Consider the following 57,671-nt stretch of genomic DNA (forward strand, 5'->3'; position numbering starts at 1 on the left):
GGCACGGTGTTTGAACAAGCAGGGGTAAACTTTTCCCACGTATCCGGTGCCACGCTGCCCGCATCCGCTACCGCGCACCGCCCTGAACTGGCCGGGCGTGGCTTCCAAGCACTGGGCGTATCGCTGGTGGTTCATCCGCTCAGCCCTTACATTCCCACCAGCCACGCAAACGTGCGTTTCTTTATCGCCGAAAAACCGGGTGAAGATGCGGTGTGGTGGTTCGGTGGTGGCTTTGACTTGACACCATTCTACGGCTTTAAAGAGGACGCAGTACACTGGCACCATACCGCCCAGCGGCTGTGTGCCCCTTTCGGCAATGAGGTCTATGCCAAATACAAGAAATGGTGTGATGATTACTTTTTTATCAAGCACCGTAACGAAGCACGTGGCATCGGCGGCCTATTCTATGACGACCTGAACACGCCAGATTTTAACCACTGCTTCGCCTTTACCCGCGCGGTAGGTGAAGGCTTCCTTGAAGCCTATCTGCCAATCGTCGAAAAGCGCAAAACGCTGGGCTGGGGTGAGCGTGAACGCCAATTCCAACTTTATCGCCGTAGTCGCTACGTGGAGTTCAACTTGGTGTCGGATCGCGGCACACTGTTCGGGTTACAAACCGGCGGCCGTACCGAGTCGATTCTGATGTCGATGCCGCCGCTGGTACGCTGGAAATACCACTACCAACAGCCAGACGATAGTCATGAAGCGGCGCTATACCGCGATTTCCTGCCGGTGCGCAACTGGCTAATGGAGCCTGAATGATGCAGATTTGGGTCGATGCGGACGCCTGCCCGAAGGTGATCAAGGATGTACTTTTCCGCGCAGCCGATCGCACTGCCATGCCGATAACGCTGGTGGCCAACCAGCCATTGCAGACACCACCGTCGAAATTTATTCGCACCCTGCAAGTGGCGGCTGGTTTTGACGTAGCGGATAACGAGATCGTACACCGCTGCGAGAAAGGCGATCTGGTGATCACAGCTGACATTCCGTTGGCGGCACAGGTGATAGAAAAAGGCGCATTTGCGTTGAACCCGCATGGCGAACGCTACACGCCCGATACTATCCGCGAGCGCCTCAACATGCGCGACTTTATCGACACCCTGCGCTCCAGCGGCATCCAAACCGGTGGCCCTAACGCGCTCAACCAGCGGAACCGTCAGTAGTTCGCCAACGAACTGGACAAATGGCGGCAACAGGTGAAACGCTCGTAGTTGTGCACGCCCTGCTACACAAACTGCAACGTTACGCGGCGTTGTTGAATAAATCGAACTTTTGGCCGGCACGAGGATCAGATCACTCTCCTTCTGTCAAAATAGCGACATTCCGTGGCCAAGCAAAATTTCGATTTATTCAACAACGCCGCTTTATGATCGCCTGTATGCTAAATACCGAATCAGACAGAACACAGTGAACCATCATGACAAACCATGCAGAGCTTAAGTGCACCATGTACGGCCTTTCTCCTAAAAGCTGCAACACCATTAAAAAAGCCTGCCGCTGGCTGGAGGCACAGCAGCTACGCGATTTTATCGAGCAGCTAGGTTGGCAGCCACTGCTGAATACTCGCGGCACCACCTGGCGCAAGCTGGATGAAACGCAGCGTAACACCTGTGATAACGCCGATGCCGCCATCGCGGTGATGCTGGCGCGCAACCGGCGATTATCAAACGGCCGCTGCTGGACGACGGCCAGTGGCACACCCTGCTCGGTTTCAGCCCCAATAACTATCAGCAATTTATCTCCGAGGTCACCGCATGATTTGCCCGGTTATCGAACTGGCTCAACAATTGATCAAACGCCCTTCCCTCAGCCCACATGATGAAGGCTGCCAGCAATTGCTGATTGCGCGCCTGAAGGCGATCGGCTTTACCGTAGAAACGCTGGATTTCGACGATACTCAGAACTTCTGGGCCTGGCGCGGTGAAGGCCGAACGCTAGCATTTGCTGGCCACACCGATGTGGTGCCTGTCGGCGACGAGAAATGCTGGCACAACCCGCCGTTTGAACCAACCATCCGCGATAGCATGCTGTATGGCCGTGGCGCTGCGGATATGAAAGGATCGTTAGCGGCGATGGTGGTAGCGGCGGAGCGCTTTGTTGCTGCCAACGCGACTCATCAAGGTCGGCTGGCGTTTCTGATCACTTCCGACGAAGAAGCCAGCGCCGCCCACGGCACAGTCAAAGTGGTGGAGGCACTAATGGCACGCAACGAGCGACTGGATTATTGCTTGGTCGGCGAACCTTCCAGCACTGACCGCGTTGGCGATGTGGTAAAAAATGGTCGCCGTGGTTCGATCACTGCCAACCTGCGTATTCACGGCGTTCAGGGTCACGTTGCCTATCCGCATCTGGCAGATAACCCAGTACACCGCGCCATACCAGCACTGAATGAGTTGGTTGCGATCGAATGGGATCAGGGCAACGAATTCTTCCCGCCGACCAGCATGCAGATCGCCAATATTAGGGCTGGCACCGGCAGCAATAATGTGCTCCCTGGTGAGCTGTGGGTTCAATTTAACTTCCGCTTCAGCCCTGAGCTGACCGATACGCTGATCAAGCAACGCATTGAAGCGTTGCTTGATCGCCACCAACTGAACTACAGCATCGAATGGCATCTGTCCGGGCAACCCTTTCTTACTGCACGTGGGGCACTGGTGGACGCCGTGGTTAATGCAGTTGAGCACTATTCTGAATTAACACCACAGTTGCTGACTACAGGCGGTACCTCCGATGGCCGCTTTATCGCTCAAATGGGGGCGCAGGTGGTGGAGCTCGGGCCGGTCAATGCCACCATCCACAAGGTTAACGAGTGCGTGAATGCCGGCGATCTGCAACTGCTGAGCCGTATGTACCAACGCATCATGGAGCAACTGGTCGCATGATCACCACGGAAATGCTTACCGGGTGCTCTATCGAACACTTGGCACCACTCAGTGGCAACCACCGTCTACAGCCTGCTGCGGTGGTCGCATTCCTCGCCATGCAGCAGGCAGCGCAGGTGGTGGGGTTCAATCTGCAACCCGCCAGCACGTTCCTTGATTTCGCGCGGCAATTGGCGATCTGGAATGGAAAATTCTGTGGCGAGCGCCCAGTATTTGATAGGGGCGGCCAACCGATCGACGTCCTGCTGTCCACTGCCGAGCGCTGTGAAACCATCCTACGCTGGTCGGCATTGCCAAGTGCCAGCCGCCATCACTAGGGCAGTGATCTGGACGTGTACGATCCGTCACTGCTACCAGAAGGCCAAAAGCTGCAACTGGAACCCTGTGAATATGAGCTAGGGGGGACTTCTACCCGCTCGATCAGTGGCTGACGGCACATATGGCGGAATTTGGTTTTTATCGCCCATTTAGCACAGCGGGTAACGGCGTGGCGGTCGAACCTTGGCATCTGAGCTACCGACCGCTGGTACGGAAGGCCGAACATCTACTGATGCCGACGCGGCTGCTGCTGGCCTAGCAGAACCAAAAAGTGGTCGGCGCCGAATGGCTTGAACGCCATTTGCCATCGATATTTTCGCATTTTATACGCTGTGAAGAAAAAGACTGAATATGCGATGGTTAGCAAATCACTGGTGGATTATGCTACTGATCCCGGTGGGGATGATCGTCAGCGCCGTCAAAGATCTGCGGCGCGTGAATCTCAAAAGCTATCTGACCGACAAGCCAGAACTGCCGCCGCACCGCGATAATAACGCTCAATGGGACGATGAAGACGACTGGCCGAAAAAGAAATAACATCAACGCGCCGCATTCCAGCCACCTGTCTGTGGCCGCTAAATCAACAACAACGGACGGTCCAAGCGCGCCACTGGTGGCAATGTTGAGCATCAAGCTGCGTCAATGCTTCCGCCACCTCATGCCGCCAGTGACGCAGCAGGGCTTTCTCACTACTGAGACCCAACTGTATGATGCACTGCGCTGGCGTTTGCTGCCGTTGTAAATGCAGGCGCAACGCCGGTAGTGGCAGGCGACTGATACGTAGTAGTCGCTGTAGCGCTCCCAGGCTTGCCTCCAGTGGCCGATGGGCGAAGGCGAAACCAGCCAGCTCGCGCCAATCCTCCTGCGCTAATTGTGGGTCGTCTCCATCAAAGGGGATCACCAATTGCACATTAATGCGCTGCTGCAACCACTGCCAATCGCGCTCCAGGCGCTTATGTGCCGCCTGCCGCAGTACCTCCCCCTGTTTGCTCAACGGCAGGATGGCCATGGCGGTATAGCATCCGCTGCGGCTATCCAACTTGCTGCCAATGCGAACCAACTCAAAGCCACATGACTGCCAGAAGCGCCATAGTGGCTCGGTATAACCGAAGCTGACCGAGAGAAAATCCAGTCCCTGCACCTGTTGATGCTGTTGTGCTATCAAGCGGCGGGCGATACCCTGCCGCCGCAGTGCGGGCAATACGGCAATGCGCGTAATGCGCCGTGAATACAACATCGGTGCCCACCATTGGCCGCCGTGCGCCGCCAAAGACTGTGCCACCAAATTGCCCCGCGGTCGCCGCCGCCCAGCCCAAACTCCATGCGCCAATTCGGCGTTAAGGCCGCCTTCATCCACCAGCCATAGCGCACCGACCACCTCCTGCGCCATCTGTGCCAAAGCAAAATGTATGCCAGGCGCATCCATCAGCCGACGTAAATCCAACGGCGAAGTACGGTAATGCGCACTACTCAATAAGGCATAAAAACACCGTAGCCGCTGCGGATCTTCACACAGCTCCTGCTGTTCGACTTGGCTGACGCTGATCTCCTTCTTAGCCGCCTGCCATTCTGGCAGTTCGTTGAACAACAGTGCATTATTTATCACCCGTTCCAGCGTATCGTCCTGCGTCCAGCGCATCGGTTGTTGCAGGCTAAGCGAGCGATACGCTGGCAACCCGGCGCAAAACTTGAGCAAAAAGCCGCGCCCGCTGCCTTCATACCCCTGCACCGTGGTGGTCAATAGCACCCGAGGAAAATATCTGACCAATTGCTGCAACAGCGGGCCAGGAATGGCGGCCGCCTCATCCACTAACAACCAACCCACTTGACTAACGTCCTGACTACGGCAGTGCGCCAGCAGTGCATCGGGCGCCCAGAACTGCGCACGGCCTTGCGCCCATTCGCCCACAACCTCGGTAGCTGCCCGGCTCGGCCCGGTGATCCAGCAACTCAGCGGTGAGTTCGCCACCAGCATGCCCGCCAACGTTGATTTGCCGCGACCACGCGCAGCAGTCAGCACCCAGATGCCGGATGTAGCCTTCAGCAACTGCCTCAACAGCGCCTGCTGTTCCGTGGAAGGGCGACCATCAGGTTGCCGCCAGCTAGCACGTTCAGCCAGCGGTGCCAGTACCAAAGCCTCACCCTGCTGCCACAGCGTCACCTCATCGTCAGCGGCCAGTTCACGTTGCAGATGCTGGATAAAATGCGGGGTGGTGATCGGCTGCGAACCATCGCTCCAGCGTAGGCTGTCGTCATCCGTCAGTCGGTGCCACTGCCGCCACGGCGGCGTCAACAGCAGTAGCCAACTGCCAGCACGCAATGCGCCGGACAACACCGCCAGCGCCTCAACATCCAGCGCCTGCGTGGCGTCAAATACCGCATGCAGCCGCTCCTGCCCTAACAACTGACGCACCGCACCGCTCGCCAATGCCGACAAACCGGGTGGCGGGCGTGCGCCGATCCACGGCCAGTCGCCCGGTAGCGTAGCAGCCAGCCATTGCGCCTGCTGTCGGCACCATTCAGATTCACCGCTGATTACCAGCAGACGCCTGATGCCCTGCTGCTGCATACGCTGCTGCATTGCTTGTAACATCAGAGTCCAAACTGAAAACATGCCAGCCTCAGGTTGCGGCATAGGTTGTGTTAACGGGAGGCAAATGTGTTGCAGGTTTTGGGATCACTGCTGTCGAAGCCCTGTTTCAACCCAAAATAACGTTGCTGTAAGGTACCATGAGTAAAGCTGTCTGGCACTACTAGCCCTTGGCTCTGCTGCTGCAAGCAGTCATCACCGATCGCCTGTGCGGCGTTCAGCGCCGCCTGCAAATCCCCGTCTTCCAGCATCTGCTGTTTATCGGCGAATTTGCCCCACACGCCAGCAAAACAGTCCGCTTGTAGCTCTATCTTCACCGACAAGCGGTTAGCTTCCGCCTGGCTGGCACACTGCTGCATCTGGCGTATCATAGGTCAAATACCCAGCAAGTTCTACACATGATGGCCGACTTCATGCGCCACCACGTAAGCCTACGCAAAATCACCGCCAGCGCCGAGTTTGGTTTTCATATCTTGATAGAACGACAGGTCGATATACACCGTTTTGTCTGCTGGAGAATAGAATAGCCCCATCGCCGCCTGGCCAGTACCACAAAGGGTGCGCGTGACGCCGCGATACACCACCAGCTTGGGTTGCTGATAAGTTTTGCCCATGCGTTGGAGCACCTCATTCCAGTTATCTTCGGTCGATGCCAGCACCACTGAGGTTAATTTCGCTATTTCATTGTCTTTCGGGCTGATATTGGTGCTTTGCGGCGGGCTGTACGGAACCCCATCTCCGCCGTTGAGCAGCGGCGAAAGGTCGATTCCGTAGTAACACTACCACCAGAATGGCAATACTGTCCTTACCACCTACCGGACCCCGGAACCCCCCTCCCGCGCCCAGATCTGAAGACTGCCCGCGACGATCCTCAACATCGTCACTTTCTTGACGCACTTGCCAACGCATAATTCAACTCCAGATTAGGTTTTTTTATAATGGTAGGAAACTCACTGAGTGATTACCATTATAAAGAGTCAGTGGTAATGTAAATGTAGAATTTTTCTGGCAGTGTGGAGAATGAATCCAGCAATGGGCGCAAGTCCATGATTATCCTATTAGTCAGCCCCCCTTATAGCCTATCCCAGTAGGTGTTCATTGTTGTAACATAGGCAGCGCGCAACAACTAGCGCGTACATAGAATACGTTAGTATGGTGAACACTGCCCAAATGCAAAATGGCAAATAAAATAGCCTAATAGGATAGGTTCTTAGCCTGTGCTGGTTACCAATGCTGTGTAGCTTCTTGATATCAAATGATACCGCCGGGAAACATTAATGTTCGGGCGATCAGGCCAGATCGCCCGTAGGGCAGGCAGACGCTTAGCCCAGCTTCACGCCGAAGCGCCGAGCCACTTCTTCGTAAGCTTCGATCAGGCCGCCTAAACTCTGACGGAAACGGTCTTTGTCCATCTTATCGAGGCTGGTTTTATCCCATAGGCGGCAGCCATCTGGCGAGAACTCATCACCCAGTACCAACTCGCCATTGAACAGACCGAACTCCAGCTTAAAGTCAACCAGGATCAGGCCCGCATCGTCGAACAGCTTGCTCAGCACATCATTGGCTTGGTAGCTCAGTTGGCGCATGCGTGCCAGATGCGCTTTGCTTACCCAGCCAAAGGTCTCACAGTATGATTCGTTGACCATAGGATCATGCATAGCGTCATTTTTCAGAAACAGGTCAAACAGCGGCGGAGTCAATACCTGACCTTCTTCGATGCCAAGCCGCTTTACCAGTGAACCGGCAGCACGGTTGCGGATCACGCATTCGACAGGCACCATCTCCAGCTTCTTCACCAACACTTCATTGTCGGAGAGCAGATGCTCCATTTGGGTAGGGATGCCAGCTTCTTGCAATTTGTTCATGATGAAATGATTGAACTTGTTGTTCAACATGCCCTTGCGAGCGAACTGTTCAATGCGCTGACCATCCAGTGCTGACGTATCGTTGCGGAACTCCAACACCAGCAGATCGGGATTTTCGGTGGTGTAGACGGTTTTTGCCTTTCCACGATACAGCTCAGCTAGCTTTTGCATCTTACTGACTCCAATGATGTTGCCCCGTCATCTTTAAGGCGGAGGCCAGAAATGCACGGGTAGAAAATTGACCGCAAGAATTCTTTAGCATGATACCGGGTATTTTGCCAAACCTGTCACGCAAACGATACCGTGCCAACCAAACAAAAAGGAGCTGAGGCTCCTTTGGGTTTATTTACTGCTGGTATGACTGAATGCAGACTGGAATACTGCTACCAACCCGTCGTTTTGCGACTGGGTCAATGGCCTGCCCTTGGCATCGATAAATTGCAGGCTAGTGCGGTTGTTCAGGTCGTCGACTTGCAGTTTGTAATTCCCTGTGGCCAGTTCAGGCTCCTTGACACCCAAGGCATCCCAATCGCTGCGGCTCAACGTTTTGTAGGTGACGGCCACGCTGCCCTGCGGGCGGTTGCGGTCACCCACTTTCATCCCCAGTTTTTCCAGCGCTGCCGGCAGGCGATCCCACACCACAGTGTAAGGGCCGCGCACCACTAACATTGGCAGAGCGGTGTCATCAGCACCGCTCTGCACGTCCAGCTCGCCGAAACGGCTAGCTGACTGCCTGCTCGCCAAGTTGTCCTGCTTATCCAAGGCTTCGATGATGGTGTTCATCATCACACCGTTGTAGCGTTGGATTGCAGACAGATCGCTCACCGGAGCGGTTTTACTTTGCTGCTGTAAGCCTACGCTTTTAACCACCAGCGCCTGCTGGTAACCCTGTTGCTGCAAGCAGATCTGGTAGCGTCCTTGGTACTGGCTGTCTTCATCCAAGCGGTTCCACTTCACCCAGTCAGTGGTCAAGGTTTGAGCGGCGTCCTGGCGTGAGGCGATAGTGATCTTTTTTGCTTGCAGTATGCTGACCACGCGCGACCATAGGTGTTGGTTCTGCGGGCTGTTTTCCAGCAGTAGCGTGCGGCTATCACCGTTGTATTGTGCGTGTGAACCGCTCAGTAGTGCAAGAGGCTGCACCGGTGGACGAATATCTAGCTGCTTGCCAACACTGCCTTTCAACGTGATAGCTGGCACCTCATAGTTGCCGCTTTGCACCGGCAGGATCATTCCAACCGGCGCGTTCAGCGCTTTGAGCGGTACGGTGTCAAGATACGCCTCGTCGCCACTCACTTGGCGTTTGTAGCGCTGATCGCTGCTACAGCCCACCAGCATCATAGCCAGCGAGAGGCCAGCGACTTTTGCTACCGTCGATTTTTGCAATAAATAAGCCATTAAATTTCCTTTAGAGTTACAGCAAACCGGCGCTTTTCAGCGCGAGTTCCACCACCGGACGGGCAGCGTTACTCAACGGCGTCATCGGCAGACGCAGCGTATCGGTTGACAATAATCCCAGCGCCTTACAGGCCCACTTCACTGGAATCGGGTTTGCTTCTACAAATAAATTTTGATGCAGCGGCATCAAATGCTGATGCAAGCGGTGTGCTTTCGCAAAGTTGCCTTGTGCTGCCAACGCACAAAGCTGTGCCATTTCACGCGCGGCCACGTTGGCCGTAACAGAAATAATCCCTTTGCCACCCAATTTCATGAAGTCCAGGCTACTGGCGTCGTCGCCACTCAGCAGGATGAAATCTTCATCATCAACCTGCTGTTTGATCTGGCTGACACGGCTTAAGTTTCCTGTCGCCTCTTTAACAGCAACAATATTGTTGAGTTTTGCCAGCCGCGCGATGGTCGGGGGCAGCAGATCGCAGCCGGTGCGCGAGGGTACGTTATACAGAATCTGCGGCAGCGCAGTGCTTTCGGCGATCGCCTTGAAATGCTGGTACAGTCCTTCCTGAGTCGGCTTATTATAGTATGGCGTCACCGTCAGGCACCCTACTACACCCGTATCGGCAAAGCAGTCGGTAAGCGAAATGGCTTCAGCAGTGGCGTTAGCACCAGTACCGGCGATCACTGGAATGCGGCCATCAGCCAGTTCCAGCGTCCGCAATACCACGTCAATATGCTCGTCGTGGGTAAGCGTTGCGGCCTCACCAGTAGTCCCAACAGAAACAATAGCCGCAGTTCCACTGGCTACATGATAATCAATCAGTTTTTTTAGGCTCGCGCGATCAACAGTCCCTTTATTGTCCATCGGCGTAACCAGAGCAACAATACTTCCCGTAAACATTGACCGTCCTCTCCATAAACAAGTCATTCATGGTACTTTTGCTGCCTATCCAAAGCAAGTAAGCAACCGTCTTGTCAGCACTTGGCCGGCGGTTTTTTTATGTTTACCTTGATAAATCCATTGAGTTAAGAATTGAGCAAGCCTGTCAGCGTCTATGTACAGAATTAAGCGCACAAGGCAATATTAGCATTATGAACTAACGACAGCACGATGAGTAAAGAGGGAGTACTGACATGAACCCACTAAAAGTTAACAATATAGCGCCGAAATTTAGTTTGCCTGACCAAGACGGTGAGAAAATTAATTTGTGATTACCAAAGACAACGTGTACTGATTTATTTTTATCCCAAGGAGATGACGCCAGGCTGCACCGTGCAAGCCTGCGGGCTGCGGGATAACATGGCCGAGTTGAAAAAGGCCGGTGTTGAGGTGCTAGGTATCAGCACCGACAAACCGGAAAAGTTGTCACGTTTTACTGAAAAAGAGTTACTCAACTTCACGCTACTGTCTGATGAAGATCATCAGGTAGCGCAACAGTTTGGCGTGTGGGGTGAAAAAACCTTTATGGGCAAAACCTACGATGATATTCACCGTACCAGCTTCTTGATAGACGCAACAGGCAAGGTTGATAAAGTGTTTAATAATTTCAAGACTACCAATCATCACGATATTGTGCTGAGTTACCTGCACACTTTTTCGCGGATAGTAATGATGGGTGCGGCATCCGAAGAAGAACGTTTGTCAGATACTAACGTATTGAAAAAATAAATATTTATTTAACGTAAGTACCTGACGATGACCATTCAGTTGACTAAAACAGCGATAGCAGTACTGTTGCTCGCTACGTTTTCAGCCCCTCCACTGGCGAAGAGCCATGATCAGCTACCTGACACATAGGCACCTCCCACGGCGGCACGCTGAGCATCGGTCAATAGCGGGCGATAGGCGACTTCTATGTGCGACCGCGCGCTTTTAATCCATGATCAGCTGCTGACGCAATACATCAACCAACTGGGTAATCGGCTCGTGGCTAGCGCCTATTTGATACGCATGCCCTTCCATTTTTATCTGGTACGTAATGACGAGATCAATGCCTTCGCCTTCTTTGGCGGCAACGTCGTGCTACACTCCGCTCTGTTCCGCGTCAGTGATAACGAAAGCCAACTGGCTTCGGTGCTGGCACACGAAATTTCACACGTTACCCAACGCCATTTGGCGCGCGCGATGGAAGACCAGCAGCTGCAGGCTCCGTTGACTTGGGTCTGCGCGTTCAGCTCCATTCTGCTGGCGATGGTCAGCCCCACCATGAGGATGGAGGCACTGAGCAGCACCCTCGTCGGCACCCAGCAATGCAGGATAAGCTTTACCCAATCAAATGAACAAGAAGCCGACCGCATTGGCATTTAGGTGTTACAACGCGCTGGTTTCGATCCGCAGGCGATGCCCGTTTTCTTAAAGAAGATGTCGGATCAATCACGCTATGCGTCTAAAACGCCGGAAATGCTGTTGACCCACCCCTTGCCGGACAACCGTCTCGCCGATGCACGCAACCGAGCTAACCAAATGCCGAAGCATCTTAATACAGTCCTCGCAGGACTACCTGATGGCTAAGGTGCGTTTACTTGGCATGTACAGTACTGAAGAGGCCTTGACCGATGCACAACTTAACACCTACAGCCAAGGCAACGTGCGCGAGCTGTTTGCCGCCAAATAATGCCATGCCATCCTGTTATATGAAGCGAAAAAGTACGATGAAGCACGCCATATTCTCCAGCCAATGTTGGCGTAGAACCCGAAAAACCTCTGGTTACTCGACCTGATGGCCGATATCGATATCGGTCAACAACGCGCAGCGCAAGCTATTGCCCGTCTAGAAGCTGCCAACACCGTGCAAAGTAATAATGTTGTGCTGCAACTTAACCTGGCCAACGCTTATGTTGAAGGCAACCAACCCGCCATGGCGTCGAAAATGCTTAACCGTTACACTTTTGATCATCCGAACGATCCGAATGGCTGGGAACTGCTGGCGCAGGCCAGCGCCACCCAAGGGATGCGCGATGCAGAGTTGGCGGCTCGCGCCGAGAGCCTGGCGCTGACCGGCAAGCTAGATAAAGCTATCGGCCAGCTCGCTACAGAAGCTCGGTAGCCTAAAACAGGCGCGCTATGATGCGCGTATCGACCAACTGCGCCAGTTGCACCAGCGCTTACGTCAATACCAACGGCACTGATTTCATCAGGAATAAAAGCCATGAAGCACGTGACTGTTTATAATAACCCACACTATTCTAAGAGCCGCGAATGCTTGTCGCTGCTGAAGCAGCGTGGCGTTGATGCCAACGTGGTACTGTACTTTGAAACGCCGCCATCTGGCGATGAATTGCACAACCTGCTGAAAGCACTGGACTTCCGCTCCGCCCGCGATCTGATGCGCAAAAAAGAAGATTTATACCAGGAATTAAAGCTGGCAGACGCCAGCTTGAGCGAACAGGAGTTTCTCACCGCGATGACGGAACACCCAAAGCTCATCAAACGCCCTATCGTGGTCGCAGGCGGCAAGGCACGCATTGGCCGATCAGCGGAGCAGGTGCTGGAGATTTTGTAATTTCAGCAGTTTTGATTGCCTGCGATTATGATAATACCCCTGATCTGTGCTACTTCGCTTACCCCATGTCACCTGGATGGGCATTTCGTGCGAGCAACGGGCCGCATCAATGGCACTTTGCGCGCTTAGCGCGTGCCTATGATAAGCATCGGGTCTACGCCGAAAACCCCCAGAACTGCACGCCAAACAATTGACCAATGCCCTGCGCTGCTGCTACAGCCCTAGGGTTTCTTTGACGAACGGGATGGTCAGCTTGCGCTGGGCGGTGATTGAGGCATGATCGAGCTGATTCAGGGTCATGAACAACGTGCGCATCTCGCGATCAAGCCGCTTCAGCAGAAAACGGCCCACGTCCTCTGGCAGCTCGAAGCCGCGCAGTTTGCCACGCAACTGTAAGGCCAGCAGCTTTTCTTCATCCGATAGCGGCTGCAACTTATAAATCTGCCCCCAGTCTAGGCGCGAAGCTAGATCCGGTAAGTATAGATTCAACTGACGCGGTGGCCGATCGCCGGTAATAAACAGCAGCGTGTGGCCGGTTTCCAGAATGCGGTTGTAGAGGTTGAAAATCGCCATTTCCCACGCCTCATCGCCAGCGATACGCTCGATATTGTCGATGCATACCAACGCCAACTGTTCCATGCCATCAAATACTTCAGGCATAAAATAGGTGCGCTTATCTAGTGGCACGTAACCCACTGCTTCACCGTGCTGTGAAAGTTCGGCGCAGGCCGCATGCAACAGATGGCTGCGCCCCCCACCCTCACGTGACCAAAAATAGATATAGCTGCCATGCTCTTGGCACACGGCTGATCGGATGGCGGCAAGCAGGGATGGGTTCTCTCCCGGATAAAAACTGTCGAAAGTCTCATCATCGGGGAGATAAAGTGGCAATGAAAGCTGTGCCGACGTATTCAGAGAAGTACCTCAACCAAAACAGGCAGGAAAACGCGGCCAGTTTAACACAGAAAATCAGCGCTGTTGAACCGGCAGGATTTAGAGCCTATACCAGTAAGCCTACATTGTTTCAGCCCCTTTGGATACAGACACAGACGTTGTTGAATAAATCGGATCTGGAATAAAGAGTCCCCTGAATGGGCAGCTTTCAGGCAAGGCGTACACTTTGTGGCATACCGGCGAGCATCATCTTGTTTAGTGAATAGATCATGGCCAGCGCCTCTGCAACTTGCCCATCATAATCTCGCAGCGACAGGTGACCACCAAATAGCTGTTTTACTCTGTACCTCGCTGTTGCCGCTATCGAACGTCGGTGGTAGCCTGTGATACTTTTCCACCGTGTGTTGTCTCCGGTAACGCGCCGGTTCGCCACCGCTTGATTTCGCTCTGCATACTCTGCATAGTCTGCCGACCAATAATGGGCTCCGCTGCTGGGCGGTATTAACGCCTTGAGCTTCTTGCCCCTTAACTCATCATCACACACTCGCGTATCCTAAGCCCGATACGCCGAGGCGACTTTGATTTTACGGTACCTCTGGCGGATGAGACCTGGGAAGGCTTCGGTATCGGTGACATTACTCAAGGAAAGGTCAGCACAGGTGACCTCATGTGTTTCTGTATCTACGGCCAAATGCAGTTTTCGCCAGATCCGCCGTTTTTCCTGACCGTGTTTTTTTACCTTCCACTCCCCTTAACCCAACACGTTGAGCGTTGAGCCCGCTAGAGTCGATAACGAGGTGCGCAATTTCACCCGGCGTTGGTGTTTTAAACGGGACATGGCCGGACTTCGCCCGCTTACTGATACAGGTGTCATCCGGGCAGTTCAACGGCACTTTAATCAGTGTGACAATGGAGTCGACGAAGCCCTGGAGGGCGCGAAGTGTCAGGCCGAAAATCCGTTTCAGCATCAATACGCTGGTGATTGCCATATCGGAATAATGTGGTGGGCGACCACGCAGAGAAGGTTTTGCCTCGCAGTACCAGGCGTGAAGTGCCGTTTCATCCACCGAGAAAGTGAGTGAACCCCGAGCGATAAGGGCGTTGTTGTAAGCCTTACAGTTGGTGATGTTGAACTTTTGCTAGGCCACGGAATGTCGCTATTTTGACAGAAGGAGAGTGATCTGATCCGCGTGCCGGCCAAATGTTCGATTTATTCAACAACGCTTTAAGAAACACATAGCGGGTTTCTTCCAGCCCATTTTGATTGGAAAAATAAACGTTATTGAACTGTTTCGAAACAGGTGTACCTTGTTCGTTCCAAATTAGCATTGCGGTTTGGATGGCGGCATGGCTCACGATAAATTGCTCGTAACTCAAGGGATGACGCGAATTCTAACGGCACTGGCACAGTGGCGCAAATTCGAGAAAAATAAAATTGAAAAACGCTGATCGGACTTGTTCGGCGTACAACTGTACGCTAAAGTGCGATGCAAAACCCCTTAGGTAAATATAATAAGTGTGGGAGAGGTATTAAATGAAACGTGCAGTGATTACTGGCTTGGGAATCGTCTCCAGCATTGGTAATAACCAGCAGGAGGTTCGGGAGAGCCTACAGGAAGGTCGATCTGGGATCACTTTCTCCCAGGAACTGAAAGATTCCGGCATGCGTAGTCACGTATGGGGCAATGTTAAACTGGACATCACCGGTTTGATCGATCGTAAAATAATGCGTTTTATGAGCGACGCATCTGTTTATGCTTATCTTTCCATGGAAGAAGCTATCAAGGATGCTGGCTTGACTGCGGATCAAGTATCTAACGATCGTACTGGTCTGGTGGTCGGTTCTGGCGGTGGTTCGCCACGTAACCAGGTTGCTGGCTCTGATGGCATGCGCGCTAAAGGTTTGCGCGGCGTTGGCCCATACATGGTGACCAAGGCCATGGCTTCTGGCGTTTCTGCCTGCCTGGCAACTCCGTTTAAAATCCGTGGCATCAACTATTCTATCAGCTCTGCCTGCGCCACCTCTGCACATTGCATCGGCCACGCGGTTGAATTGATCCAACTGGGCAAGCAGGATATCGTTTTTGCAGGCGGCGGCGAAGAATTGTGCTGGGAAATGGCCTGTGAGTTTGATGCAATGGGCGCATTATCTACCAACTATAACGATACCCCAGAAAAAGCCTCCCGCACCTATGACGCAGCACGCGATGGTTTCATTATCGCTGGCGGTGGCGGTATGGTCGTGGTTGAAGAGCTGGAACACGCGCTGGCTCGCGGTGCGCATATCTATGCGGAAATCATCGGTTACGGTGCGACCTCAGACGGAGCCGACATGGTAGCGCCATCAGGCGAAGGCGCGGTACGTTGTATGAAGATGACCTTGCAGGGTATTGACACCCCCATCGACTATATGAACGTGCACGGCACGTCCACGCCTGTTGGCGATGTGAAAGAACTGGGAGCAATCCGTGAAGTGTTTGGTGACAACATCCCGGCAATCTCCTCCACCAAGGCGATGACGGGTCATTCTCTGGGCGCTGCTGGTGTTCAGGAAGCGATTTACTGCCTGCTGATGGTTGAGCACGGTTTTATCGCGCCCAGTATCAACATTGAGAACTTGGACGCACATGCGGTGGGCATAAACATCGTAACCCAGCCGACCCAGCGCCAGTTAACCACTGTGATGTCAAATAGCTTTGGCTTCGGTGGTACCAACGCTACGCTAGTCATGCGCAAGTTACCGCAGTGATCATGGTGGTGTACCGCATAGCTTGGTAGCAGTAAATAGTGCCAGGCACAGTGTTTCAAGATGATCAAACATTGAGGTAATAAGAATAAAAAGTTAATTGCGATTAGGTTACTGTCGGTCGTGCTAGGCTATGTATGGTGGGCACCAATACCTAAAGGCTCTAAGCAGGATAACTGGGAGACCGCAGCTGTTATCGCTGCGGAACAGCGGAGGTTACTGGCCTGACTCTCGGTATTATCGCCCTAACTTAAATAACAGGTCATTATCTGTTCCGCGTGTATAAGCCCGGGGCGTTGCCTAAAAGATGCCCATTCAGGGGACTCTCTTATTCCAAATCCGATTTATTCAACAACGCCGTATTTAGGATCAGATCACGCATCCCCCTGACAATAGAGGCAGTCCCGTGGCAAAGCAGAAGTTCAGAATCACCCACTGGAGCACCTACAGTAAAGCACTCATCAACCGGGATTCCATCACCTGCGGTGGCGGTAAGCATCATGATCGAGTCTTGAACGTCCATCCGAAACTAATTTCACGTTTGATTTTCGGGGGATAATAGTTTTTATCCCTCTGCGTTTCAGCTCGTTACGCTGTGTATGCCCAAAGTAAGCATTATCAGCCAACACCAGACGTATACAAAGTTTCATGCTGCCCCTTCCCACGCTGCACGCCAATACCCTCCAGATGGCGTAACGCGAACTGACATTTGTAGGCCTGTCCGAAAATCAGCATGATATTTAACGGGATACCGCTTGCGTCTATTGCCATATGGATTTTGGTGCCATAACCACTGCGCGAGCGACCTAGGCTGTTATCTCCAGTGATATCGGTTTTTTTAAGCACCGACAGCACATATGATAGCCCAGATATTACTGCCATCCAGAGCGGTGGCAAACCAGTCAGCAAGGCCATGAGCATAAAGGTATGAAAGTAACCTGTTGAAAATAATGTTAATAACTCCATACGTCAACCATCGTTTAAAGCCGTTATAAAAGGTTTTACATGGGCCATATCGCTTAAGTAAATCGCGCTATGATACTCCTGAACACAGTATCTATAACCTTCCTTGGGAAGATCGTAGCAAACCATAGTTTTATATGTTGTAGAAACAGACAATTACTATAGCTTAAGTGATTAAGGAACACAGCCTGGTCTTAATGCCTTCAGACTCTTTTTTTCTCGACTGGATAGCCTTTATCCATGCAGAAACGGACATTACGCAACAGCCACAGCGTACATGGAGTACGTGAGGATGGAGAGAACTGCCCAGGGCCAAAGTGGCAAATAAAATTACCTAATGAGATAGGTTATTAACTTGCGGGCGGTTTTTCATCGTGGGGCTTACTGTGCCGAATCGATCTCGTCTAAATCCCCCTGGATCGCTTTGGCATTCTGGTTTTCATCCGGCTTTAGCGAACCGCCTTTGGCGATAAAGTCATGACGTTGGAAGTAGGCTTCACGCACCATCATGTAAGGGTCGGAAGAGTTGCGGAGCAGGCCATCATAATCCAGCAACTGGGCACGAGTTTCAATGCCTTCAACCACCCATTTGCCCGCCGACATCCAGAAGGTCAAGTAACTTAGCATCGGGTAGAACGCATCCGCCCAGTCGCAGAGATCTTCACGCAAGGTGAAACTACCGTAGCCCGGTAGCATCACGTATGGGCCATAGCCAACATTATAATGTCCCAAGGTTCTGCCAAAACGGTTTGATTCTTCTCGCACCAGTGTCGGGTTGGCCATGCCAGCCACGTCGATCAGCCCCACCATTCCCAACAGGGTATTCAGGAAGAAACGGTTAAAATGGATCATCCCACGGTACGGGTCCCCCTTTAGGAATGCATTAACCATGCTGGCTGGCTCTTCCAGATTAGAGGTGAAGTTGCTCAGTCCGTCACGCGCCGACATTGGCAGATAGTCACGCCAAGCTACCGCCACCGGGCGCAGTACATAGGGGTCCAAAACGTTATAGTTAAAGTCAAACATCGTCCGGTTAAACCCTTCAAGAGGATCAGATCGCCCCGGTGATTCATTATCTGGCGCACTGGCGCAGCCCACCAATAATACCGTTGCAAAAGCCAGCCCAGTCAGGCGAAAGTTCATATTTTTTTCCATAAAACACGTTCGTTTTTTCAGGGTACCCGCTTGTTTATTTGAACTCTAACCTGCTCTTTACTGCTGAGGTTCTGTAATAGCTTAGCTGCCTCCAGCAGCAGCGTCTATTGACACTAAGTTTAACAGTTTATTCGCAAGCCTGTGTTTTTGCTTGCGCAATGCGGCGCCTGATCGTAGCTTTCCCCTGTTGAGGCCTATTTTGTCGCATATTGCATCCCTCAGCAACGCCTGCCCGCCAAACCAGCCAAAATACGCAGCAGACTGGCCTTAACTGCGCCGTTTTACCCTGCGACCTGAATGAATTTCGCCAGGATGCACCGAAAAGTTTAGCTTACTAAACAGGGAGCGTTCATCGCGCACACCACTCAAACCTTTGACTTGCCACATCTAAAGGTACACATGTCTCTTTGGGATAGCGAATCCCCTAGCATAAGCCGCATGCAGCCCGCTGCGTATGCTCCAAAGCATAAATAGACGACAATGCGCCTGATACCTAGGAAAAAAACCGTGTTCACAGCCAACCTAGCGAATAAATAGATGAGCACTTGGTGAGTAAATAAGCAAACGCACCGGTAAGTACTTGTTCTGAAAGTAATAAAAGGTATAATACTCGGCAGCTTAGGCTACCGTTCCATAGAGTCCCCGTAGTTAAACGGATATAACAAGCCACTCCTAAGGGCTAGTTACTGGTTCGATTCCAGTCGGGGACACCATTTTGCTGTCTACCGACGTCTACAAAAACTAGCTTTATCACACAAAATTAATGAGTTAATCAACTCACTTCGTCTACCAAATTCCACCCACCGCCCCGCTTACTTGTTGGTATGGTAAGTTCGATTTGGTTTGTACCAACACAGGGATATGTATGCAATAGCCCTCAATGAAGCAAGGGTAAATAAGACAAAACCTACCGATAAACCGGTGAAACTCACAGACCTGCCCCAGGATTAGATACAACGTTCAGTTAGCAATGTCAGTTTGTTTACTCACTATTTCTCAGTTTCGCCACTCAGTTGCAAATTCATACGGCGTCAAATAATTCAGTGCTGAGTGCGGTCGGCACTCGCTATGCTCCTTACGCCATTCATTGATTATTCCCCGCGCGTGACTGACATCACTGAACACGTGTTCATTAAGGTATTCATCGCTAAAACGTTCGTTAATACTCTCGATAAACCCGTTCTATGTCGGCTTTACCTGGCTGGTTCAATCGCAACTCCACACCATGCTCATCAGCCTATTGGTCTAGTGCCCGGCAGGTAAATTCAGTCCCCTGATCTGTTCTTATCGTCACCGGATAGTCACGAAACAGCGCAATTATGAACGTCGATTACAAAAATGTGCCTAAATCAGTGTCCGATGTTGGTTGACCATTACAGATGGTTTCAAACGAGTATAAATGGGGAGAAAGGTGATGCATCTAATTAGTCGAACCTGTGTTTATCAATGAAGGAAACGATGACGTTTTCATGCAACGCAATAGAACGTGAGAAGCAGAGAGTTTTGCGAGCTACTCTTTTGATGAGGGTACTATTCGCTTAGACGCAAGTTTTTTAAAGTGCGGAGAACCCTGTTGATACCGATTTTTAAGGGTCGTTGCTATATCGCGAACCCCAGCGCCGTTGAAGGCCATATCAACGATTGGCTCTTTAACGTCGGGCTTCCTGGCCTGATATGTGTAGTTGGGCTGGGGAAACGCTTCTAGCATTTAGGGTTCTGACTATCACGGTGAACCAGAGCAGAAGCACAATGGGGACGATGAACCATTAACGCAGGTCATGATGAACCTAAAAACCGGTATTGTACAGCAAATTAAGCCAATTAAAGGCATCAGCAATGATGTCAATTAATCAGCAGGTTTTCAATTTTTTTCAGCAGTTTTTCCGCCTCGACGGATGGCAATACCGCATCAACTGGCAGATACCACCAGTTGGGCTGAGCAAAAGCATGGCATTTTACCGCATCCTTTTCCGTGATCAACAGCGTTTGCCCTACTGGCGTTAGCGCCGACAGTGACGCCAACTGGTACTTCTGATGATCGGCAAATGCCACTTCTTGTTCGACATCAGTTCCCAGCTTGTCCAACATAGCGAAAAAACGTGGTGGATGACCGATACCCGCCACCGCCACCACATTTGTTAATTCAGCCACTGGACAACGCTCGCCACTGAGCATATTCACCGCCTCACTCGCGCGCAGGCGCATAGCGATTTCCCCCACCTGCGCCACGCCGCCGTTGGCAATGCACGCGTCCACGCTATTGAGACGCGCTGCACGTTCACGCATCGGCCCTGCCGGTAGCCACCAACCGTTACCAAAGCGACGTACGCCGTCGATCACGACCAGTTCGAAGTCACGCTGCAACGCATAATGCTGTAAGCCATCGTCAGTGATCACCACATCAAGCTGATGCTGCTGTAGTAATGCCTGAATCGCATCAGATCGTTTAGGTGCAATAGCCACCGGTGCGCCGGTACGCTGATAAATAAGCACAGGTTCATCACCCGCCTCATGGGGGGAGGTGTTCTGACTAAGCACCAACGGATAAACCGCAGATTTACCGCCGTAACCGCGTGATACTACACCAACCCGGTAACCTCGTTGCTGCAATTGCTCCACCAACCAGATCACTATCGGCGTTTTGCCATTACCACCAGCGGTTAGGTTGCCGACTATCACCACCGGAACCGGTGCGCGCCAGCTTTTACGCAGGCCGCAACGATAACTAAAGCGGATAAGCGTACTGACTAGGCCATACAACCAAGACAACGGCAGCAGTATCAGATAAAGCAGAGAGCTACCTGACCAGACGCGGTCAATCATTCTTGACCAAATTGCAAACGATACAATTGCGCATAGACACCTTGCTCGTCGAGTAATGCAACATGTTCACCACGTTCAACAATGCGACCTTCCTCGATCACCAGAATTTCATCCGCCTTTTCAATCGTTGACAAACGGTGAGCGATCACCAATGAAGTGCGATCTTTATGCAGTTCGTCCAACGCCGCCTGAATAGCGCGCTCAGACTCAGTATCTAGTGCTGAAGTTGCCTCGTCCAGGATCAGGATCGGGCAATCACGCAGCAATGCACGCGCGATGGCGATGCGCTGGCGTTGACCACCGGACAGCGTTACGCCGTTCTCACCGATTACCGTATCCAACCCATTATCCATCTTATCGATAAAGTCCATCGCATAGGCCATACGCGCCGCTTTCTCGATTTCTTCGCGGCTATAGCGTGCTTCATGTGCGTAAGCAATATTATTAGCGATGGTGTCGTTGAACAGATGAACGTTTTGCGAAACCAGCGCTACCTGATCCCGTAGAGAAGCCAACGTATATTCACGCAGGTCATGCCCATGCATCAGGATCTCACCTTCCTGAATATCGTAAAAACGGGTCAATAAGTTGGCAATTGTCGACTTGCCTGAACCGGATCGGCCTACCAATGCCATAGTTTTACCTTCCGAAATGCTCAGGTTGATATTACGCAGCGCCGGAATTTCTCTACCTGGGTAATAGAAGGTCACGTTACGGAATTCGATATCGCCTTTCGCACGCGCCACTTGACAAGTGCCGATATCTTTCTCCTGCTCCATATCCAAAATTGAGAATAAGGTATGACAGGCCGCCATACCGCGCTGGAACTGGGCGTTGACGTTAGTTAGCGATTTCAGCGGACGCATCAAGGCGATCATGGAGGAGAACACCACGGTAATAGTACCGGCGGTAAGTGTTTCCATCACACTCGGGAAGCTGGCGGCATACAGTACAAAGGCCAAGGCTAAAGAGGCGATCAGTTGGATAATAGGGTCGGAGATGGAGGAAGCGGATACCAACTTCATGCCCTGTTGGCGCATGCGATTGCTAACCGAGTTGAAGCGATCGGTTTCGACCTGTTGCCCGCCAAAAATCAATACCTCTTTATGCCCCTTCAGCATTTGCTCGGCACTAGTGGTCACTTGCCCCATAGTATTTTGCATGTTTTTGCTGATATTACGGAACCGCTTGGACACGATGCGGATCGCAATTGACACGATAGGTGACAGCACGATCAGGATCACCGAAAGCTGCCAGCTGTAATAAAACATCATACAGAACAGTGCGATAATCGATGCGCTTTCACGCACCACAATCACCAGCGCGCTGGAAGAGGATGATGCTACCTGCTCTGAATCGTAGGTAATGCGGGACAACAACGTGCCAGTAGACTGTTGATCAAAGAAAGAAACCGGCATTCTCATCATGTGGCAAAATAGACGGCGGCGCATATGCATCACCACCATGCCGGAAACCCAGGAAATGCAATAGCTGGAAATAAAGCTGGTTGTACCGCGCACCACCATCAAACCAATAATGGCCATCGGCATCCACTGTAGGATACTATCCTCGGTTTTTCCAAAACCGTCGTCCAATAAAGGTTTAAGCAAAGACAGCATAAAGGCGTCGCTGCCCGCGTTCACAATTAATGCTAAACCAGCCACAATCAGGCCGGCCCTAAAAGGCGTGATCATCGGCCAGAGGCGACAGAAAGTCTGCCAGGTGGAGAGATCATTATCATTCATCATGCAAATACCAGCATCGGAAGAAATAGCGGCTTATTTTACTCATTATTACCCTCTACGCCAAATCGCTGGTGATACCAACGGGGCATTAATTGTTCACGAAAGTCTTTAATTTGCCAATCGTTGTCGAAAAAAAGCACCGATAACTGGCCTAAGTAGGAAGTATCGCGCCATATGATGCCATTTGCCAGATATCTGGCGACAACCTTCACCGCAGGTAATCGCCATTTGTGGTAACGAGATGCCAAAGCCAACGCTGCTTCAGGTGCAACCGCACGAAAAAAAGGCGGCAATGAAGAGGTTTTACTGCCGTGGTGCGGAACTTGCAGTAGGGTAACACCGCCAGCTTATCGCGCTGTAACCTGAGCAACTGTGCCTCCGCTTTCTTTTCCACGTCACCAGTCAGTAATAAGCTAAATTGGCCGCCATCCACGCGGATCACACAGGAGTCATCATTGATCGGTCTTTTCAGCGCTTTCGGTGGCCACAACACCTCAAATTGCAGCGATTGCCACTGCCAGCTTTCTCCGGCTACGCAAGGTAAATGGCCTGAGTTAGGTATCTGGCTGCGTACTCTCGCCTGTGGAAACGCCTGCTGCACATCTTCCAGCCCACCGATATTATCAAGATGATCATGGCTAATGTATTCCAGTTCGATACCCCGCCAATTTAGCATAGGCAAAATATGGCGTTCGGCAGCACTACATGCTGCCCAGCGATCACCAGTATCAGTACCCCTTTGCCATTTAGCTCGATCACTACCACAAGGCCATGGCCTACGTCCAGAATATCAAACCGCCAACGGTATGCGGGTTATTTTTCGCGCCACAGCACGCAACAGATCGCTACCGTGAGCCATCCCGACGCATAACGCCACCACCCGTGAAAGCGCCAGCAAATCACCAGTAGCCAGCCCGCAGCGCTAGCCAACAATGAGGCAGCGCCCAGATCGATCCGGCCTCGCTGCATATATTGCAGTGGCGTAAAGACCCACAGCAGTGTCAGATCGGCCAGCCCCCATAGCCCACTGCCCAATGCTGGCAAAGCACCGTAGATCACCGCCAGTAGAATCAACGGCACCGTCACTAGCGGATCGTAAAGCAGAATTAACCCTACGCACCATAGCCACACCTGCCAAGAAACGCAGTGAACACCACGTAGACGCAGCAGCATCCACAGTGTCAATGCCAGTGCGGTGCGTATTGCTGGAGGCTGTGCGCCAGCCAGCCAAACATACACCAACGTACCAAGCCAACTGGCTATAAGAGGGAAACGGTAACCAATTGAGGTGGGCAGGCAATAGCCACTGAGCCGCCCGCCCAAATTAGGATAGCCGCCATAGTCACATGCAAGCCTGAAATGGCCATCAGGTGCGCAATGCCCGTTTTTAGCATCAAAGTGCGCAACGTGGGTTCCAGCAAGCCTCGTTCACCAAAGGCCAGAGCCAGTAGTACCGATTTATAGCGCAAGTCAGCCATGTTGTTCTCAACATGGCTGATAATGCGTTGCCGTCAAGCAGGCTGGCATGTTTGACTTGACCAGTCAGTGGCTGACGTTGTGCCATCGACCAACGTTGGCTGTCAAACCCACCTTGGTTCAACTTGCCATGCACCGGCCTCATGCGCAGCCGAAGCTGCTAACGCTGTCCAGCATAAAATCGTTGTTCATCCGGCTGCAAAGTCGTGGCAAAGGCGATGGATTGGGTGAGCCAACGTCCGTTAACCTGTTCTATTCGCATCCGCGTTTGTTTGCTGGCACAGGTAGTAGAGTAGCGCCGATAACCTGTACCACTGCCGTTACCTCATGGCCACGGCTCAACCGTTTAGCTTGCCCCAGAAAATTTCCAGCATTGAAAACCGCCCACAGAAATCCCAACGATCCCAAACCGATAAATTGACAAGCGACCCGTCAGTCACGCAGCATCAGGCTGAAAGGAAAAACAACCAGCCATGTTGTCAACATATCAGGCAATTTTGGCAGTACAAGAAAGGGCAAAATGCCACAGACAATGGCAATAACCGCCAGATCCAACGAGATTTTGATCGGCCTTTCTCCCATTAAACAAACAATGCACAGCCGCGTATTACAGCTAGCCGACGGGATTCTTCACCTTTCATTCGGCAAGTGCTAGCGCCCTTGCGATGACTCGCGATAAACGCCGCAGATTAACGATTAAGGTTTCATTTATTGATGTTGAACCAAGGCACTGCACGCAAGAAGAAGTCAGGTGGGAGGAGCATAAAATGACTAAACAGCAAGCAAAAATATATGGAAAAAACATATGGACAGTTCAGCGATTAGCCGTAGATATTGGCGCGATCACGTAACTCTTTACCAGGCTTAAAGTGAGGAACGTACTTGCCATCCAGCTCCACTTTATCACCTGTTTTTGGGTTGCGACCCACACGCGGGGTACGGTAGTGAAGAGAAAAACTGCCAAACCCACGGATCTCAATGCGTTCACCATAAGCCAGTGTTACAGCCATATGTTCAAGCATCTCTTTCACTGCATCCTCAACGGTCTTCGCAGGGATACGAGATTGCTGACTAGCAAGTCTTTCGATAAGTTCAGACTTGATCATAATTCCTCCAAGCTTTGCAGCTAAACTACCGTATCTGGCGGCCAGAAACCCGCCCCCGTCATTACTCGCCTTTAGCCGCTTTGAAAGCTTCAGCCATTGCGTTGAGGAAGTTGTTGCCTTCTTCCTGTTTGTGGTTAACAGTTGCGATGGTATCTTTCTCATCAGCTTCGTCCTTAGCACATACAGACAGGCTTACTACGCGGTTCTTACGGTCAACGCCGGTGAACTTGGCTTCAACTTCATCACCAACGTTAAGAACCAAAGTTGCATCTTCAATGCGGTTACGAGAGGCTTCAGATACACGCAGGTAACCTTCTACACCACCTGCTAATTCAACTGTAGCACCTTTGGCGTCAACTGCGGTGACTTTACCCGTAACAATAGTCCCTTTCTTATTAATAAACAGGTAATTATTGAAGGGATCTTCAGCCAGTTGCTTCACACCCAAAGAGATACGCTCGCGCTCTGCATCAACTTGCAAAACAACCGCGGCAATTTCGTCACCTTTTTTGTAATCACGAACTGCTTCTTCGCCCGCAACATTCCAGGAAATGTCAGACAGGTGAACCAGGCCGTCGATGCCACCATCCAGGCCGATGAAGATACCAAAGTCAGTAATAGACTTGATTTTACCTTCAACACGATCACCTTTGTTGTGAGTTTCTGCGAACTGCTGCCATGGGTTAGATTTGCACTGCTTCAAGCCCAGAGAAATGCGACGACGTTCTTCATCAATGTCCAGAACCATCACTTCTACTACATCGCCCACGTTAACAACTTTGGATGGGTGGATGTTTTTGTTGGTCCAATCCATTTCAGAAACGTGTACCAAACCTTCAACACCTTCTTCGATTTCTACAAAGCAACCGTAATCAGTCAGGTTGGTAACACAACCTGTGAGTTTTATGCTTTCAGGGTAACGTTTAGCGATAGCCACCCATGGATCTTCGCCTAGTTGTTTCAGGCCCAGGGAAACACGAGTACGCTCGCGGTCGAACTTCAGCACTTTAACGGTGATTTCATCACCCACATTGACGATTTCACTTGGGTGCTTAACGCGTTTCCAAGCCATATCAGTGATGTGCAGCAGGCCATCTACACCGCCCAGATCAACGAATGCACCGTAGTCAGTGAGGTTCTTAACGATACCTTTAACTTCCATGCCTTCTTGCAACTTTTCCAGAAGTTGATCGCGCTCTGCACTGTTCTCAGATTCAATAACCGCACGACGAGAAACCACAACGTTGTTGCGTTTCTGATCCAGCTTGATGACTTTAAACTCAAGCTCTTTGCCTTCCAGGTGCAACGTGTCGCGTACCGGACGCACGTCAACCAGGGAACCTGGCAGGAACGCCCGAATGCCGTTCAGCTCGACGGTGAAACCACCCTTAACTTTGCCGTTGATAACACCGACGACAGTTTCAGCGTCTTCATAAGCTTTTTCCAGCGTGATCCAAGCTTCGTGACGCTTAGCTTTTTCACGGGATAGCAGGGTTTCACCGAAACCATCTTCAACAGCGTCCAGCGCAACGTCAACTTCGTCACCAACCTGGATTTCCAGCTCGCCCTGTACGTTTTTGAACTGCTCAGCCGGGATGGTAGACTCAGACTTCAGACCAGCGTCAACCAGTACGACATCTTTATCGATAGCAACGACAGTGCCACGAACGATGGAGCCTGGACGGGTTTCGATTGTTTTCAGCGATTCTTCAAAGAGTTGAGCGAAAGATTCAGTCATGTTGTTAATCTTCAAGATTCTTTAGTTTAACGTCCATCCAGCATCCCGCCGAATGGGGTTGTTTTACATACCCCGCCATTGGATCCATGCCGACAGAGTTTAGGCTATAAGGGTAAATTTTACCCACTACATTGCGGTACTTCTATGAAAAATAGGGTAAAAAACCAACAGTGCCACTACACTTATTGCTGCGGTAACGCCATGATTTTCTGTACATAACCCAACGCTTGCTGGATGACTGCCCCGATCGACAAGCTGGTTGAATCCAGCACAAAGGCATCGGAGGCAGGCACCAGAGGCGCGATAGCCCGATTACGGTCACGGTCATCCCGTTCCCGTATCTCGGCTAAAAGACGTTTAAAGTTAACATTAAAGCCCCTTTCCTGCAACTGTAGCCTACGGCGCTGCGCACGCTCTTCAGCGGTGGCATCAAGGAAAATTTTAACCGGGGCATCCGGGAACACCACCGTGCCCATATCGCGGCCATCGGCAACCAGGCCAGGCTCCTCACGAAACGCGCGCTGGCGGCGTAGCAACGCCTCGCGCACCCGTGGTAACTTAGCCGCCCTCGAAGCGGTGTTGCCGACGGTTCCCGTACGGATCTGATTGCTGACGTCCTCACCTTCCAAAACCACCAGCAGCTTGCCATCCTGAGCGACAAAGCAAGCATCGAGATGTGCGGCCAACGGAACCAGCGCTTCCTCAGAAGTGATATCCACCTGATGATGTAACGCCGCCATCGCCAGCACACGATAGATCGCGCCAGAATCAAGCAAACGCCAACCAAGGGATTCGGCTATGGCTTTACACAGCGTGCCTTTGCCAGCGCCACTTGGCCCATCAACGGTTATCACCGGGGCTGTAGCCGTCATTTCTCTCTCCTTTCAGGTAGAAAACCTCACAGGAACATTGCCAGTCCTCAAATTAATATGAAGGTCTGGTTGCCAGCGCCCCTGCCGATTGCCCAATAGGGGGCAGATACTGTGGCGCAGTATACGCTGCCATGCTGTGAACTGTTACCTCGGAACGGTCTTGTTGCATAAAAATAAGCGTATAACCGCGAAAAAGCATAGAAAAATAACAATTATTCGGCAATAAATACGATAAATTTCCACCCAAGGAGCCTTGAAATAAATGCTCTGATCGTTACTCCAACCGGCTGATCTGCGCTAGCTGTTCGAAATAGTCTGGGAAGGTTTTCGCTGTGCATTGCGGGTCAAGGATGGTAACAGGTGTATCCGACAACGCCACCAGCGAAAAACACATCGCCATGCGATGATCGTTATAAGTGTCGATAGCAGCGAACTTCAGCTTAGCGGGCGGCACCACATGGATAGAGTCCTCATCTTCGTCAACCTCTGCGCCCACTTTGCGCAACTCGGTGGCCATCGCCGCCAGACGGTCGGTTTCCTTCACTCGCCAGTTATAGATATTGCGCAAGGTAGTCGGCCCCTTGGCAAACAGTGCAGTGGTAGCAATGGTCATCGCTGCATCTGGAATAGAATTCACATCCATGTCGATGCCATATAGTTCGCCATAACTACACTCGATAAAATCATCGCCCCAGGTGATGCGCGCGCCCATTTTTTCTAACACGTTGGCAAACTTGGTGTCACCCTGCACACTTTTGCGGCCGATACCGGTCACACGCACGGTGCCACCTTTAATCGCCGCTGCAGCCAAGAAGTAAGAGGCTGAAGAAGCATCCCCCTCCACTAGGTAATCGCCCGATGAACGGTAAGTTTGACGTCCCTGAACGTGGAACCCCCGATAATTGTCGTGGCTAACTTCAACGCCAAAGCTGCGCATCAGGTGCAGCGTAATGTCGATGTATGGTTTGGAGACCAACTCACCCTTGATATGGATCTGCGTATCCTGTGGAGCCAGCGGTGCAGTCATCAGTAACGAGGTCAAAAACTGGCTGGAGACGCTACCATCGACAGTGATATCGCCTCCCAAGAAACCGCCACGCAGGCGCACTGGCGGATAATCGGGTTGTTTCAGATAATCAATTTGCGCGCCGCCCTGGCGCAATGCGTCCACCAAGTGGCCGATCGGACGCTCTTTCATACGCGGTTCCCCCGTCAACACCGCATCGCCATGACTCAGACACAGCGCCGCTGCCAGTGGCCGCATCGCAGTGCCTGCATTGCCGAGGAACAATTCCAAAGGCTGGTCAGCCGCCAACGGCCCGGCAGCACCGTCAACTTGGCAGACGGTGCGATCAGCGGAAAGCCGATAGTTTACGCCCAATGCCCGCAATGCATTCAGCATATGACGCACATCGTCGCTGTCCAGCAGGTTGGTAAGCCGGGTCTTTCCCTCCGCCAGTGCCGCCAGCAGCAGGGCACGGTTGGATACACTCTTGGAGCCGGGTAAGTTGACGGTGCCATTGACCAAAGCGACCGGTTGTAACGTCAGTGAATCCACCATGTAAAGAAAACTCTCCAAATTCTGATGAACGGAACGGCTCCGAGAATAATGCTGGAGCTGCCTTACTACACAAGGACAATAGCGGTAAGTAGCCCACAGCTCTCAGTAAGCACAAACAGTATGCACAGGGACAATGCACAGCAACTGTAGCGTACAAGGAGTCCTTGAACAGGGTGAACCCTGCCCATGTCTAAAATGGTAAATAAAATAGCCTAATGGGATAGGTTCTTACCCGTGGCGGCGTTCAAAATCGTTCATAAAGTCGGTTAACGCCTGCACACCCGCCAACGGCATTGCATTGTAAATAGAAGCGCGCATGCCGCCAACCACCCGGTGACCTTTCAGCGCCTGCAAGCCGATGGCTTCCGCTTCGCTGAGGAACACCTTATCCAGCGCTGAATCTGCCAACTGGAACGGCACGTTCATCCAGGAACGGTTGGCGTGCGACACCTGGCTGTGGTAGAAATCGGAGTTATCGATGGTGGCGTACAGCAGTTCAGCCTTGGCCTGATTGCGCTTTTGCATCTCCATCAGGCCACCCTGCTCTTTCAGCCATTTGAACACCATGCCGGAAAGATACCAAGCAAAGGTCGGTGGGGTGTTTAACATCGAATCGTTCTCGGCCAGCACGGTGTAATCGAGAATCGACGGCACTTCACGGCGAGCCTTACCCAGTAGCTCTTCACGTACGATCACCAGCGTCAGGCCAGCAGGGCCGATATTTTTCTGAGCGCCGGCGTAAATCACACCGAAACGGCTCACCTCCAGCGGGCGAGACAAAATGGTCGAGGAGTAATCGCCGATCACCACATTGTCACCGAAGTCCGGTATTTCATCGATAGCTACGCCGTCGATGGTTTCATTGGGGCAGTAGTGGACATAAGCCGCGCCATCGCTGAGCGGCCACTCTTTCATCGGTTTGATACCGCTCAGGTTACCAATATGGGTTTTCACTTCGATGACGTTCGGCGTGCAATATTTCTGTGCTTCGTTGATCGCACTATGCGCCCAATAGCCGCCGTCGATGTAGTCGGCGGTGGTTTTATCCCCAAGCAGGTTCTGCGGCAATGCTGCGAACTGTGCACGAGCACCACCATGGCAGAACAGCACTTTATAATTAGAGGGAATTTTCAGCAGATCGCGTAGATCCTGTTCGGACTGCTGGGCAACGGCGATAAATTCTTTACTGCGGTGGCTGATTTCCATTACTGAAGTACCCAGTCCGTGCCAGTTGCACAGTTCCTGCTCCGCGCGGCGCAACACTTCAGCCGGCAACATTGCCGGGCCAGAGCTAAAATTATAAACCTGTGTCATTTCCCCTCACCACTTTCACTCTATCTTGCCGCAAGAAGCGGCATGTCAAAATACACCCGAAGTTAACGCTCATGCTAACTATCACAGCGGTTTTATCACTCAGGTTACACGGCTGCAATGCTTATTCTTCGCTCGCAAGCTAGCACGGTGCGCAATAACAGGCTGTATGTATGCCCGTGAGCGGCGCTGGCGGTCATTGGAACGCACAGCAAGACGGTGGGTGGCCCATACCTAGGAGTGCATAAATCGCACAGCCCTTCGGGCCGCATCCCAAAAGCCGGGACTCCGCATTGTTAGGCACCCTGCGCCTTGACTACCGGCTTTTGGAACTGCGCCGCGCCACGCTCAATAACCGGACATAGCCCAGGAATACACGGAGCTTTGGCGTAAAACCCCATATCATCACGCGTTTTAGTACGCTTAAAAAGTGAAGACCCTGACGCAAACTTTTATCCTTAGCAAAGACGCCGCACTGGAAGACTCCATCACCTGTTACCAACAAAAGCTGAGCGATCTCAGTTTTAATATCGAAGAAGCCTCGTGGCTTAACCCGATGCCACACATCTGGTCGGTTCACATCCGTGATCGCGATTGCCCGCTGTACTTTACTAACGGTAAAGGTGCAAGCAAAAAAGCCGTGCTGGTTTCCGCTTTAGGCGAATACTTCGAGTGCCTGTCAACCAACTATTCTTAGCCGATTTTTAGTTGGGCCAACAGATCGCCGAGGGCGATTTCGCGCATTACCCCATTGAAAAATGGTTCCCAATCCCCGCCGATGGCTCACTACCGGCTGGCATCCTTGACGAGCGCTTGCACGTATTTTACGATCCAGAGTAGGAACTCAGCGCCCGCGATCTGATCGATTTGCAATCCGGCAATGGTGATCGCGGTGTCTGCACCCTGCCATTTATCCGCCAGTCTGACCAACAAATCGTTTATATCCCGATGAACATCATCGGCAACTTGTACGTTTCCAACGGTATGTCTGCTGACAACGCCACTAATGAGGCTCATGTGTAGGCGTTGTCCGAGGTGTTCTAACGCTATGCGAAAAACCGTATTATCGCGGAAACCATTAGCCTGCCGGCGATCCCTACCGAGGTGCTACAACGCTATCTAGGTGTGGTGGCAGCCATCGCCAAGCCGAAAGAAGAAGGTTTCCCGATCTTGTCTTACGACGCTTCGCTGGGTGGAAACTATCCGGTGATCTGCGTGGTGCTATTCAACCCTGCTAATGGCACTTGCTTTGCCTTGTTCAGCGCTCATCCCAACTTCGGCGTAGCACTGGAACTCACGGTGACCGAGCTGCTAAAAGGACACAACTTAAAGGCTCTCGATATGTTCACCGCCCCAACGTTTGGTAATGACGCAGTCGCCGAACACACTAACCTAGAAACTGACTGTATCGATTCCAGCGGTCTGATCTCTTGGGACATGTTCAAACAGGATGCGGATTACCCATTTATTGACTGGAGCTTCACTGGCAGCACTCAGGAAGAATTCGCCACGCTGATGCGCATTTTTGATCAGGAAGGGGCGGAAGTTTATATTGACGACTACCAGCACCTGGGCGTCTACGCTTGCCGCATCATTGTGCCGGGTATGTCCCGGCAGAAGACCTGCTGTTGGCCAACAATAGCATGGGGGCACACCTGCGCAATACCTTGCTGGCGTTGCCGGGTAGCGAATGGGAGCCTGAGGAATACCTGGCGCTGATCCAGCAGTTGGACGACGAAGGGCCGGACGATTTCACCTTCACCCGTGTGCCCGAGTTGCTAGGTATTGCCGGCGGTAAAGACAATGCCTGGTACACCCTGCGCATCGGAGAATTGAAGTCGGTGATGGCCTTGGCTGGCGGCGATCGGGATCAAGCGCTAATCTGGACTGAATGGACGCAGGACTTCAACGCTTCCGTCTGTAACCAGGGGCGCTGCAACTATTATCGTTGCCTGCGGACTTTTAGGTTCGGCCTGCGGCCCAGCGCAAGCACTGTTCAAATCGGTTACCCACCGATTTGAACAGCGTTGCCGCCTTCCTACCACTCGAGTTATTTAGGGTATAGCATTATTTATAGGCGCTTTTCAGCCGATAAATTCCTCCCCCCCCATGTAAGGACGCAACACTTCGGGCACCTGAATGCGGCCATCGGCCTGTTGGTAGTTTTCCAACACCGCAACCAGCGTGCGGCCCACCGCCAGGCCAGAACCGTTTAGCGTATGCACCAGACGCGGTTTCTTCTCGGTTTTGCTGCGGTAGCGCGTCTGCATGCGCCGTGCCTGAAAATCCCACATGTTGGAGCAGGACGAAATCTCGCGGTATGTGTTTTGCGCTGGCAACCACACTTCCATATCGTAGGTTTTACATGCGCCAAACCCCATATCACCGGTGCATAGTAACACTTTACGATAGGGCAGGTTCAGCAGTTGTAACACTTTCTCAGCATGGCCTGTCATTGCTTCTAGCGCCGCCATCGAATCTTCAGGACACACGATCTGCACCATCTCAACTTTATCAAACTGGTGCATACGGATCAGCCCACGGGTATCGCGGCCATAAGAGCCGGCCTCAGCTCGGAAGCATGGCGTATGCGCAGTCATCTTTAACGGCAGGGATCCTTCTTCCAGGATCTCGTAGCGTACCAGGTTGGTCAACGGCACTTCTGCGGTTGGGATCAGTGCATAATTGCTGTTGTCTGACTCTTCTTCCAATAACTTGGTGTGGAACAGATCTTCACCAAACTTCGGTAGCTGACCCGTGCCATACAGCGTGGTATGGTTAACCAGATAGGGGACATAGGCTTCCAGATAGCCGTGCTGTTCAGTATGCAGATCCAGCATGAACTGCGATAGCGCACGGTGCATGCGGGCTATCTGCCCTTTCATCACCACAAAACGCGATCCAGTGAGCTTGACTGCTGCGGCGAAATCCAGCCCCCCCGCCATTTCCCCCAGATCGACGTGGTCGCGCACGGTGAAATCATACTGGCGCGGCTCACCCCAGCGGCTGATTTCCTGGTTTTCGCTATCATATTTACCGCACGGCACAGAATCGTCAGGCAGGTTCGGTAGCGTTAAGGCGTAATCGCGGATTTCACGCTGCAACGCATCCAACTCAGCCTTGGCGGCGTCTAACTTTTCACCCAGTTCGTTCACTTCGCCACGTAGCGGCTCTATGTCTTCTCCAAGCGCTTTGGCCGTACCGATGGATTTCGATCGGGAGTTACGCTCTGCTTGCAGCGCTTCAGTTTTAACCTGTAGAACTTTGCGGCGTTCTTCCTGTGAACGAAGCAGATCCAGATCGAGTTTAAAGCCTCGGCGAACCAGTTTGGCGGCGACTGCGTCTCGCTCATTACGCAGAAAATTGGGATCGAGCATGCTAATCCTGTGCTTATGTTATTGAAAGAAAGTTTGTGTTTTATACCCATTACGCTTCAAGTTGCCTGTGCGTTAGCTTTCCTCTCTCACCCTAGTCACTTAATAGTCTAAGCTTCTAGGGATAAATAAACCTCATCTCTGGTGTTAAGCCTGCGCCCAGCGCAAACGCTGTTCAAATCGGTTCCTGACCGATCTGAACAGCGTTTGCGCCTTCCTGCAACTCGAATTATTTAGGGTACATATGGCTGATCTATCGCCATCTCAAGGAAGAGTTATACCCGCTAACCTTACCGCAACGGCAACGGCAACGCTAGCGGTAGCGTTTTGTCTTGCTATTTTGATCCTGTTCAGCCAGCCATGCCAGCTTCTCGCCAATTTTACCTTCCAACCCGCGAGAGGTCGGTTGATAGTAACGCGTATTGACCATTTCAGGCGGAAAATAGCTCTCACCGGCAGCGTAGGCGTGGTCTTCATCTTGGGCGTACGGTACTCAGCACACAGCCCCATCGCTTTCATCAGCTTGGTCGGCGTGTTGCGCAGATGTTCAGGCACATAGTAATCAGCCTGTGCGATGGCGCGTTCGCCTTCCGTAGGCCCCACGCGTGTGAAACAATCCCAGGCGGCGATCGCCACCTGCATGCCGCGCGGATCGGCGTTGCCGATATCTTCAGAGGCAATCGCCAGCAGACTGCACGCCACGTACAGCGGGTCACCGCCAGCAGTGATAATGCGCGCATACCAGTACAGTGTGGCGTCTGGTGCCGAACAGCGCACCGATTTATGTAATGCAGAGATCAGGCCGTAATAGCGATCCCCTTTATTGTCGAAGCGTGCACTGCGTTCATCCAATACCTCTTTCAGCAATTCAGGCGTCAGTACTTTCACCCATTTGGTATCGATTTCCGACATATCAGCCATCATTTCCAAGCTGTTCAGCGCCCGGCGCGCGTCACCCCCCACCAGTTCAGACAACATACGGCGCATCTCTTCCGGCAATTCGATATTCCGACCACCTAAGCCGCACTTGCTGTCGTTCATCGGCTGATCCAGTACCTGGCTGATGTCCTCAGCAGCCAACGCCTTTAGCAGATAAACGCGTGCGCGAGACAACAATGCCTAGTTAAGTTCAAACGAGGGGTTTTGGGTGGTCGCACCGATAAAGGTGATGGTGCCGTCTTTGATGTGTGGCAGAAAAGCATCCTGCTGGCTTTTATTGAACCGGTGTACCTCATCAACAAACAAGATGGTGCGACGGCCAGCACTACGGTTTTGCAGGGCATGCTCGATCGCATCGCGGATTTCTTTAATGCCGGAAGTGACAGCGGCTTGCCAGCGGCCAACAGATGCTGCCGGCCAATATATTGCACCAACGTGGTCGGTCGCATGCGGGCGGCCAACGGCTGGAACTCATTTTGGGAAAAATCAAGCGACAGATTACTAACTGATGCCTTACTGACGCTGCTCGTCCAGCGTCACCCCATGTGGTAGGATAAATGTGAATTTGGTGGCATGGGCAGAAACGTCCTGCTGGCTTTTCAGCACATAGGTACTGCGTTGCCCATCCTGCTCCACCGCAGCGAAACTGCGGATAGTGCCGCCATAGGTCACGGTAATGGTGAACTGCTTCAGGTTACCGCTGCTGGATTTTGGCGTCAGCTCAAAATCATCGCCTTTCTGCTTAACCTGGTATTGTTTCCAATCATTGGCATTGTTGCGTATGATCAGCATAAATGGCGTATTGCAGGTGGTATTCTTCAGCCAGGTCGCCGTTACCTGCTCAACGAATGGGTTATAGAACCATAGGGTCTGACCATCGGAAATTAACACACTCTCATCCGGCGAGGTCATGTGCCAATTAAATAAGTTCGGGCGTTTTATCCACAGTTCGCCTGCGCCCTGTTGAATCGCAGCGCCATCGCTACTCGTGATAGTCTGAGAGAAGTGGGCGTGGAAGCTGTCCACTTTAGCCAGACGATTTTGCAAATCCTGCGTGGCGTCAGCCAGCACGGAGGTGGACGCAAATCCCGAAAGCAGACAGCAGGCCACTAACAATTTTTTCATTATTCCAGATACCTTATGAAATACGCTAAACGTAAGGCGGTGCCGTGCGAACCAAATTACCCCTAACCACCGTTACCCTATCCGAAGCCACTTCTATTACAAGCAAAAGCCGGGGGTTATACTGCTTTGCACAATGGCTGCTTAGCGGCTCTTTATAATTGAATCACAGTGGTTAGACTTGCGTCAGTCTTGCCGTGGTGGTGCCAGTACCTTGCGGTTGCCGTTATGCCAATACCCTGCACTTCCATCTGTTTGATGATGCGCGCGGCGCGGTTATAGCCAATGCGGAATTGGCGCTGAACGCCGGAGATGGAGGCACGGCGCTTTTCCACCACGAACTCTACCGCTTGATCAAACAGCGGATCAAGATCGTCATGGCCTTCCATGCCGCCTGCACTCCCTTCACCCTCTTCACGGCGACTGAGTATCCCCTCTTTATACTGGGGATGCTCACGCGCTTTCCAATCCTTAACCACGGCGTGCACTTCCTGATCACGCACAAATGCGCCATGCACGCGCACCGGAATTGAGGAGTTCGGTGCCAGATACAGCATATCACCTATCCCTAACAGCGATTCGGCACCGCCTTGGTCAAGGATAGTACATGAATCAATCTTTCTGGATATGGTAAAAGCAATACGTGTTGGGATATTAGCCTTGATCAGGCCGGTGATCACATCCACCGACGGACGCTGGGTCGCCAGCACCAGGTGGATACCCGCTGCACGCGCTTTCTGTGCTAGACAGGCAATGAGCTCTTCGACTTTTTTGCCGACTGTCATGATCAGATCGGCGAATTCGTCAACCATCACCACGATATAAGGCTCTTTCTCCAGCACAGGTGGTGTGATGTCCATGCTATCTGTCGTTTTCCAGAATGGATCTGGGATTGGGCGGCCCATAGCTTCAGCCTGATCGACGCGCTCGTTGTAGCTAGCCAGGTTACGCACGCCCAATGCAGACATCAGCTTGTAACGGCGTTCCATCTCCGCCACACACCAGCGTAATGCATTGGCGGCATCTTTCATATCGGTCACTACGTCGGTCAACAGATGCGGTGTACCTTCGTAGACTGACAGCTCCAGCATTTTTGGGTCGATCATGATAAAGCGCACCTCTTTCGGCGTCGCCTTATACAAGATGCTTAGGATCATCGCGTTGACCCCGACTGATTTACCCGAACCCGTAGTACCTAACAGGTGCGGCATTTTGCCCAGTTCGGCCACCACCGGCTCGCCAGAGATATCTTTACCCAGCACGATAGACAATGGCGACGGATTGTCGCGGAATGCTGGGCAATCCAGTACTTCTCGCAAATACACGGTTTGACGTTTGGCGTTCGGGAACTCCAGCCCTACATACGGTCTGCCGGGGATCATTTCAACCACGCGCACCGCTGAGGTTGACAGTGAACGAGCAAGATCACGCGATAGGTTGGAAATACGCGCGGCCTTGATCCCCGGTGCTAAATCTAGCTCGAAACCGGTGATCACCGGCCCCGGTAGAATATCCACTACCTCGGCTTTGACCCGGTAATCAGCCAGGCTAGCTTCCACCAAGCGTGCTTTTTGTTCTAGCTCAAAGGAATTTACCGGTTCCACCTCTTTCGGGGCTAGTGTTGGCAACGGGGTAGTCGGCTTCTGCAATGGCATATTGCGCATCAGGAACGGTTGGATCAGGCAATCTATCTCAGGTTGTGGTGCAGCAGGCTTAGACTGACAACAAGGGCTATTACTTTGCTGTTCAGTACGCTCTTCCAACGAGGGTGACAAACTGAGCTGTGGCTCGCTAGGATCATCGTCCACCAGACCGTCCATCGGGGAAAAACTAAAAGCGTTGTAGGTATCAACTTAGCTTACCGCAGGGGGTCGCACAGCAGGCTTCTGTTGCCCATAGTGTGCCTGGTGCAGTGCGGCGCGCTGCGAAGGCAGCTTGATACCATAGGATTCCAGTGCGCGCCGGGTGGGAATACGTACCGGATTCGGTCGGGGAAATTCAGGGCCTATTCCCTGTTTAACCTGCGGGTTGCCATCGCAGGTCGCGGCAAAGGCTGGCATAAAGGTATTAGCGACACCCGCAGTTAACTGAGATTTCTTGCTGCCAAACAGCGTGTCCGCTGAATCAGCAAATGAACTGCTGACGTTGCTCTATGATGTCGCGGAGAAATCAAACAGCGAATGATCGCGCCGCGGTGTTGCATCAGGTTCCGGAAAATTGTTATCACATCGTGGTTCATCAGCGTGCTGATAGGGATCAACCGTGCGAGCCACCTTAGGTGCTGGCGTTTCCTCTGGGATCTCAAATGAATACAGCGGAGGTAGTGTATTTTCCGCTGGTGCGTTCATCGGATGCTGGCCGACCGAAGCCGACTCAACGCTCATCGGCGATGCCTGCACAATAATCGGCGCAGCTTCACTATAATCATCCTCGTTATTGCTGGCGCAAATGCCGCTGAACAGCGGCTTCCCGGCATCTGCCAACGCTATTTCGGCAGTTTCTACAAAGACTTTAGGTGCGGATAACAGTACATCGTCATCTAGCGTAGCCACCCCTTGCACTGTGGGTTCAGGCTCATCGACGGCATAGCGACTGTTATCGCTGTAATTGAGTTCTTCGCAGCGCGAACGGTTGGTCATAAAGGTAGCAACACCCAGCACCGCACCACCGATCTTCTCGGCGATCATCAGCCATGACCAGCCGGTGAGCAGCGTCACCCCTGCCGCCCAAACACAAAGTAGCGCCAGCGTAGCACTAATACCGCTAAATTGGGGTAGCATGGCATTACTTAGTAAGCTACCGATAACACCGCCCGATGCAAAGTAATAAATATCGTCAACATTCAGCGCTGCCAGTCCGCAGAAGCTGAACACCATCGCCAGCGTGCCAATCAGACGCAATGAGAGCTCAAAATAGTCATTATATTCTCTGCTACCGCGCTTCTGGCGATAGGCTACCCAGCACAGAACCAGCATAATCGGCGGTATCGCATAGGCGATCACCCCAAAGATAAATAACAGCATATCGGCTATCCAAGCACCGATACCACCGCCAAAATTACGAATAGGTTCATGCCACGCTGTCTGCGACCAGCTTGGGTCAGAGGGATTAAAACTGAGCAGCGCAACCATAAGGTAAACGGCAAAAACCGCTATTACGATCAACACAGCCTCCAGTAAACGCTGGCCACTACTGAGTTTTTTCAAGGTAACTGCTTTATCTTCTGTATATTCCTGGCTCAAAAAAGGCTCTCCAGGTTCCTGTAGTTGACATAGCAGCAGCACCGAGGCGCTTCCCCGGCACTGAAACTGTATGGATATAAAACTGTATGAATAAACAGGAGTGTAACCAATTTAATTAGGTTTTGCACCTTAACGTGTTTTGATCACAAGACGGTTGCTCTGTTTAACTTCTTCCATAACCACGTAAGTGTGGGTGTCGTTAACCCCCGGTAAAGGCAGCAGTGTTTCACCTAGTAGCTTGCGGTAAGCCGACATGTCCGGCACACGGGTTTTCAGCAGGTAGTCGAAATCACCGGAAACCAGATGACACTCCTGAATTTCTTCAAGCTTTTGCACTGCTGAGTTAAATTGCTCAAACACATCCGGCGCGCCACGATTTAGCGTGATTTCGACGAAAACCAGCAAGGAGGCATCCAGATAATGCGGATTAAGCAATGCGGTGTAGCCATGAACAAATCTCTGGCGTTCAAGGCGTCGCACACGTTCTAAACAGGGTGTTGGAGATAACCCCACACGCTTCGAAAGCTCCACGTTTGAAATACGGCGATCCTTCTGTAGCTCGTTTAGGATATTGCGGTCGATACGATCAAGATCTTTGCCAGGGCGTTTCTTATTCTCTGCCATTATTATTGTCTCTCTTATTTTCTTCCTTGCGCTCGCAACGCTTTAGCCAACGTCAATGTGTCTAGAGCTAGTTTCAAGCGAAGACCTGTTACCTGCATATGTTTTGCTGCTTTTATTATTGCACACTACGCAGTCTGCGCTAACGTTGAGCAAAAACCTGCCAGCGCTTGCGCGTCGCTTCCCACGATGCAATGTTGCCGCTATGGCATAACAAAAATAGGTACGATTTTCTGGCGTTACAGGGATAATTTCTTCTTCGTGTGATTTTTTCTTTTGCAAATGTGTAGTGGATTGTCAAAGCAAAATAGGCGTTGTTGAATAAATCGAACTTTTGGCCGGCACGAGGATCAGATCACTCTCCTTCTGTCAAAATAGCGACATTCCGTGGCCCAGCAAAAGTTCAACATCACCAACTGGAAGGCTTACAACAACGCCCTTATCACTCGGGGTTCACTCACTTGCTGGGGGGATGAAACGGCACTTCACGCCTGGTACTGCGAGGCAAAACCTTCTCTGCGTGGTCTCCCACCACATTATTCCGATATGGCAATCACCAGCGTATTGATGCTGAAACGGATTTTCGGCCTGACACTTCGCGCCCTCCAGGGCTTCGGCGACTCCATTATCACACTGATCAAAGTGCCGTTGAACTGCCCGGACGACACCTGCATCAGTAAGCGGGCGAAGTCCGGCCATGTCCCGTTTAAAACCCCAACGCTGGGTGAAATTGCGCACCTCGTTATCGACTCTAGCGGGCTCAACGCTCAACGTGTTGGGTTAAGGGGAGTGGAAGGTAAAAAAACACGGTCAGGAAAAACGGCGGATCTGGCGAAAACTGCATTTGGCCGTAGATACAGAAACACATGAGGTCATCTGTGCTGACCTTTCCTTGAGCAATGTCACCGATACCGAAGCCTTCCCAGGTCTTATCCGCCAGAGGTACCGTAAAATCAAAGTCGCCTCGGCGGATCGGGCTTAGGATACGCGAGTGTGTGATGATGAGTTAAGGGGCAAGAAGCTCAAGGCGTTAATACCGCCCAGCAGCGGAGCCCGTTATTGGTCGGCAGACTATGTAGAGCGAAATCAAGCGGTGGCGAACCGGCGCGTTACCGGAGACAACACACGGTGGAAAATTATCACAGGCTACCACAGACGTTCGATAGCGGCAACAGCGAGGTATAGAGTAAAACAGCTATTTGGTGGTCACCTGTCGCTGCGAGATTATGATGGGCAAGTTGCAGAGGCGCTGGCCATGATCTGTGCATTAAACAAGATGACGCTCGCCGGTATGCCAGAAAGTGTATGCCTTGCCTGAAAGGCACGTGCTGATTAGCCGTTTTATCGTCCAGGTCACAACCACTGAGCAGTAGGCTTGCGCCTATAAATGAGCAGAGGGCGTAAGGATAGTGTCATAGCAAGCTCTTTCTTTTTTCTTAAACAAAGGCGTATCAATCTGGCTAGCAGATTGGCTTGGTGAAATAACAGCGATAATTTACCACGCAAAATATTAAAATGATAACCATTAGTATCCCCTGTAGCGAACACATAGCAAGGATGCTAAGTAGGGTTGACCGAGAAAGGTGTTTCAAGCTGAAAATGCAAAAAGGCGCCTAAAAGAAGGCGCTTTTTTGAATTGGTGGGTCCTGCGGGATTCGAACCGTCGGCCCCCTCCGTCTAAAGGAGATGATATACCAACTGAGTTAGTCACCCTGATGTTCTCATTTCTTACTGTTTGACAAGATGGTGGGCGATGACGGGTTCGAACCGCCGACCCCCTCCGTGTAAAGGAGATGCTCTACCAACTGAGCTAATCGCCCCAACTTACTAGAGTCGCATTATAGGGATAGTTCAAAGTGAGTCAATGGTTTTTAAAATGATTTCAATCGTTCGGCGTAAAATTATGCAGGGTGCGATCATTATCGCCAGCAATGCCAAATTTTGCCTCATCGTCATGTGAAGCCAGCCGCAGAGAGCGCGGAATTAGCCAGCGAAATATCGTGTCAACGTTGAGGAATTAGCCCGTGGTGATACAATGTCGCCCACGTTTTTAAATTCCGAGCAACCGTTGGCAAACTGCTGACACGCGTTGCGTAATAAGGCAGTGAACCCAATGAAAATCAAAACCCGTTTTGCGCCGAGTCCTACCGGCTATCTGCACTTCGGTGGTGCCCGCACTGTGCTTTATTCCTGGTTGTTTAGCCGCCATGCAGGCGGAGAGTTCGTTCTGCGAATCGAAGATACTGACTTGGAACGTTCCACTCATGAAGCGATCGAAGCAATTATGGCTGGCATGAACTGGTTGAATTTGGATTGGGATGAAGGCCCCTACTTCCAGACCAAGCGTTTTGACCGCTACAACGCGGTGATCGACGACATGCTGGTGCAGGGTACAGCCTATAGATGTTATTGCTCCAAAGTACGTCTAGACGCGTTGCGTGAAAAGCAGATGGCAAACGGTGAAAAGCCACGTTATGACAGCCACTGCCGTGATAGCCAGTGCAGCCACACTGATGATGAACCGCATGTGGTACGCTTTCGCAATCCGCAGGAAGGCTCGGTAATCTTTGACGACAACATCCGTGGCCCAATCGAATTCAGTAATCAGGAACTGGACGATTTGATCATCCGCCGTACCGATGGTTCGCCAACATATAACTTCTGTGTGGTGGTGGACGACTGGGATATGGAAATCAGCCATGTGATCCGTGGCGAAGACCACATCAACAACACCCCACGCCAGATTAATATCCTGAAAGCGCTGGGTGCGCCGGTGCCGGAATATGCGCACGTCTCGATGATCCTCGGCGACGACGGCAAGAAACTGTCCAAGCGGCACGGTGCAGTGGGGGTGATGCAGTATCGTGATGATGGATACCTACCGCAGGCGTTGCTGAACTACCTGGTGCGTCTGGGTTGGTCGCATGGCGATCAAGAAATATTCTCCCTCGATGATATGAAAACGTTCTTTACCCTGGATGCGATTAACAAGTCCGCCAGCGCCTTCAATAATAAGAAATTGCAATGGCTAAATCATCACTACATCAACCATATGCCCGCGGAAGAAGTGGCGGTACATCTGGCGTGGCACGTTGATAAACTGGGTATGGAAACCCGCAATGGCCCTGAATTGAAAGATATCGTTAAGCTGCTGGGTGAACGTTGCAAAACCTTGAAAGAAATGGCTGAGTCTTGCCGCTACTTCTATGAAGAATTCCACCATTTCGACGCCGATGCCGCCAAGAAACACTTGCGACCGGTCGCCCGCCAGCCGCTGGAAGCGGTGCGTACCAAGTTGGCAACCATCAGCCCATGGACGCCGGAAAATGTGCACCACGCTATTCAGGATACCGCAGATGAACTGGGTGTGGGGATGGGCAAGGTCGGCATGCCGCTGCGCGTAGCAGTGACAGGGGCTGGGCAATCGCCTGGCATGGACGTCACTGTATATGCGATCGGCCAAGCGCGTTCTCTACAGCGTATCGATAGGGCGTTGGCATACATCGCCGAGCGCGAAGCGCAGTGTTGATTGCTCATCGTGCGGTATCAATCAAGCCACCCCGTGGAACGATCTCGCGTGACGATCTAGCTAGCCTCTATTGACGATTTTGGGCGTTAAGCAGGCTAATTTGGCGGCTTTTTCAGCGCTTGATCGAGGAATTCCATTTAGCCGTTGACAGTGTTTCTGGGGTTTCATATCATGCGCCCCGTTCGCAGCACAACCGCGCTGTGGAATGGGGCTATAGCTCAGATGGGAGAGCGCCTGCATGGCATGCATGAGGTCGACGGTTCGATCCCGTCTAGCTCCACCACTATTAAAGCGTATCTTCTACCCCAATCTCCCCATCATCCTACTCTATATCCTACTCTTATTCTGCTTCTGGCTATCTTTAGCCTCTAATTATCGTACTAAACTCCTGCTACCAAGTCCTACTTCTTAGCATCAGATTGTTTCTCTGCGAAAAAATCCGGAAACATTTCTCGTTTCCGGATTTTACACCGCCACTTAATTGGTCAACGGACCCTTAACTGACACCGGATACCTAGTCACATTTTCGCGGTGCCGTTTAGCTGAGCACCAGACCTGCTATAGCGGAAGACAGAATACTGACCAGCGTTGAACCATATACCAGCTTCAGACCAAATCGTGACACCACATTGCCCTGATGTTCGTTCAGCCCTTTGATCGCCCCAGCCAAGATGCCGATGGAAGAAAAATTGGCGAAGGAAACCAGGAACACCGACAGGATGCCTGTGCTGCGTGGTGACAGTTCGGCAGAGACTTTTTGTAGCTCCATCATCGCCACAAATTCGTTAGAGACTAACTTGGTCGCCATGATGCTGCCGACTTGTAAGGCTTCGTGTTTAGGGACACCTATGATCCAAGCGAACGGATAGAAGAAGTAACCGAGGATGCGCTGGAAACTCAGGCCAAAGATGGCGCTGAAGAGGCCATTGAGCGCAGCGAGCAGGGCAATAAAACCGATCAGCATCGCAGCAACGATAATCGCCACTTTAAAACCAGTCAGGATGTATTCACCCAGCATTTCAAAGAAACTTTGGCCTTGATGCGGGTTGCCCAAGTGCAGATCTTCTTCTTTACTGATGTCATACGGGTTGACCAATGACAGCACGATAAAGGTGCTGAACATGTTCAGCACTAATGCTGCTACCACAAATTTGGCATCCAGCATCGTCATATAAGCACCGACGATAGACATGGAAACCGTAGACATCGCGGTTGCTGCCATGGTGTACATGCGCTTTTCTGACATCTTGCTCAGGATATCTTTATAAGTGATGAAATTTTCAGACTGACCAAGGATCAGCGAACTGACGGCATTGAACGATTCCAGCTTACCCATACCGTTCACTTTTGATAGCACGGTACCGACAATCTGGATAATAAACGGCAACACCTTGATGTATTGCAGAATACCAATCAGTGCAGAGATAAAGACGATGGGACACAGTACCTTCAGGAAGAAGAATGCCAGGTTTTTTTCTGCAATGCCACCGAATACAAAATCAGTCCCTTGCCCAGCAAATCCTAGTAGTTTGTCGAACAATGCTGCACATCCCTTTACAAAGCCTAAACCCGCTTCCGAATGCAGAAGAAAATAGGCTAGCAGTACTTCAATGATCAATAATTTAATAATGTAGCTAATGTGGATATCTTTGCGATCTTGGCATACTAATAGCGCCAAAATCGCCACCACCATCAAAGCTAACGCAAAGTGCACAAAAGGGGACATGCTTGCTCCAAATATGAGGCTGGTTGGACTTTGGACGTCATTCTATGTAACGCTGCATTTAAAAACGAGACTTCTATTAAAAATATGCAAATTTCCAGTGGGAATATTCTTAATTATAAATTTTTTGATTAAAAATCAATATGTTATAACATTTGTATGAAAATTATATTCTTGTGCTAGTGTTATTTTTGCTGCGGGATTTTACAGTGTGGGTAGCTTTTTATTATTTTTCATATTGCGGAAAAGATGGTGATGATCTGTGCGCTGGTGGGGGATGTTAGTGGCACAAATTCCCGCTTAGCGCTGTGCACTGTTGCTACGGGTGAGATTATCCAGGCAAAAACCTATACTGCCCTAGAGTTTGAAAGTCTGAATGCGGCGATCCGCTAATACCTGAAGGAATACCAGGTTAGGGTGCAAGATGCCTGCATTGCTACTGCCTGTCCAGTGTCCGAAGACTGGGTGGCGATGCCCAACCATAGTTGGGCATTCTCGATCAAAGCGATGAAAGCCAACCTAAGGCTGAAACACCTGGAAGTGATCAATGATTTTACTGCGGTATCGATGGCGATCCCGATTTTATCGCAAGACGATATGCTGCAATTTGGTAGCGGCAGCGCACAGAAGGATAAGCCGATCGCGGTATACGGTGCAGGCACTGGGCTGGGTGTTGCTCATCTTGTGCATGTTAGCCAGCGCTGGGTCAGTTTGCAAGGTAAGGGCGGCCATGTTGATTTCGCGCCGAACAGCGAAGAAGAGGATCTCATTCTGGCGGTGCTGCGTGCCGAAATGGGGCACGTTTCCGCTGAAAGGGTGCTATCTAGCCCAGGATTTGTCAATCTTTACTGTGCCATTGTCAAGTTGGATAATCGTTTGCCGGAGCCGTTGGAGCCGCAAGACGTCAATACACGCGCATTGGCAAACAGTTGCATTGATTTCCGACGCGTTCTGGCACTGTTCTGCGTGATTATGGGGCGTTTCGGCGGTAATCTGGCGCTGAATTTGGGCGCTTTTGGCGGCGTTTATATTGTCGGCGAGGCATTGTTCCGCGCTTTATAGCGTTTTTTAAAACGTCCGGTTTCCGTACCGCTTTTGAAGACAAAGGACGTTTTAAGGACTATGTGCATGACATCCCAGTGTTTATGATCACCCACAGTCAACCAGGGTTACTAGGAGTCGGCGCTCATCTGCACCAGACGCTAGGTATGCATTTGTAATAACCTCTCCCATTAGGCTATTTTATTTGCTATTATGGCCCTGGGAAGTGCTCTCCCTCCACACGTACTCCCTGTACGCTGCGGCTGTTTCGCGCTGTCGGTGTCCAAACTGGCTGCAACAATCGTACACCCACTGGGATAGGATTCTTAATCCTGTTTGTTCACGCTGCACCAATGGATTAACATAGTTCCCACTTATTCCTTGCAGGGTTGTATAAATATCTGATGCGTTATCTGGTTGCTCTCCTCCCTCTGATCACCTTGCTGGCTGCTTGCGTCACGACTACCACTCTGCCTCAGCGCAACCACGGAGAAAGGCGGCTTTTTGCTGACGCCTGCCCACAGTGGCAAACCGCCAAGTTGGGATTTTGCCTACAACCTAAATACGGCGCGCTTTATAGATAAAATGGTGCGAGAGCGCGGTTTTGATCGCCAACAGCTACACAACTTGCTGGCGCAGACCAAACGGCTGGATTCGGTGCTGCGGCAGATGGAACAACAAGCACCAACCCCCACCACACAGGAACCAGCTTGCCCTAACGGCTTTTGGTTGCGCCACCGCAACAAATTTATCACAGCGGATAACGTGCAAAACGGCGTGGCGTTCTGGAACAAGTATCAAGCTGCCCTGCAACGCGCTTAGCAGGTCTATGGTGTGCTACCGGAAATCATCGTTGGTATTATTGGGGTTGAAACTCGTTGGAGGCAGGTAATGGGGAAAACCTGCGTTATCGATGCCTTGGCAACGTTGGCCTTCGACTATTAACGTCGCACCGACTATTTCGTTGGCGAGTTAGAGACATTCCTACTGATGTCGCACACGGAGTGGAATGATCTGCTGGAACTGCGCTGCTCATTTGGCGGCGCTATGGGCTACGGCCAGTTTATGCCTTCCTCATATAAGCCGTATGCGGTTGACTTCGATGGTGACGGTCATATTAACCTATGGGAAGCGGTGGATGCCATCGGCAGTATTGCTAACTACTTCAAAGCGCACGGCTGGGTCAAAAGCGGAGCGGTGGCGGTACAGGCTTATGCTCAGGCTCCTGGGCTGGAGCATAGCTTCAAAACCCGTTACCCGATCGACAGCCTGGCAGCGGCGTGTTTAAGCCAACAGGGATCGTTGGGCGACAATCATCAGGCTAGCCTACTGCGTCTGGATATCGGCACTGGCTATCAGTATTCGTACGGCCTGCCTAACTTCTACACTATTACTCGCTATAACCACAGCACTTATTATGCGATGGTGGTATGGCAGCTGGGTAAAGCGGTGGGGCGCTCGGCGCGCGGTTCATTCGAAAGCTTTCATCAATCTGTGTCACGCTAAAAATCACTGCAACCATCATTTATTGATGGCGACTCTTAACATAAATTGCCCACTAAGAACATCGTTTTGTGGAACTCTTCGCAGATGCCATTGCTCTGCGGCGACATCGCTCTGCTTGTAACCGAGTGGAGAACCCACATTGGGGTTGTACGCTGGAACCGCCGTAAATTTCCTGACTGATAGCTTTGTCACTCGTGCTGAGGGCAAACATCCGTATGATCTTGCGTTTGATCTCATCGGACAGCGTGGTCTGATGTTTCTTCACCCTTTGAGGGGCGTTGTTGTAAGCCTTCCAGTTGGTGATGTTGAACTTTTTCTGGGCCACGGAATGTCGCTATTTTGACAGCAGGAGAGTGATCTGATCCTCGTGCCGGCCAAATGTTCGATTTATTCAACAACGCCGTTCTGACCATGATGGTAGATCAGAGCAGAATCACAACGGGGACAATGAACATTAACGCTGACCATGAACAAAACTCAAAAGCACTTAATATATATCATATTCAACCAGTTATATGAATCCCCTATCGAAAAGCATATGTTCTAGCATATGTTCTACTAGTTGGAATCATCACCCGATTATTATGATGTCAGCACAATGTTCAATTCCCCGTTACTTGTGACCAACAAGTGATCCGTGCAATTTATCTTTTTAACGGTAAACACACCTGTCTTATTTCCACGCACTTTTTGAGATTTCCGGGTTTTCAGCCATCAGCCGGTACTCTTCCGGCGTCAGGTTATTCAGGAGTCCATGGGGGCGTTCGCTGTTATATTCGTTCAGCAGCTTTGTTGAATAAATCGAACTTTTGCCCTCGCCCAGGATCAGATCACGTATCGCAAACGTTACATGACTACGAGGGTCAGGTTCAGGTTACAGAGGCTTTGGCCAAAGTGCGTGCTCTGAATAAAATGACCAAGGCTGGTATGCCAAAAAGAGGGCGCATTGCCTGAACGTCGGAGCTGTCAAGGGGCTGCTGACCCAAAATCTGATTTATTTAACAAAGCCTCGTCCACCAGGAACAACTCTAGCAACGCGTTGAGGAATAGCTTGCCTTGCTCGGTAATTTGCCAATATTCCGGCGTCTCCTTCAGATAACCTTTCATCAGCGCTTCCTCTAACTGCGGGCGGATGGCGCTTTCCGCCAGTCCGGTGTAGTTGACAAAATCGGCGCGTGGCGCAGCCTCTAGCAGGCGGAAGCGGTTCATGAAGAATTCGAACGGCCGATCCGCTAGCACCACTTCATGCTGTTTGTCCCTATATTTTCCCTGCATAAAACCACGCGGATGTTTGGTCTTCGCCGTGCGCAGGATGCGGCCATCGCTGAAAGTCAGTTTGCCGTGCGCACCGCAGCCGATCCCCAAATAGTCGCCAAAACGCCAATAATTGAGATTGTGCTGACACTGATAACCCGGCTTAGCATAGGCCGAGGTTTCATACTGCTGATAGCCGGCGTCACTTAGCAACTGATGGCCTTGCTCGAAGATATCCCATAGCGCGTCGTCGTCCGGCAACACCGGCGGGCGCGAAATGAACAGGGTGTTCGGCTCAATGGTTAGCATATACCACGACAGGTGTGGCGGGTTGAGGGCGATCGCCTGGCGCAGATCATCCAGCGCGTCTTCCAATGACTGGTCTGGCAGGCCGTGCATCAAATCGAGGTTGAAGCTGAGCAGACCGAGGCCAGTCGCCAAATGCGCCGAACGTTTAGCCTCTTCCGCACCATGGATGCGCCCCAGACGGATTAACTTCTCAGCGTTGAAGCTCTGCACACCGATCGAAATGCGGTTTACACCAGCATGCTGGTAGCCACTAAAGCGATCGGCCTCGACGGTGCAAGGATTGGCCTCCATAGTGATCTCAGCGTCATCGGCAACGCGGATGCGTGAGCGCACGCCGTCTAGTAACGCCTGCATCGCTTCGGCGCTCAACAGGCTGGGGGTGCCGCCGCCGATAAAAAGGGTGTTGATTTCACGATCCCCCGCCAGCGGCAGATCGGCATTCAGATCGGCCAGCAGGTGATCGACATACTCCTGATGCGGCACCTCCTCCTTCAACGCATGCGAGTTGAAGTCACAGTAAGGGCATTTCTGCACACACCACGGGATATGAATGTACAAACTCAGCCGGGGCAGTTTAAGCATTGCGCATGGCAGCCAGCATAAGCTTTAATGCTTTACCACGGTGCGACAGCGCGCTTTTCTCCTCGCGGCTCAACTCGGCGGCAGTACGGCCCAGCTCTAGTAGGTAGAAGACTGGATCATAGCCGAAGCCGCCTTCACCCAGGGTTCCTATGGTGATTTCACCCACCCAACTGCCATGGCACACCAGCGGTGTGGGGTCTTGTGCATTGCGCATGTAGACCAGCACGCAGTGGAATTGCGCCCCACGGCTGCCCTGCGGCACGTCTTTCAGCGCCGCGAGTAATTTGTCGAGGTTTTGCCGATCAGAGGCGTCATCCCCCGCGTAACGAGCAGAGTAGATGCCCGGCGCGCCGCCTAGCGCGTCCACCGCCAGGCCAGAATCGTCCGCGATCGCTGGTAGGCCGGTTTCCTGCGCCGCGTGACGCGCCTTCAGGATAGCGTTTTCGATAAACGTCAGGCCGGTTTCCTCGGCGGGATCGACACCTAGTTCCGTTTGTGCAACCACCTTAAATTCAACATCGGCCAACAGATCGGCTAATTCACGCACTTTGCCTGGGTTAGCGGTGGCAAGAACAACGTTTTGCATAGCTACTACCTTAAAAATGATTCGATTATGCTGTGTATAGCGCCACGACCACGGCGGGGATCTGCTGCGGATGAATGATGCGTAATTTTTTATGCCGCCCCAGTTCGACTTTCTCAATGGTGACGTTACTTCTCGCCACTTTGAACTGCTTGGCGAGAAACTTGATCAAATGGGCGTTGGCCTGGCCGTCGACTGGCGGGGAGATAATGGCAATTTTAACTTCGTCGCCATGCAAACTGCTGATCTGATCGCGGCTGGCTTTCGGCTGGATATATAACCTGATCGCCAGCACATCCGCAACGGGGATGACTGCACTCACAGCAAGAACCACAGTTCGCCAAACAGATCGATGCCCAAATAGTTGAGCAGATACAAGATCAAGATCACCACCATAGCGGAAAAATCGATGCCACCCATCGCCGGGATGATACGACGGATCGGTGCCATCAACGGCTCGGTCAACTGGTACATCACATAATCAATCGGGCTGTGCCCCTGGCTGATCCAGCTCATCAGCGCACGGATAATCATCACCCAGAATATCAAGTAACCGACGGATTTGACCAACGAGATCAAACCAAACAGCAGGTTATACGGGTTAAGCGATATCGCGCCCCCCTGGATCAGCAGCAGTAGTGGGTACTTGATGGTCATCAGCAGGAACGCCAGCATCAGCGAGGCGCTGTCAATCGGTCCCAGCGAAGGGATGATACAGCGCAGCGGAGCGACCACTGGCTGGGTGATCTTGACCACAAACTGTGAGAACGGGTTGTAAAAATCAATGTGCGTCCACTGCAGCCAAATGCGCAGTAGTAGTACCATCACGTAAAGATCAGTAACGGTCTTGACTAAAAAAGTCAGCGTTAGCATGTTACAGCCCTTCCCATTAAAATTATGTTATTTAAAATTATTTTTCTATTTCCTTCCCGTGCGATACCGCCGCTTGCATAGCTTTGGCTACGGTTTTCAGCAGTTGCTGTTGGTTAAACACCCTCAGCGCTTCAGCGGTGGTGCCACCTTTGGAAGTCACCTGCTCACGCAGCGTGGACAATGGCGTATTAGGGTTGGCTTCAACCAAGGCGGCAGCCTGCTGCACCAGATAGCGCGAGGTTTGGCAGTCAAACCCCATACGCTCGGCCTCATTTTACATTGCTTCCATAAACAGGAAAAAATAGGCCAGGGCGCTGCCCGCTGCGGCGATCACCCCATTGATGCCGTTTTCGTCATTAACCCAGCAGACTTTGCCGACCGCAATCATCAGATCGAAGGTGTATTCACGATCCTGCGGGCTCACCTGCGGTGGCACATCCAGCCCGCTCATGCCTTTGCCAACCAGTGATGGGGTGTTTGGCATGATGCGCACCAAGCTTAGCTTGTCGCTCAACAGTTGATAGAAACGGCTGCCCTGGGTACTTGCGGCGATCGACAGTACCAGCTTGCCAATAAAGTCGACGTGTTCCCGCAGTGGCTGGCACACCTCCGCCATCATCTGTGGTTTAACCGCCAGCACCACGACTTCGGCTTCGCGCACGCTGGCGATATTATAACCACTGCTGACGATGCCTAAGTTCGCCATCAGCACATCCCGGTTCTTGGTTGTGGGGGCGCAAACACGGATTAATTTGGCCGGATAACCGTCCGCCACCAGGCCACCGATGATAGCGCGCGCCATATTGCCAGCACCAATAAGGGTAATCTTGCGATATTGCATCAAATCCCTCTTTTTGTCAGGCGGGTGAATAACCACGGTGACCAAAAATTGCAGTGCCTAGGCGTACCATGGTGCTGCCTGCGGCGATAGCCGCCGCCATGTCATCGGTCATGCCCATCGACAGTGTGTCTACCTGCGGGTAACGTTGCCGTAGCGCTAGAAAAGCATCGTTCATCTGGCAGAACACTGCGAGTTGCCGTGGGTAAACCACTTCCGGAGCAGGAATGGCCATCAACCCACGCAGCATCAGGTTCGGCAGCGCGACGATCGCCTCGGCCAGCGCTGGCAGCGCATCCAGTACAATGCCAGATTTGCTCTGCTCATCGCTGATATTTATTTGGATCAGCACGTTAAGCGGTGTCATCGTGGCCGGGCGCTGATCGTTCAGCCGCTGGGCGATACGTAGCCGATCCACTGTCTGGCACCAAGCGAAATGTTCCGCCACCAGACGGCTCTTATTCGATTGTAGTGGGCCGATAAAGTGCCATTCTAACGCCGTCCCTTCCTGCAAAGCGGCGAAATGCTGAATTTTGTCCACCCCTTCCTGCACGTAGTTTTCACCAAATGTGCGTTGACCCGCAGCGATAGCTTTAGCGATCACCGCCACAGGTTTGGTCTTACTGACGGCAAGCAAGGTCACTTCTTCTGGCGCGCGCGCGCAGTCTTGCGACATAGTCGCAATGCTGTTTCGGACATCCTCTAGATTCTGTTGGATAGTACGCATAATTGACCCAGGAGATTGATATGGATATCGGTGAATTAGTCGCCCTTAGTGTAAAGCATAATGCCTCCGATCTGCACCTTTATACTGGCCATACACCAATGTTGCGCATTGATAGCGAATTGCAGCTGCTGGCAGGGGCGGAAAACCTAACGGCAGAACAGATGTTAGCCTGGTGTGATGCACTGTTGGCCTCCCCGCAACGCCGTGAGCTACAGCAGCAAGGGCAGGCCGAATTTATTCATCACAGCCAGCGTTCGTTGGTTCAATAACGTGAAATTGGCCGTGACAGCCACAGTTTCAATGGGGCATTGCGCGCTGCGCTAAGAGAAGATCCGGATGTGATCCTGCTGGGAGAGTTGGGGGATACCGCGACCATACGTCTGGCGCTTACCGCAGCGGAAACCGGCTATTTTGTGCTGGCGACACTGCATACCCGCAGCGCAGGCGATTGAGCGACTAGTAGACGTGTTTCCAGCCGAGGAAAAGCACTGTGTCCGCGCCAAATTGGCAGGTAGCTTGCAGGCAGTGATCGCCTAAAAGCTGCTAGGACGCCCCGGTAGTGGAAGGGTGGCTATCTTTGAAGTGCTAACCGCAACTGCAGAAGTCAACAGCATGATCCGCGAAGGCAAAACCCATCAACTTAACAGCGTGCTGCAAACGGGGGCTCAGTCCGGCATGCAGAGCTTTGAACAAGGGCTGCAACAGCGGATCGAGGCAGGTTTGCTGGGCGGAAATGGCGCGGAGGCAGGCGGTTTTAGCCCTGCTGACGCTCGAACCAACTTTCCAGAATAACCACCGCCGAGGCGGAGTCTACCCTACCCTTATCCAGAGCACGGAAGCCGCCGCGATCAAACAAGTTGGCGCGGGCCTCAACGGTACTCAAACGCTCATCATGCAAGGCAATCTGCACACCAAAACGACCATGCAGGCGATTGGCAAACTTGCGTGCCTGCTCGGTCACCGGCTGCTCGCTACCATCCATATTCAACGGCAAGCCAACCACCACCAGATCCGGTTGCCACTCTTGCAGCAGTTTGGCGATTTTCTGCCAGTCTGGTGAACCAGCCTGCGCCTTGAAATCCGCCAGTGCGCGGGCGCTGCCTGTCAACTCCTGGCCAATCGCCGCGCCAATGCTTTTGCTGCCAAAATCGAAGGCGATAACGGTGCGATTGCTCATCAGGCGTGTCCTACGTGGTTGACGATGCTGCGGATATCGACGCCCAAGCGGTTGGCAGCCTCATGCCAGCGCTTGGCGATCGGCGTATGAAACAGAGTGTCGGTGTCAGCTTCGAGGGTCAACCAAACATTCTCCAGCACTTCCTGCTCCAATTGGCCTGGCTCCCAACCGGCATAGCCCAACGTTACCAGCACATTATCCGGCTGCTCTGGAGTACCCAATGTTTCCAACACGTCTTTCGAGGTGGTAATCATAGTTTGCTCTGAGATCGCCATGCTGTAACCAAAGCCCTGGCATGGCGTATGTAAGATAAAGCCGCAGTCATCTGCCAATGGGCCACCAGCAAATACCGGTTTTTCCAGGTTGATCGCCGGATCGCGTGTCTGGGACATAATCTTCAGCTTGTTTAGCACCATCGCTACCGTGCATTGCTCCAGCGGCTTATTGATCACTAACCCCATAGCGCCTTCTTCATTATGCTCGCAGATGTAAATAACCGATCGTGTGAAGCAAGAAGCCTGAAGTGATGGCATGGCGATCAGAAAATGGTGCTGTAGATTCATGGCGTTATCAGGGTGATTGATGGGGGATAAATTAAACAACCGCCAGTATGCGGTCATACCCGTAACCTTTCAAGCCATAGCCTGGCCTAAACCGACAATCACGGCGCGAAAGGGGCAATGGCAGGCGGTTTTCCGCCAGCATTGCAGATTCACTTCGCCGCCAGACGCTTTTCTATCGCTTCCATCAGCACGCTAGTGATAGACACCGAGAAGGCTGCCTCGATCTCACGCGCACAGGTGGGGCTGGTGACGTTGATCTCAGTCAAGCGGTCACCAATCACGTCCAGGCCGACGAAGATAAGTCCTTTTGCCTTTAACGTTGAAGCCACCGCGTGGGCGATTTTCCAGTCACTCTCGCTCAGCGGACGCACTTCGCCGTGACCACCAGCCGCAAGGTTGCCTCGGGTTTCACCTTGAGCAGGAATACGCGCTAGGCAGTAAGGCACCGGTTCACCATCGACCACCAGAATACGTTTATCGCCTTCCTTGATCGCCGACAGGAAATTCTGCGCCATGCAGAAGCGCTTGCCGTGCTCGGTCAGGGTTTCAATAATCACTGACAGGTTCGGATCATCCTGCTTTACACGGAAGATCGATGCGCCGCCCATGCCATTCAACGGTTTGAGGATGATGTCACCGTGCCGCTGGTGAAAATTACGGATATGTGCTGCACTGCGGCTGACCAAAGTGTCCGGCGTCAGTTCAGGGAACCAAGCGGTGAATAGCTTCTCGTTGCAGTCACGCAGGCTTTGCGGTTTATTGACTACCAGCGTGCCTTTAACCTCTGCACGATCCAGTATATAGGTCGCGTAAATGTATTCAGTATCGAACGGTGGATCTTTGCGCATCAGGATCACATCCAGATCTTGCAACGCCAGATCCTGCTCGGCAGCAAAACTGTACCAACTTTCCTGGTTTTCTTTTACGCTCAGCCCCCGCGTGCATGCGCGGCTATCACCAGCGTGCAGATAGAGATCGTTCATCTCCATGTAGTGCAGTTCCCAGCCACGGCGCTGCGCTTCAAGCAGTATGGCAAAGCTGGTGTCTTTCTTAATGTTGATGGAAGCGATAGGATCCATCACGATGCCGAGCTTGATCATCTTTTATCCTTTATCTTAGATCGCCGAAACTTACATGCAAAGCGGTAATTGCGGTGAGCGCGGTGGTTTCTGTACGCAGAACGCGTGGCCCCAGCAGGATATCAGTAAATCCATGGCCGGTGGTCATCGCAATTTCGTTGGCGGATAAACCGCCCTCTGGGCCGATCAGCAAGCCGATGTGATCCACTGGCAGCAGCAGGGTGTTGATACTGTGGCTGGCACATGGGTGCCAATTCAGTTTCAGGCTGCCGTCCTGTTCAGCACACCAAACCTCCAGCGGCATCGCCGCGCTAATTTCAGGAATGCGGTTGCGGCCATACTTTTCGCAAGCGGTGATGGCGATCTTTTGCCACTGCTGAATTTTTTTTGTCAGGCGCTCGCCAGAAAGCGTAACGCCGCAGCGTTCAGAAAACAGCGGGGTGATGACGTTGACGCCCAGCTCAATGGATTTTTGGGTGGTAAACTCAATCTTCTCGCCACGCGAGAGCACTTGGCCAAGATGCAGAGCGGTGACTCAAAGTCTTCCACCCGGCCAGCACCGCGCCGCACCTGAACACTTTTCTTATCCACCTCGACGATCTTGGCATCGCACACTTGATTGCTGCCGTCGAATAGCGCCAACGCCTGAACGATGCTCATGCGTAGTACGCGCACAACGTGGTTGGCCGCCTCAGCGCTCAGGGCGATTTCCTCATAGTCGGTCAATAGCTGCGGATGGTAAATACGGGGTATGCGCATGTGATGCTCTTATCCTAACGAAAGGGCACAGCGGATTGGCTTTACCTTGAGAGATAGATATAGATATAGATAAAGGCTATAGTAGGTTAGAGGCGATTTTCAATCCTAAATAGCGGTGCCTGATGCCATCACACTTTCGGCATTCTCGGCATCAGCGGCATCGATATGGACGGTTCGCTGCTGGAATTCGATTATCAAGAAGTGCGCACTAAACGTGCCATTATCGAAAGCTCCCGTTGCGTGATGTTGGTAACCGACCATTCTAAATTCAGCCACAACGCCATGGTCAACCTGGGTAACATGAACCTGATTGACTACCTGTTCACCGATCAACGTCCCTGGCCTAGTATGATAAAGATCATTGAGCAATACGGATGTGCAACTGGAGTTGTTTTGACCCTCTGCTCGCCATTGCCACTTCCAGGGCTGTGGCTTGCGGGTTCATCAGCCTGCTAAAGCTATTATAGCCTGCACCTATAGCTTTTCTCTGGGTATGACCCCTACCACCAAACTGTTACCTCTGTCACGCCTACATTTTTTTTGGTTAATTCTTAGCTTGTTCATGAGTTTTTGTTTAGGGTGGCATGACGTTGAAACCAGGGATCTGATAGTGATCAGTGGCAGTATTAAAGGTGCCGACATCGCGGCGGATACTGCCGGGCGTGGGCTATTGGTACTGCTACTGGAGGCGCAAGATCAAGATTTGGCCTGGGCGACCTCTTCTGCCAGTTCTAAGCTGATCCACGATGGCCTGCGCTATCTGGAACACTACGCATTCCGTTTAGTGAGCGGAGCGCTAGCCGAACGTGAAGTGATGCTGAAACTGGCACCGCACATCGCATTCCCGATGCGTTTCCGTTTGCCGTACCAACCGCAACTACGTCCGG

At 51.9% G+C, this 57,671-nt stretch carries 37 protein-coding genes, 3 tRNA genes and 25 pseudogenes (2 of these 65 only partly in view); 24 read left to right on the plus strand and 41 right to left on the minus strand.

The annotated features are described in order from the left end of the window. The 7 genes and pseudogenes from hemF to AACL06_RS09835 all read left to right on the plus strand — a co-directional run. On the plus strand, nucleotides 1–762 hold the 3' portion of the coding sequence (hemF, locus tag AACL06_RS09805) for an oxygen-dependent coproporphyrinogen oxidase (protein ID WP_339037063.1). The gene continues 159 nt to the left of window position 1, outside the view; 762 of the gene's 921 nt are visible here — the last part of the coding sequence; the start codon falls outside the window, past its left edge; its stop codon occupies nucleotides 760–762. Next, nucleotides 762–1,166, plus strand: coding sequence for a YaiI/YqxD family protein (locus AACL06_RS09810; RefSeq protein WP_339038393.1), 405 nt, complete (start codon nucleotides 762–764; stop codon nucleotides 1,164–1,166). The genes hemF and AACL06_RS09810 overlap by 1 nt, the downstream gene beginning before the upstream one ends. An 89-nt stretch (nucleotides 1,167–1,255) precedes the next feature. Further along, the gene (locus AACL06_RS09815; protein WP_339037066.1) at nucleotides 1,256–1,414 is read left to right on the plus strand and encodes a hypothetical protein; all 159 of its coding nucleotides are present in this window, start codon (nucleotides 1,256–1,258) and stop codon (nucleotides 1,412–1,414) included. Nucleotides 1,415–1,420: 6 nt separating this feature from the next. Beyond that, a pseudogene (locus AACL06_RS09820) lies at nucleotides 1,421–1,761 on the plus strand (ArsC/Spx/MgsR family protein). Next, nucleotides 1,758–2,885, plus strand: coding sequence for a succinyl-diaminopimelate desuccinylase (gene dapE / locus AACL06_RS09825; protein WP_339037069.1), 1,128 nt, complete (start codon nucleotides 1,758–1,760; stop codon nucleotides 2,883–2,885). Before AACL06_RS09820 ends, dapE begins: the two are co-directional and overlap by 4 nt. Further along, nucleotides 2,882–3,552 (plus strand): annotated as a pseudogene (locus AACL06_RS09830) (M15 family metallopeptidase). The gene dapE and the pseudogene AACL06_RS09830 overlap by 4 nt, the downstream one beginning before the upstream one ends. Nucleotides 3,553–3,554: 2 nt before the next feature. Continuing rightward, nucleotides 3,555–3,740 (plus strand): YpfN family protein, encoded by a 186-nt coding sequence (locus AACL06_RS09835; RefSeq protein ID WP_339037071.1) that lies wholly within the window; start codon nucleotides 3,555–3,557, stop codon nucleotides 3,738–3,740. A gap of 43 nt (nucleotides 3,741–3,783) precedes the next feature. Here AACL06_RS09835 and AACL06_RS09840 read toward each other — a convergent pair whose 3' ends face one another. From AACL06_RS09840 to dapA, 5 genes and pseudogenes are all read right to left on the minus strand, one after another. Next, a complete protein-coding gene (locus AACL06_RS09840) occupies nucleotides 3,784–5,796 on the minus strand; it encodes a tRNA(Met) cytidine acetyltransferase TmcA (protein WP_339038395.1) in 2,013 nt (670 codons plus the stop codon). A 50-nt stretch (nucleotides 5,797–5,846) separates the two neighbouring features. Continuing rightward, a pseudogene (ypfJ, locus tag AACL06_RS09845) lies at nucleotides 5,847–6,702 on the minus strand (KPN_02809 family neutral zinc metallopeptidase). Nucleotides 6,703–7,115: 413 nt separating this feature from the next. Then, nucleotides 7,116–7,829 (minus strand): phosphoribosylaminoimidazolesuccinocarboxamide synthase, encoded by a 714-nt coding sequence (purC, locus tag AACL06_RS09850; protein ID WP_339037074.1) that lies wholly within the window; start codon nucleotides 7,827–7,829, stop codon nucleotides 7,116–7,118. Nucleotides 7,830–8,000: 171 nt separating this feature from the next. Next, a complete protein-coding gene (gene bamC, locus AACL06_RS09855) occupies nucleotides 8,001–9,053 on the minus strand; it encodes an outer membrane protein assembly factor BamC (RefSeq protein ID WP_339037076.1) in 1,053 nt (350 codons plus the stop codon). Between the two features lie 16 nt (nucleotides 9,054–9,069). After that, complete coding sequence (gene dapA, locus AACL06_RS09860) at nucleotides 9,070–9,951, minus strand: 4-hydroxy-tetrahydrodipicolinate synthase (protein ID WP_339038397.1); 882 nt, start codon at nucleotides 9,949–9,951, stop codon at nucleotides 9,070–9,072. A 233-nt stretch (nucleotides 9,952–10,184) separates the two neighbouring features. Here dapA and bcp point away from each other — a divergent pair. From bcp to arsC, 3 genes and pseudogenes are all read left to right on the plus strand, one after another. Continuing rightward, nucleotides 10,185–10,638: pseudogene (gene bcp / locus AACL06_RS09865) on the plus strand (thioredoxin-dependent thiol peroxidase); the annotation flags it as partial. A 108-nt stretch (nucleotides 10,639–10,746) separates the two neighbouring features. Beyond that, nucleotides 10,747–12,179, plus strand: a pseudogene (locus tag AACL06_RS09870) (M48 family metalloprotease). A 20-nt stretch (nucleotides 12,180–12,199) separates the two neighbouring features. After that, entirely contained in the window at nucleotides 12,200–12,553 is a 354-nt protein-coding gene (gene arsC, locus AACL06_RS09875) for an arsenate reductase (glutaredoxin) (protein ID WP_339037079.1), read from the plus strand. 213 nt (nucleotides 12,554–12,766) lie between these two features. On the opposite strand, the gene hda is transcribed toward arsC, so the two are convergent. The 3 genes and pseudogenes from hda to AACL06_RS10725 form a co-directional block, all read right to left on the minus strand. Further along, nucleotides 12,767–13,468: a DnaA inactivator Hda gene (gene hda, locus AACL06_RS09880; RefSeq protein ID WP_339038399.1), complete on the minus strand. Its 702-nt coding sequence runs from the start codon at nucleotides 13,466–13,468 to the stop codon at nucleotides 12,767–12,769. A gap of 187 nt (nucleotides 13,469–13,655) precedes the next feature. Further along, nucleotides 13,656–14,574, minus strand: a pseudogene (locus AACL06_RS09885) (IS5 family transposase). A gap of 49 nt (nucleotides 14,575–14,623) precedes the next feature. Continuing rightward, a pseudogene (locus tag AACL06_RS10725) lies at nucleotides 14,624–14,803 on the minus strand (hypothetical protein); the annotation flags it as partial. 178 nt (nucleotides 14,804–14,981) lie between these two features. On the opposite strand from AACL06_RS10725, the gene fabB reads away from it, so the two are divergent. Together fabB and AACL06_RS09895 are read left to right on the plus strand one after the other, a co-directional pair. Next, nucleotides 14,982–16,196, plus strand: a complete 1,215-nt coding sequence (fabB, locus tag AACL06_RS09890) for a beta-ketoacyl-ACP synthase I (protein ID WP_339037081.1) — start codon at nucleotides 14,982–14,984, stop codon at nucleotides 16,194–16,196. A 370-nt stretch (nucleotides 16,197–16,566) separates the two neighbouring features. Further along, nucleotides 16,567–16,674: pseudogene (locus tag AACL06_RS09895) on the plus strand (IS5/IS1182 family transposase); the annotation flags it as partial. Nucleotide 16,675: 1 nt separating this feature from the next. Here the strand turns inward: AACL06_RS09895 and AACL06_RS09900 are convergent. The 3 genes and pseudogenes from AACL06_RS09900 to AACL06_RS09910 all read right to left on the minus strand — a co-directional run. Continuing rightward, nucleotides 16,676–17,250: pseudogene (locus AACL06_RS09900) on the minus strand (transposase); the annotation flags it as partial. Between the two features lie 287 nt (nucleotides 17,251–17,537). Then, nucleotides 17,538–18,299: a phospholipid-binding lipoprotein MlaA gene (gene mlaA / locus AACL06_RS09905; protein ID WP_339038401.1), complete on the minus strand. Its 762-nt coding sequence runs from the start codon at nucleotides 18,297–18,299 to the stop codon at nucleotides 17,538–17,540. A 296-nt stretch (nucleotides 18,300–18,595) separates the two neighbouring features. Continuing rightward, nucleotides 18,596–18,698 (minus strand): annotated as a pseudogene (locus tag AACL06_RS09910) (cytochrome c biogenesis heme-transporting ATPase CcmA); the annotation flags it as partial. A gap of 251 nt (nucleotides 18,699–18,949) precedes the next feature. Here AACL06_RS09910 and AACL06_RS09915 point away from each other — a divergent pair. Further along, nucleotides 18,950–19,024, plus strand: a tRNA-Arg gene (locus tag AACL06_RS09915). Between the two features lie 283 nt (nucleotides 19,025–19,307). On the opposite strand, the pseudogene AACL06_RS09920 reads toward AACL06_RS09915, so the two are convergent. From AACL06_RS09920 to serC, 11 genes and pseudogenes are all read right to left on the minus strand, one after another. Further along, nucleotides 19,308–19,629 (minus strand): annotated as a pseudogene (locus tag AACL06_RS09920) (integrase core domain-containing protein); the annotation flags it as partial. A gap of 106 nt (nucleotides 19,630–19,735) precedes the next feature. Next, a complete protein-coding gene (locus AACL06_RS10730) occupies nucleotides 19,736–19,834 on the minus strand; it encodes an IS1 family transposase (protein ID WP_425336943.1) in 99 nt (32 codons plus the stop codon). 25 nt (nucleotides 19,835–19,859) lie between these two features. Continuing rightward, nucleotides 19,860–20,078 (minus strand): annotated as a pseudogene (locus AACL06_RS10735) (IS1-like element transposase); the annotation flags it as partial. A 75-nt stretch (nucleotides 20,079–20,153) separates the two neighbouring features. Then, nucleotides 20,154–21,134, minus strand: a complete 981-nt coding sequence (gene lpxK, locus AACL06_RS09930; protein ID WP_339037082.1) for a tetraacyldisaccharide 4'-kinase — start codon at nucleotides 21,132–21,134, stop codon at nucleotides 20,154–20,156. Further along, nucleotides 21,131–22,882 carry a lipid A ABC transporter ATP-binding protein/permease MsbA gene (gene msbA, locus AACL06_RS09935; RefSeq protein ID WP_339037084.1) on the minus strand — a complete coding sequence of 584 codons (1,752 nt, stop codon included), beginning with the start codon at nucleotides 22,880–22,882 and terminating at the stop codon, nucleotides 21,131–21,133. The genes lpxK and msbA overlap by 4 nt, the downstream gene beginning before the upstream one ends. A 35-nt stretch (nucleotides 22,883–22,917) precedes the next feature. Next, nucleotides 22,918–24,769 (minus strand): annotated as a pseudogene (locus tag AACL06_RS10740) (DNA internalization-related competence protein ComEC/Rec2). Nucleotides 24,770–25,176: 407 nt separating this feature from the next. Further along, on the minus strand, nucleotides 25,177–25,461 hold the full coding sequence (gene ihfB, locus AACL06_RS09955) for an integration host factor subunit beta (RefSeq protein ID WP_339037090.1): 285 nt from the start codon (nucleotides 25,459–25,461) through the stop codon (nucleotides 25,177–25,179). A 61-nt stretch (nucleotides 25,462–25,522) separates the two neighbouring features. Beyond that, nucleotides 25,523–27,199, minus strand: coding sequence for a 30S ribosomal protein S1 (gene rpsA / locus AACL06_RS09960; RefSeq protein WP_339038404.1), 1,677 nt, complete (start codon nucleotides 27,197–27,199; stop codon nucleotides 25,523–25,525). Nucleotides 27,200–27,381: 182 nt separating this feature from the next. After that, a complete protein-coding gene (gene cmk / locus AACL06_RS09965) occupies nucleotides 27,382–28,071 on the minus strand; it encodes a (d)CMP kinase (protein ID WP_339037092.1) in 690 nt (229 codons plus the stop codon). A gap of 274 nt (nucleotides 28,072–28,345) precedes the next feature. Then, nucleotides 28,346–29,632: a 3-phosphoshikimate 1-carboxyvinyltransferase gene (gene aroA, locus AACL06_RS09970; protein WP_339037094.1), complete on the minus strand. Its 1,287-nt coding sequence runs from the start codon at nucleotides 29,630–29,632 to the stop codon at nucleotides 28,346–28,348. 228 nt (nucleotides 29,633–29,860) lie between these two features. Continuing rightward, nucleotides 29,861–30,946 (minus strand): 3-phosphoserine/phosphohydroxythreonine transaminase, encoded by a 1,086-nt coding sequence (gene serC, locus AACL06_RS09975; protein ID WP_339037095.1) that lies wholly within the window; start codon nucleotides 30,944–30,946, stop codon nucleotides 29,861–29,863. 436 nt (nucleotides 30,947–31,382) lie between these two features. Between serC and AACL06_RS09980 the strand changes: the two are divergent. Beyond that, a pseudogene (locus AACL06_RS09980) lies at nucleotides 31,383–32,904 on the plus strand (YcaO-like family protein); the annotation flags it as partial. Nucleotides 32,905–33,027: 123 nt separating this feature from the next. Here AACL06_RS09980 and serS read toward each other — a convergent pair. From serS to lrp, 5 genes and pseudogenes are all read right to left on the minus strand, one after another. Continuing rightward, nucleotides 33,028–34,320 (minus strand): serine--tRNA ligase, encoded by a 1,293-nt coding sequence (gene serS / locus AACL06_RS09985; protein ID WP_339037097.1) that lies wholly within the window; start codon nucleotides 34,318–34,320, stop codon nucleotides 33,028–33,030. A gap of 310 nt (nucleotides 34,321–34,630) precedes the next feature. After that, nucleotides 34,631–35,705: pseudogene (locus AACL06_RS09990) on the minus strand (replication-associated recombination protein A). 64 nt (nucleotides 35,706–35,769) lie between these two features. Next, on the minus strand, nucleotides 35,770–36,381 hold the full coding sequence (lolA, locus tag AACL06_RS09995; protein ID WP_339037099.1) for an outer membrane lipoprotein chaperone LolA: 612 nt from the start codon (nucleotides 36,379–36,381) through the stop codon (nucleotides 35,770–35,772). A gap of 183 nt (nucleotides 36,382–36,564) precedes the next feature. Further along, nucleotides 36,565–39,620: pseudogene (locus AACL06_RS10000) on the minus strand (DNA translocase FtsK 4TM domain-containing protein). Between the two features lie 129 nt (nucleotides 39,621–39,749). After that, nucleotides 39,750–40,244: a leucine-responsive transcriptional regulator Lrp gene (gene lrp / locus AACL06_RS10005; RefSeq protein WP_339037102.1), complete on the minus strand. Its 495-nt coding sequence runs from the start codon at nucleotides 40,242–40,244 to the stop codon at nucleotides 39,750–39,752. A 311-nt stretch (nucleotides 40,245–40,555) separates the two neighbouring features. On the opposite strand from lrp, the gene AACL06_RS10010 reads away from it, so the two are divergent. Beyond that, complete coding sequence (locus tag AACL06_RS10010) at nucleotides 40,556–40,717, plus strand: hypothetical protein (protein WP_339037056.1); 162 nt, start codon at nucleotides 40,556–40,558, stop codon at nucleotides 40,715–40,717. Further along, a pseudogene (locus tag AACL06_RS10015) lies at nucleotides 40,650–41,559 on the plus strand (IS5 family transposase). Before AACL06_RS10010 ends, AACL06_RS10015 begins: the two are co-directional and overlap by 68 nt. Nucleotides 41,560–41,985: 426 nt before the next feature. On the opposite strand, the gene AACL06_RS10020 reads toward AACL06_RS10015, so the two are convergent. After that, a tRNA-Val gene (locus AACL06_RS10020) sits at nucleotides 41,986–42,061 on the minus strand. 293 nt (nucleotides 42,062–42,354) lie between these two features. Here AACL06_RS10020 and gltX point away from each other — a divergent pair. Continuing rightward, a complete protein-coding gene (gene gltX / locus AACL06_RS10025) occupies nucleotides 42,355–43,770 on the plus strand; it encodes a glutamate--tRNA ligase (protein WP_339038405.1) in 1,416 nt (471 codons plus the stop codon). Nucleotides 43,771–43,977: 207 nt separating this feature from the next. Then, nucleotides 43,978–44,053, plus strand: a tRNA-Ala gene (locus AACL06_RS10030). Between the two features lie 255 nt (nucleotides 44,054–44,308). On the opposite strand, the gene AACL06_RS10035 is transcribed toward AACL06_RS10030, so the two are convergent. Beyond that, the gene (locus AACL06_RS10035; protein WP_339037105.1) at nucleotides 44,309–45,496 is read right to left on the minus strand and encodes a NupC/NupG family nucleoside CNT transporter; all 1,188 of its coding nucleotides are present in this window, start codon (nucleotides 45,494–45,496) and stop codon (nucleotides 44,309–44,311) included. Nucleotides 45,497–45,748: 252 nt separating this feature from the next. On the opposite strand from AACL06_RS10035, the pseudogene glk reads away from it, so the two are divergent. Further along, nucleotides 45,749–46,713 (plus strand): annotated as a pseudogene (gene glk / locus AACL06_RS10040) (glucokinase). A 225-nt stretch (nucleotides 46,714–46,938) separates the two neighbouring features. After that, nucleotides 46,939–48,040, plus strand: a pseudogene (gene mltB / locus AACL06_RS10045) (lytic murein transglycosylase B). Between the two features lie 233 nt (nucleotides 48,041–48,273). Here the strand turns inward: mltB and AACL06_RS10050 are convergent. Both AACL06_RS10050 and AACL06_RS10745 read right to left on the minus strand, forming a co-directional pair. Beyond that, a complete protein-coding gene (locus AACL06_RS10050) occupies nucleotides 48,274–48,438 on the minus strand; it encodes a hypothetical protein (protein ID WP_339037108.1) in 165 nt (54 codons plus the stop codon). Then, nucleotides 48,428–48,508 (minus strand): IS1 family transposase, encoded by an 81-nt coding sequence (locus AACL06_RS10745; protein ID WP_425336944.1) that lies wholly within the window; start codon nucleotides 48,506–48,508, stop codon nucleotides 48,428–48,430. The genes AACL06_RS10050 and AACL06_RS10745 overlap by 11 nt, the downstream gene beginning before the upstream one ends. A 369-nt stretch (nucleotides 48,509–48,877) precedes the next feature. Between AACL06_RS10745 and AACL06_RS10060 the strand changes: the two are divergent. Continuing rightward, nucleotides 48,878–48,994 (plus strand): annotated as a pseudogene (locus AACL06_RS10060) (IS5/IS1182 family transposase); the annotation flags it as partial. 12 nt (nucleotides 48,995–49,006) lie between these two features. On the opposite strand, the gene hemW reads toward AACL06_RS10060, so the two are convergent. The 6 genes and pseudogenes from hemW to AACL06_RS10090 all read right to left on the minus strand — a co-directional run bounded on the left by hemW (nucleotide 49,007) and on the right by AACL06_RS10090 (nucleotide 53,206). Continuing rightward, nucleotides 49,007–50,185 (minus strand): radical SAM family heme chaperone HemW, encoded by a 1,179-nt coding sequence (gene hemW, locus AACL06_RS10065; RefSeq protein ID WP_339037110.1) that lies wholly within the window; start codon nucleotides 50,183–50,185, stop codon nucleotides 49,007–49,009. Beyond that, nucleotides 50,178–50,771: an RdgB/HAM1 family non-canonical purine NTP pyrophosphatase gene (rdgB, locus tag AACL06_RS10070; protein WP_339037112.1), complete on the minus strand. Its 594-nt coding sequence runs from the start codon at nucleotides 50,769–50,771 to the stop codon at nucleotides 50,178–50,180. Before rdgB ends, hemW begins: the two co-directional genes overlap by 8 nt. Nucleotides 50,772–50,796: 25 nt before the next feature. Beyond that, entirely contained in the window at nucleotides 50,797–51,090 is a 294-nt protein-coding gene (locus tag AACL06_RS10075) for a DUF167 domain-containing protein (protein ID WP_339038407.1), read from the minus strand. Beyond that, nucleotides 51,087–51,641: a YggT family protein gene (locus AACL06_RS10080; RefSeq protein WP_339037114.1), complete on the minus strand. Its 555-nt coding sequence runs from the start codon at nucleotides 51,639–51,641 to the stop codon at nucleotides 51,087–51,089. Before AACL06_RS10080 ends, AACL06_RS10075 begins: the two co-directional genes overlap by 4 nt. Before the next feature lie 37 nt (nucleotides 51,642–51,678). Continuing rightward, a pseudogene (gene proC, locus AACL06_RS10085) lies at nucleotides 51,679–52,482 on the minus strand (pyrroline-5-carboxylate reductase). Nucleotides 52,483–52,498: 16 nt separating this feature from the next. Further along, nucleotides 52,499–53,206: a YggS family pyridoxal phosphate-dependent enzyme gene (locus AACL06_RS10090; protein ID WP_339037116.1), complete on the minus strand. Its 708-nt coding sequence runs from the start codon at nucleotides 53,204–53,206 to the stop codon at nucleotides 52,499–52,501. Between the two features lie 20 nt (nucleotides 53,207–53,226). Between AACL06_RS10090 and AACL06_RS10095 the strand changes: the two are divergent. After that, nucleotides 53,227–53,998: pseudogene (locus tag AACL06_RS10095) on the plus strand (type IV pilus twitching motility protein PilT). On the opposite strand, the gene ruvX reads toward AACL06_RS10095, so the two are convergent. From ruvX to rsmE, 4 genes and pseudogenes are all read right to left on the minus strand, one after another. Further along, on the minus strand, nucleotides 53,961–54,383 hold the full coding sequence (ruvX, locus tag AACL06_RS10100) for a Holliday junction resolvase RuvX (RefSeq protein ID WP_339037120.1): 423 nt from the start codon (nucleotides 54,381–54,383) through the stop codon (nucleotides 53,961–53,963). The pseudogene AACL06_RS10095 and the gene ruvX overlap by 38 nt on opposite strands. Further along, complete coding sequence (locus AACL06_RS10105) at nucleotides 54,383–54,946, minus strand: YqgE/AlgH family protein (RefSeq protein WP_339038409.1); 564 nt, start codon at nucleotides 54,944–54,946, stop codon at nucleotides 54,383–54,385. The genes ruvX and AACL06_RS10105 overlap by 1 nt, the downstream gene beginning before the upstream one ends. A gap of 149 nt (nucleotides 54,947–55,095) precedes the next feature. Beyond that, a complete protein-coding gene (gshB, locus tag AACL06_RS10110) occupies nucleotides 55,096–56,046 on the minus strand; it encodes a glutathione synthase (protein ID WP_339037123.1) in 951 nt (316 codons plus the stop codon). Between the two features lie 10 nt (nucleotides 56,047–56,056). Continuing rightward, nucleotides 56,057–56,784, minus strand: a pseudogene (rsmE, locus tag AACL06_RS10115) (16S rRNA (uracil(1498)-N(3))-methyltransferase). Between the two features lie 135 nt (nucleotides 56,785–56,919). On the opposite strand from rsmE, the pseudogene AACL06_RS10120 reads away from it, so the two are divergent. Then, nucleotides 56,920–57,181, plus strand: a pseudogene (locus AACL06_RS10120) (DeoR/GlpR family transcriptional regulator); the annotation flags it as partial. A gap of 165 nt (nucleotides 57,182–57,346) precedes the next feature. Further along, nucleotides 57,347–57,671: pseudogene (gene glpD / locus AACL06_RS10125) on the plus strand (glycerol-3-phosphate dehydrogenase) (it continues 1,195 nt past the right edge of the window).

It is taken from the genome of Serratia symbiotica (Periphyllus acericola), from assembly GCF_964019515.1.
Classification (GTDB): Bacteria; Pseudomonadota; Gammaproteobacteria; order Enterobacterales; family Enterobacteriaceae; genus Serratia; species Serratia symbiotica_D.

Bases quoted from the DNA above. Each gene is read 5' to 3' on its own strand.
- lpxK (WP_339037082.1), bottom strand. From the start codon at position 21,134: ATGATTGACCGCGTCTGGTCAGGTAGCTCTCTGCTTTATCTGATACTG.
- bamC (WP_339037076.1), bottom strand. From the start codon at position 9,053: ATGGCTTATTTATTGCAAAAATCGACGGTAGCAAAAGTCGCTGGCCTC.
- purC (WP_339037074.1), bottom strand. From the start codon at position 7,829: ATGCAAAAGCTAGCTGAGCTGTATCGTGGAAAGGCAAAAACCGTCTAC.
- dapE (WP_339037069.1), top strand. From the start codon at position 1,758: ATGATTTGCCCGGTTATCGAACTGGCTCAACAATTGATCAAACGCCCT.
- AACL06_RS10745 (WP_425336944.1), bottom strand. From the start codon at position 48,508: ATGGTCAGCGTTAATGTTCATTGTCCCCGTTGTGATTCTGCTCTGATC.
- serC (WP_339037095.1), bottom strand. From the start codon at position 30,946: ATGACACAGGTTTATAATTTTAGCTCTGGCCCGGCAATGTTGCCGGCT.
- dapA (WP_339038397.1), bottom strand. From the start codon at position 9,951: ATGTTTACGGGAAGTATTGTTGCTCTGGTTACGCCGATGGACAATAAA.
- AACL06_RS09810 (WP_339038393.1), top strand. From the start codon at position 762: ATGCAGATTTGGGTCGATGCGGACGCCTGCCCGAAGGTGATCAAGGAT.
- arsC (WP_339037079.1), top strand. From the start codon at position 12,200: ATGAAGCACGTGACTGTTTATAATAACCCACACTATTCTAAGAGCCGC.
- rdgB (WP_339037112.1), bottom strand. From the start codon at position 50,771: ATGCAAAACGTTGTTCTTGCCACCGCTAACCCAGGCAAAGTGCGTGAA.
- ruvX (WP_339037120.1), bottom strand. From the start codon at position 54,383: ATGAGCAATCGCACCGTTATCGCCTTCGATTTTGGCAGCAAAAGCATT.
- serS (WP_339037097.1), bottom strand. From the start codon at position 34,320: ATGCTCGATCCCAATTTTCTGCGTAATGAGCGAGACGCAGTCGCCGCC.
- msbA (WP_339037084.1), bottom strand. From the start codon at position 22,882: ATGATGAATGATAATGATCTCTCCACCTGGCAGACTTTCTGTCGCCTC.
- rpsA (WP_339038404.1), bottom strand. From the start codon at position 27,199: ATGACTGAATCTTTCGCTCAACTCTTTGAAGAATCGCTGAAAACAATC.
- aroA (WP_339037094.1), bottom strand. From the start codon at position 29,632: ATGGTGGATTCACTGACGTTACAACCGGTCGCTTTGGTCAATGGCACC.
- gltX (WP_339038405.1), top strand. From the start codon at position 42,355: ATGAAAATCAAAACCCGTTTTGCGCCGAGTCCTACCGGCTATCTGCAC.
- AACL06_RS09840 (WP_339038395.1), bottom strand. From the start codon at position 5,796: ATGTTACAAGCAATGCAGCAGCGTATGCAGCAGCAGGGCATCAGGCGT.
- AACL06_RS10035 (WP_339037105.1), bottom strand. From the start codon at position 45,496: ATGTCCCCTTTTGTGCACTTTGCGTTAGCTTTGATGGTGGTGGCGATT.
- fabB (WP_339037081.1), top strand. From the start codon at position 14,982: ATGAAACGTGCAGTGATTACTGGCTTGGGAATCGTCTCCAGCATTGGT.
- mlaA (WP_339038401.1), bottom strand. From the start codon at position 18,299: ATGAACTTTCGCCTGACTGGGCTGGCTTTTGCAACGGTATTATTGGTG.
- lrp (WP_339037102.1), bottom strand. From the start codon at position 40,244: ATGGCAGAGAATAAGAAACGCCCTGGCAAAGATCTTGATCGTATCGAC.
- hemW (WP_339037110.1), bottom strand. From the start codon at position 50,185: ATGCTTAAACTGCCCCGGCTGAGTTTGTACATTCATATCCCGTGGTGT.
- AACL06_RS10105 (WP_339038409.1), bottom strand. From the start codon at position 54,946: ATGAATCTACAGCACCATTTTCTGATCGCCATGCCATCACTTCAGGCT.
- lolA (WP_339037099.1), bottom strand. From the start codon at position 36,381: ATGAAAAAATTGTTAGTGGCCTGCTGTCTGCTTTCGGGATTTGCGTCC.
- ihfB (WP_339037090.1), bottom strand. From the start codon at position 25,461: ATGATCAAGTCTGAACTTATCGAAAGACTTGCTAGTCAGCAATCTCGT.
- gshB (WP_339037123.1), bottom strand. From the start codon at position 56,046: ATGATCAAGCTCGGCATCGTGATGGATCCTATCGCTTCCATCAACATT.
- cmk (WP_339037092.1), bottom strand. From the start codon at position 28,071: ATGACGGCTACAGCCCCGGTGATAACCGTTGATGGGCCAAGTGGCGCT.
- AACL06_RS10090 (WP_339037116.1), bottom strand. From the start codon at position 53,206: ATGCGTACTATCCAACAGAATCTAGAGGATGTCCGAAACAGCATTGCG.
- AACL06_RS09835 (WP_339037071.1), top strand. From the start codon at position 3,555: ATGCGATGGTTAGCAAATCACTGGTGGATTATGCTACTGATCCCGGTG.
- AACL06_RS10080 (WP_339037114.1), bottom strand. From the start codon at position 51,641: ATGCTAACGCTGACTTTTTTAGTCAAGACCGTTACTGATCTTTACGTG.